Raw genomic sequence first — 57,671 nt, 5'->3', positions numbered from 1 at the left:
GCTCGGCCACTCGAAGGGCGTCGGCTCGCCGTGGTAGTCGATGCCGCTCCAGACGAAGGCGCCGGCGAGGAATGGCCGGCTCGCGATCTGCTTCCACGATTCGCGGTGCGTCGCGCCCCACGACGAGGGCTCCTCGTCGTAGCCCGCCAGCACCTGGGCGGGCTGGTCGCTGGCCCAGGCGCCGCGCGTCATGAAGGCCGAGGTGTCCTCGCTGCTCAGCAGCGGCCGGCCGGGGTGCTCGCGGTGGTAGCGGTCGTAGGCCCAGGTCTGGTAGTTGATGCCGACCACGTCCAGCGCCTGGGCGGCGTTGCGCTCGGCGAAGAGGCCGTCGTGCATGCCGGCGGTCACGGGGCGCGTCGGGTCCAGGCGCTTGATCGTCGCGACCATGCGCCGCGCCATCTCCAGGCCCTGCTCGGTGCTCTGCAGCGGCTCCTCGTTGAAGATCGACCACAGGATGACGCTCGGGCGGTTGCGGTCGCGCCGCACCAGCCATTCCAGCTGGGCCGTGACCTCCGCGCTGGCGCTGAAGTTGCGGTTCTCGTTCATCACCAGCAGGCCCAGGCGGTCGGTGAGGTCCATCACCTCGGGCGCCACCGCGTTGTGCGCGAAGCGGACCGCGTTGACGCCCATCTGCTTCAGCCGCCGCAGCCGGAACTCCCAGATCGCCGCGGGCACGGCCACGCCGACGCCGGCGTGGTCCTGGTGGATGCAGACGCCGTGCAGCTTCAGCGGCTGGCCGTTGAGGAAGAAGCCGCGCTCGGCGTCGAAGCGGATCGTGCGGAAACCGGTGTGCAGCTCGGCGCGGTCCAGCTCGCGGGGGCCGGCCGCGGCGCCGCGCAGTGCCGCCTCGACCTTGTACAGGCGCGGATCGTTCACCGACCACATCTGCGGCCGCGGCACCGCCAGGTCCAGCGTCGCCGTCTGCGTGGCCAGCGCGGCCACGCGCACGCGTCGGCTGCCGCGGGCCACGGGGGTGCCGTCAGGGTCGATCAGGCGCACCTTCAGCACCGCGTCGCGCGGGCCGCGGTCGGCACTGCGCACGTCCACCGCCACCGGCACGGTCCAGCGGCCGTTCTTCTGCACCGGGTTGGCGTGCACGCCGTCGGTGGCGATGTGCAGGGAGTCCCGCTTGACCAGCCAGGCGTGGCGGTAGATGCCGGCGCCTTCGTACCACCAGCCTTCCTGCGCCTGCGCGTCGACGCGCACGGCGATGCTGTTGACGTCCTCGCCATAACGCACGAAAGGCGTGACATCGATGCTGCGGCCGTTGTAGCCGGAGAAGTTGCGGTCGACGACGATGCCGTTGACCCACACCGTGCTGTGCGTGGCGATGCCGTCGAACTGCAGCTCGATGTGGCGGCCGCGGTCCGCTTCGGGCAGCTGGAAGTAGCGCCGGTACCAGCCGAAGCCGCGCGCACGGTAGCCCTGCGAGGCGTTCTCGTTGCGGTCGAGCGGGTTCTCGATGGCCCAGTCGTGCGGCAGGTCCAGCCTGCGCCAGCCGGAGTCGTCGAAGTCGGGCGCGCCGGCGCCCACGGCGCCGCCGGCCTTCGCCTGGTGGTAACTGGCGCCGTGGCCCTTGACCGGCTGCGCGGGCACGTCGCCGCGGTGGAACAGCCAGCCGGCGTCGAGCGACAGGCGCTCCCGCCCGGCGGCCCCGGCCGCCCCGGCGGGCCCGGCCGCCGCCAGCAGCAGCACGGCAATGCCGAGCAGCGCCCCGAAGGTCGACAGGACTTGCAGCGCACGCCACGGCATGGGCGCGCGCGCGCAGGGAGCCGGCCGCCGCATCGTCAGACGTCCAGGCGCGCGGTGTCGCCGCCGGCCTGCACGGGACCCCGGCGGCCGTCGACCTCGAGGCGCCAGTCGTGCAGCCGGCCCTCGCTGATCACCGCGGTGTACTGCGTGCCCTCGCGCCGCACCTCGCCGCGCGCGGCGATGCAGCCATCCACCGTCGGCACGGTGAAGCCGGCGCGCGCGCCGTCGGCCAGCTCGAAGACGCGCAGCACCACGCCGCGGGCGTAGTCGTAGTCGGGCCGCTGGTCGTCGGCGCCCCAGGGCAGCACGGTGTTGGGCGCGACGTACAGCGGCAGGCTCAGGAAGCCGTGCGTCTCGCGCAGCCAGCGGCCGCCGGCGCGCTTCTCGCCGCTGAGCAGGTCGGTCCAGGTGCCGGTGCCCGGCAGGTAGAAGTCGACCTCGCCGCTGTCGGTGAACACCGGCGCCACCAGCAGCGATTCACCGAGCTGGTACTGGCGGTCCAGCGGCGCGCAGGCGGGGTCGTCGGGATGTTCGACCACCATCGCGCGCATCACCGGCACGCCGGTCTCTGTGGCCTCGATCGCCTTCGCGTAGAGGTAGGGCATCAGGCGGTGCTTCAGCTGCGTGAAGGCACGCAGCACGTCGCAGCTTTCTTCGTCCACCAGCCACGGCACGCGGTAGAAGCTGCTGCCGTGCAGCCGGCTGTGCGAGGACAGCAGGCCGAACTGGATCCAGCGCTTGTACACCGCCGGCGGCGGCTTGCCTTCGAAGCCGCCGATGTCGTGGCTCCAGAACGCGAAGCCGCAGCTGGTCAGCGACAGCCCGCCGCGCAGGCTCTCGGCCATCGATTCGAAGTTGCTCCAGCAGTCGCCGCCCCAGTGCACCGGGTAGCGCTGGCCGCTGGCGTAGGTGGAGCGGGCGAAGAGGACGGCCTCTTCCGGGCCGCGTACTTCACGCAGCAGCTCGAACACCGCCTCGTTGTACTTCAGCGCGTAGAGGTTGTGCATCTCCACCGGGTCGGAGCCGTCGTGGTAGACCACGCCCTCGCTCGGGATGCGCTCGCCGAAATCGGTCTTGAAGCAGTCGACGCCCATCGCCAGCAGCCGGCGCAGGTGGCCCTGGTACCAGGCCACCGCGGCCGGGTTCGTGAAGTCGACGATCGCCATGCCGGGCTGCCACAGGTCGGTCTGCCAGGTCAGGCCCTTGCTGGCCGGGTCCTGCCGCTTCAGGAAGTAGCCCTCGCGCTGGCCCTCGGCGAACAGCGGCGACTTCTGCGCGATGTACGGGTTGATCCAGAGGCTGATCTTCAGGCCCTTGGCATGCAGGCGCGCGAGCATGCCTTCGGGATCGGGGAAGCCGCGCGGGTCCCACTGGAAATCGCACCACTGGAATTCGCGCATCCAGAAGCAGTCGAAGTGGAACACCGACAGCGGCAGCTCGCGGCGCGCCATCTCGTCGATGAAGTGCGTCGCGGTGGCCTCGTCGTACTGCGTCGTGAACGAGGTCGTCAGCCACAGGCCGAAGGTCCACGCCGGCGGCAGCGGCGCGCGGCCGGTGAGGGCCGTGAGTCGCTGCAGCACGTGCTTCGGCGTCGGGCCGGCGATCACGCAGTAGTCCAGGCTCTCGCCGGCGCGGCTGAACTGCACGCGCGTGGTCTTCTCCGAAGCCACCTCGAACGACACCGGCCCGGCTTCGTTGACCAGCACGCCGTAGCCGCGGCTGCTGAGGTAGAACGGCACGCTCTTGTAGGCCTGCTCGCAGGCGGTGCCGCCGTCCTTGTTGGTGTTCTCGACCACCTGGCCGTTCTTGACCCACGGCGTGAAGCGCTCGCCGAGGCCGTAGACGTTCTCGCCCACCTGCAGCGTCAGCTGCTCGTGCACGAAGTTGCCGCGGTCGCCCCACTGCAGGTAGCCCAGGCTGCGCCAGTCGCTGCGCGTCAGCACGCGATCGCCTTCGCGGAAGGTCAGCCGCCAGCCCTCGCCCTTGTTGACCTCGACGCTGATGGCGCCGCTGGTGAGCGTCGCGGTCTGGTCGTCCTGTTCGATGCGCACGGCAGGCCGGCCGGCGCCCGGCATTGGCACGTGCAGCCGCGGCGGCTCGGAATCGCTGTAGTGCGCGACGCTGACGCGCAACACGCCTTCAGCCGGCGAGCTGAGCGTGACCGTCAGCACCGGGCCGGCGAGGGTGTCGCCGCGGTGCTTGATCGGGCGCGTGGTCGCCAGCACGACGAGGCGGTCGTCGAAGGCCTGGATGTCGTACGCCTCGACCGCGTAGTGCGCGGTGAGCCCGGGCTGCAGCAGCCATTGTCCGTCGGTGAATTTCACGAGGAATTTATCAATAAATCAGTGATGCGAAATCGTACACCGGCGCGCTGCGCTGGGGTGCACGTCGGGGGTTGCCGGTGCGTGGCATTCAGCGTGGCGCGGCAGGGCGGCCGGCCAGCACGCCGCGACCGTGCGGGGCGATGTAGAGCACGCCGTGCTCGCGGGCATCGCCGGCCATCGACAGCAGCCGGCCGTAGCGGTGGCGATCGTCGTTGATGCGTACAAAGCGCTCGCCGCCGTCGTCGGAACGGAACAGGCCTTCGACGGCGCCGCCGTCCTGGTGCACGCGGCCCCACAGGTAGAGGCTGTGGGGATACGCGGCGCCGGCCGCGCCACGGCCCAGCGCCAGCATCCAGGCCTGCTCGACGGCGGCGATCGTGCGCGGCGCCTGCCCTGGACCGGGCCGGTGCAGCAGCCGGTCGTCCAGCGCGAGCCACAGCGCGCCCTCGATGCCGGGCGTGCTCATCAACTGCCCGTCGTCGTCGCGCCGCAACCGCGGCAGGTCGGTCAGCAGCGGTTCGAAGCGCCGGCCGCCGTCGTGGCTGATCAGCACGCGGCCGCCGTCGCGGTCGTGCACGTAGAAGACGCCATCGGCCGCGCGGTCGGCAACGGGCGGCAGGACGTCGTGCCCGCCGTCGGGCCAGCCGCGGCAGGCCATCCACGTCGCGCCGCGGTCGTGCGTGCACACCGCCGCGCCGCGCTGCGCGAAGACGAAGGCCGTTCCGCGCGCCGACACCGCGATGCGCCCGGTGTGGCCGCGGCCGGCGATCGGCGGCGTTGCGAACGGCTGCCAGCGCTGGCCGCCGTCGTCGGACCAGTGGCCGCGCGCGGGGCCGTCGCCGGTGCGGGCGATGATCGCCGGCGCGAGCTCGGCAAAGTCGATCGCGCGGTTGGTTTCCTTGGTCGGCGTGAAGAAGCCCTGGCCGAGCGGGCGCGCCGGATCGGCCCACGCGCCGCCGGCCACGTCGCCCACCGCGGCGAGCAGCCGTGCACCGGCGGCCGGACTGCGGATCTCGAGCGTCGCGGTCTCCTCGAGGTTGGCCACGGTGAAGACCCAGGGCACCGGGCCGCCATGCGCCGCGGCGCCGAGCCGGCGTGTCAGCCAGACGCCGTAGCCGGTGCCGTACAGGGCTCGCTCGCGGTCGAACGGGTCGATGCGCACCGCCGAGGTCCAGTGGCCCAGGTTGCGCTCGGTGCGCATGTAGTCCTGCAGCCACGGGTAGCCCGCCGCGTCGTGCCGCGAATGCGGCCCGAGGGCGGTCCAGTGCGCGCCGCCATCGTCGGACAGGAAGATCTCGTCGCCGGCGCCATGGCGTTCGATGGTGGAGACCACGAGCCGGCCCTGCGGGCCCACATCCAGGCCCGCGTAGCCGAAGCCCTGCCGGCCGGTGCCCGGGCGCTCGGGCGTGATGTCGCTCCAGCGCCCGTGCGCGTCGCGCTTCCAGACGCTGCCGGTGCGGGCGTGGCTCGGATTGCAGGCGACGGCCGACTCGCCGAGCGCGAAGCTGACCACCAGCGTGCCGTCCGGCCCGAAGGCGGCCTGCTGCGGCGCCTGCCGCGGCGTGGCGGCCACGCGCTCGAAGCTCTGGCCGAAGTCGTGCGAGACGTACAACCCGGGCTGGTCGTGGCTGCCCACGTAGAGCGTGCCGCAGGCGTTGCCCGGCGCGCCGCTGGCCGGATCGAGCAGCACGCAGGACACGTGGCGGGGTGCGAATCCGGCCGGGCGGAAGCTGGCGCCGCGGTCGGTGCTCTTGAACAGCCCGTCGCGCGAACTGCCGAGCCACAGCACGCGGCCGTCGTGCGGGTCCACCTGCAGCCGCTCGCCGGAGCCGCGGCCGGGTGAATTGCCGCCGAGGTGGAAGCCGAGCTCGTGCACCTGCCAGCTCGCACCGCGGTTGCTCGAGCTCAGCAACGCGCCGCGGCGCACGCGTTCGTCCAGGTACAGGCCGCAGGCGGCGTAGAGGCGGTCCGGCTCGTTGACGTCGATCGCCAGGCTCAGCACGCCCATCAGGTCGGCGTCGGCCTTCGACAAGTGATCGAGCAGCGGCACCCAGGCCTGCGCGGCGTCGTCGAACCGATAGGCGCCGCCGATGTCGGTGCGCAGGTACAGCAGGCCGCGCTGGCGCGGGTGGAAGAGGAAGCCGGTCACGAAGCCGCCGGCGCCGAAGGGCACGCTCTGCCACTGGTAGGGTGCGGCGGACGGCGCCGGCGCGGCGCCCGCACCGGCCATCGCCCCGGAGGCGGCGCAGGCCGCGCCCAACAGCAGCCGCCGCCGAGGCAGCAGCGGAGCGATGGCGGCGGCGGCGGTGTCTGGCCGGGTCAAGGTGGGGTCCTCGTTGGGGCTCGTGCGGAGGGGTGCCGCGCAAGGCAGCCAACGATTATTAGTTCGAGCGGGGAACGAAAGATAAGCGCGTAAACCCTGGTCGACAACTAGGTGTTTGCCATGTATTCATTCCTTCGACGATCGAACTATGCTGGCGCCTCGGAAGCTGTCGCACAAGGGAAGGTGGTCCTGCCGGACCGCCTCTCGAAGTCACCGCTTTGCGGCCCCGGCCAGGGGCGTTTCGAAGGGGCCGTGCCGGCCCGCTGCCCGGCTGTCAACGCCGGGGCCCGTCGCGTCGGCATCGGCCCGTCTTTTTTCGTGATTGATTTATGGACAAATCAGCGACCGCGCAGCGGCGCGTGCGGATGGCGTGACGGCGCAGAGCCGCCCGGCTCGCCGCGTTGCGGAAATAAGGAGAACGAGCGTGAGACAAGAGCTTCGGCGGGGGCGCATGACCCTGGTATCCATGGCCTGCGGCGTGATGCTGGCGGCGTGCGGCGGTGGGGGCGGCAGCAGCGCAGGCGAAGGCCGGCTCCAGCTCATCACCTTCGACTATCCCGGCGGCGGCACGCTGCTGTCGCCGCCCCAGAAGCTCAAGGCGACGACCACCTCCGGTCTGCCGGTCAAGTTCGAGTCGACGACACCGGCCATCTGCACCGTCTCCGGTGACCAGATGACGCTGGTGGCCACGGGCGAGTGCCGCGTCGTCGCCAGCCAGGAGGGCGGCACCTCGGCCGACGGCGTCAAGTGGGCGAAGGCGGAAGACGTCAGCCAGCTGTTCAACGTGCTCAAGCGCAGCCAGACGATCACGATCGAGGCGCCGGACTACGTGCTGAGCAGCCAGACCCGCGAGGTCACGCTGAAGGCCAAGGCCAGCTCCGGACTGCCGGTCGTGATCACCGGCGGCACGCCTGGCGTCTGCACGCTCGAAGGCGACAAGCTGCGGCTGCTCGGCAAGGGCTCGTGCGCGGTGACCGCCCGCCAGGCCGGCGATGCCAACCACAACGAAACCACGGCCGCCGGCTTCATCGCGGTCGATCCGCTGATCGTCGCCGACGGCATCATCGGCGCCGGCCAGGGATCCACCAACGACGCCGTCACCCGGCAGGGCGGCGCGGTGTCGGTCAACGCCTGGTCGAGCATCATCGGCGGCGGCTGGGAGTGGTGCGGCAACACCGACAACACCTGCTTCCGTGCGGAGTCGGCGGACGGGCGGGCATTCACCTCGGCGCTGCATATCCCGAAGTCGAAGTGGACCCCCGGAGGCTGGCATGCGAGCTCCAACACCATCGACATCTTCGCGCCCGGGCTGAAGGCCTTCGACACGGCGGGCGACACCGCCGGCGGCCTGAAGGTGACGACCGAGACCGCGTTCGCGATCAACCTCGGCGTCAACGAGGGCCTGCTGAAGGCGAAGAAGCCGGTGGTGGTGCAGCTCGACCTGGGCAAGCGCAACAACGGCTGCAACGTGACCGTGAGCAGCCTGCTCTGGCCGGCTGCGATGGTGGGCGGCTACGGCATCGCGCTCGGCGACTTCGCGGTGACCGAGGCCTGCGGGCTCGCGGGCGTCAACACCGCCTCGCTCGATGACGACGTGCGCAAGCTGCCGAGCCCCTGGGGCAGCAGCCCGGCGGACTTCGCGGCCGCCATGGCGGCGTACCAGGCGGCGCTCGACAAGTTCAAGCCGGCCCGCGAATCGGCGCTGCAGCTGATCAGGTCGTCCACCGTCGTGCGCGTTCGGCTGCGGCTGATGGACGTCAACAGCGACACGTCGGCGCCTTCGGACGGCGACTTCTACGCCTCCGACCTGTCGGTCATCGGTGCCATCACGATCCAGTAACGCCCGAAAACATCGTCATTGCGCCTGCCCCAAAGAAAGTAGAGACGAGACATGAGACAACCCAAGCGGACCGCGATCTCCCTGGCCGTGGCCCACATCGCCCTGTTCGGCGGCGCCGGCATGGCGTGCGCGCAGTCGGCGGCGCCGAAGCCCGACGCCAATCCGACGACGGTGGTGGTGACCGGCCAGCGCCAGGCGCTGCAGACCGCGCAGAAGATCAAGCAGGAGGCCGAGGAGATCGTCGACTCGGTCGTCGCCGAAGAGGCGGGCAAGCTGCCCGACCGCTCGATCACCGAGGTGCTGCAGCGCGTCGTGGGGGTCACGGTGCAGCGCCAGCGCACGATCGACATCGATGCCAAGCACTACTCGGAAGAAGGCTCGGGCATCAAGGTGCGCGGCCTGTCCTGGGGCGCGTCGAATCTCAATGGCCGCGAGATCTTCTCGGCCGGGTGGCCGGGCCGTGACCTGAGCTGGGGCGCGGTGCCCACCGAGCTGATGGCTGGCGTGGATGTGTACAAGAACCCTTCGGCCGAGCAGATCGAGGGTGGTGTCAGCGGCCTGGTGAACCTGCGCACCGCGCTGCCCTTCGACTACAAGGGCACCAAGCGCTATGTGTCCTTCGGCAGCACCTACGAGCAGACGACGAAGAAGTCGTCGCCGTCGCTGTCGGGCCTGTACTCGACGCAATGGGAGGCCGAGTCCGGGCGCTGGGGCGTGCTCGTCGACCTGAGCATGAACAACTCGACCTATGCGTCCGAGTCGGTCGACCTGGGTGCCTACTTCCCGCGCACCAACGTCGTCCCCGGGCAGACGGTCTGGGTGCCGGATGGCGCGAGCTGGTCCAACAACGTCGGCAAGTCCGACCGTGTCGGCTTCTATGGCGCACTGCAGTGGAAGAAGAACGACATGCAGTCGTCGCTGACCTATTTCCTGACGAAGGGTCGCGAGCGCGACTCCGGCGCGGGCATGTACCGCGGCGGAACCTACGAGACGCCCTACGGCTCGGTGATCGACAACCCGGTGGTCGACGACCGCGGCGTGCTGGTGGCGGGACACTACCGCTATCCCGTAGGCGGCCTGGGTGCGAACCGCTATGCCGACGGCGGCATCGGCCTGGGCACCACGCGTTCCTACAACGAGCACAAGACCAACACCGGCGAGCTGGCCTGGAACTTCAAGTGGGCCATCAACGACCGCTGGTCGCTGCAGAACGACCTGCAGTACGTGCGCTCGAAATTCGACACCATCGGCCGTGAGGTGCAGCTCGGCACCTTCGTGCCCAGCATGGACCTGTCGATCCCGGGCAACGGCCCGCTGCGCATCGACTTCGACCAGAAGTCGCGCGACTTCCTGGCCGATCCGGGCAACTACTACTGGAACGTCGTCCAGCCGAAGCAGTACCGCGGCGACGCGGAAATGGTCGCCTGGAAGATCGACGCGAAGTTCAAGTTCGAGGACCCGGTGCTGCGCGACCTGCGCTTCGGCTACCGCGCTGCGCACAAGGCCTCGGAACGCGAGGCCGCCGTCTTCGCAGGCGACTTGGGCAGCACCGGCTGGCGGTCGATTGCCGAGCCCTGGGCCGTCACGCCCACCAAGGTGCCGGGCCAGCTTCCCGGCCAGTCCGAGTACGGCTGGCAGCGCGGCGGCAGCCTCGCCTACCTGAACGATCCCCGCTACCAGTTGCCCACGGAGGTCTACGCCTTCAACAACTTCCATGCCGGCCAGTTCGGAGTGCTGCCGAACGTGGTGTTCCCCACCGTGGCGTTCACCGGGGACTACCCGGCCACCTACGCGAAGCTGCTCGGTGAACTGAAGTACCAGCAGTGCCTGGACGGCGTGCGCGACAAGGGATCGGGCAGCTGCGATCCGAAGGACTTCAACTTCGACCCCACGTTGCGGTACGGCCTCAATCCGAACATGACCAGCCGGCACACCGAGACCACGCAGGCGGTGTACGGCAACCTGCGCTTCGGCTTCGACGAGTGGAAGGTGCCGGTCGAGGGCAACGTCGGCGTGCGCGTGGTCTACAGCAAGGCGGTGGCCCACGGCTACACGGTGTTCACGCCCAACTACTCGAATACGACGCCGCCCGACTTGCCGCGCTTCGGGCCGATCAACGAGAAGATCGACGTCTCGGACAGCCACATCGACGTGCTGCCCTCGATGAACCTGAAGTTCAACCTGAGCGGCGACAACAAGCTGATCAGCCGCATCGCCCTGGCACGCAGCATGTACCGCCCGGGCTTCAACCAGCTGCAGGAGTCGATCAAGCTCTCGCAGAACCACAACAGCTCGACCAACCAGGTCACCTACACCGGCGAGAACACCGGCAACGTCAAGCTCAAACCGCTGACGTCCGACAACGTCGACGTCTCGCTCGAGTGGTACCCGCGCAATGGCCAGGCGGTCACCGCCGTGGCGTTCTACAAGGACGTCAAGGACATCATCTACGACAGCGCCTACACGCGCACCTACAACAGCCTGGCCGGCAACCCGCAGACCTTCGTGATCACCGGTCCGCAGAACGCGGCGCGCGGCAAGGTCGCGGGCATCGAGCTGGCGGCCGAGACCTACCTCGACCACTTCGACGCGTTGAAGGACACGCTGCCCGACTGGGCCAAGGGCATTGGCTTCTCGGCCAACTACACCTACATCGACAGCAAGAAGGAGCTCTACAAGACCTCCGGGATGAAGTACTGCCCGGCCGACAGCGCGATCGGCACCGACCCGGTGAAACTCTCCGGCTGCGACACCAACGGCGTGCCGTTCGGCGACATGCCGCTGGAAGGCCTGGCCAAGCACGCCGCCAACTTCGCGTTCCGCTACGACCGCAACGGCTTCTCGGCACGCCTGGCCTACAACTGGAACAGCCGCTCGCTGAAGAGCATCGGCGGCTTCGGCCACAGCGGCAACAACGGCACCAGCGCCGACCCGGCGCGCCCAGGTGCGCAGGACACCTGGTGGGGTCTGCCGCTGTGGCAGGAAGCCTACGGCCAGTGGGACGGCGGCATGTCGTACGCCTTCACCGACAAGTTCTCGCTGTCGCTCAACATCTCCAACCTGAACAACGTGCAGGTCCGCGAGACGCGGCAGCAGGGCCCCGGCGACATGGGCAAGGTCTGGAAGTACCCGGGCCGCAGCTACTACCTCAGCGGCCGCTACGAGTTCTGATCGAGGCCGACAGGCCGCCGTGCCGCGCCGAGGAGGACCATGGTTCCGAAGTTCGATCGCATCGTCGTCGTCGGCGGCGGCAGCGCCGGCTGGATGACCGCCACCGCCATCGCCACCGGACTGCGCGGGCGCAGCACGGTGGCGGTGGTGGAGTCCGAGGAGATCGGCATCATCGGCGTCGGCGAGGCCACGTTCCCGTCGATCCGCGAGTACAACCGGCTCGTCGGCATCGACGAGCGCGAGTTCCTGCGCGCGACCAACGGCACCTACAAGCTCGGCATCCGGTTCTGCGACTGGCTCGAGCGCGGCCGCGACTACTTCCACACCTTCGGCCACTTCGGCAACCTCTTCGGCTCGCAGACGCTGTGGGCGCAGCACCGGCGGGTGGGCCTCGACGAGCCGCTGGGCCTGCAGTGCGTGCCGACGGTGATGGCGATGAAGGGCCGCTTCGTGCTGCCCGACGAGGACAACGCGCAGTTCAAGTACGCCTACCACTTCGATGCGGTGCAGTACGCGGCCTTCCTGCGCAGGCTGGCGATCGAGCGCGGCGCGCGCCACACCACCGGCCGCATCGTCGACGTGGTGCGGCGCGACGACGGCGGCGTCGCCGCGCTGGTGCTGGCCGACGGCCGGCGCATCGAGGGCGACCTGTTCATCGACTGCTCGGGCTTCGGCTCGCTGCTGCTGGGCCGCACGCTCGACGAGCCCTTCGTCGACTACAGCCACTGGCTGCCGGTCGACAGCGCCTGGGCCTGCCCCTGCGAACGCGCGGGCGACGAGCTGACCCCCTACACCCGCGCCACCGCGCTCGAAGGCGGCTGGGCCTGGCGCATCCCGCTGCAAAGCCGCACCGGCCACGGCCACGTCTTCAGCAGCCGCTTCATCGACGCCGACCGTGCACGCGAGCAGCTGATGGCGCAGCTGGACGGCCCGCCGGTGGCCGAGCCGCGGCTGCTGCGCTTTGCCACCGGCCACCGGCGTCGCTTCTGGGTGCACAACGTGGTCGCGGTCGGCCTGTCCTCGGGTTTCCTGGAGCCGCTGGAGTCGACCAGCATCTACCTGGTCCAGGACGGCATCGGCCGGTTGATGACGCTGCTGACCAGCGGGCGGCCGCTGGTCGCCTCGGACCGCGAGGACTACAACGAAGGGGCGGTGCGGCGCTTCGCGCGCATCCGCGACTTCATCATCCTGCACTACTGCCTCACGCGCCGGCGCGACAGCGCGCTGTGGCGCCACGTCGCGAGCATGGAACTGCCCGAGACGCTGGCCTTCAAGCTCGACGCCTGGCGCCGCCACGGCCTGCTTCACCAGGCCGACGAGGAAGGCTTCGACGCCACCAGCTGGCTCGCCGTGCTGGCCGGCATGGACCACTGGCCCGAGCGGGACGACCCGGTGCACGCCGAAGTGCCCTTCGACCGGGCGGTGCGTGCGCTGGCGTCGCGGCGCGACGGCATCGCCGCGACGGTGGAGCGGCTGCCTGCGCACCACCGCACGCTGCAGCAGGTGCTGCGCTGACGGGGACCGGCCGCAGCCATCCCGGCAAGGGCCGACCTGCAATACAACGGAGACTCCCGTGAAGATCAGGAAGAGCGTGCTGCTTTTGTTGGCAGCCCTGAGCGCGCCTGCCTGGGCGCAGACGTGCCAGCCCAGCGCCGTCACCCCGTACCTCAACCTCAACGGCACCAATGCCTGGGCCGTGAAGTCCTCGGCCACGCTGAACGCCGGGTCCACCGTCGTGCTCGGGCCGCAGCCGATCAGCGGCAGCTGGTCGTGGAGCGGCTGCGGGGCCTCGGGCTCGTCGCGCGAACAGACGCTCAAGCTCACCGCGAGCTGCACCGCCACGGCCACCTATACCAACAGCTGCGGCGCCCGCACGGTGCAGGCGTACAACTTCACCGTCTGGCCGGCGATGGCCGCCAACGCCGGCAAGTACATCCTGGTCGACCAGTTCGGCTACCTGCCGACGATGAAGAAGGTGGCGGTGCTGCGCTGGCCGCGCGTCGGCTACGACAGCAGCGAGTTCTACTGGCCCGGCCGGCTGCAGGTGGTGAACGCGGCCACCGGCGCGGTGGCCTACGAGTGGTGGCCCCAGGAGTGGAAGGACCGGCAGATCGACGAGTCGTCGGGCGACCAGGCGTGGAGCTTCGACTTCAGCCAGGTCACCGCGCCCGGCACCTACGAGATCGTCGACGTCGACCGCAACCAGCGCTCCGCGCGCTTCGAGATCGGCGACAACCTCTACCGCAACGTGCTGGTGCAGGCGGTGCGGACCTTCTTCTACCAGCGCGCGGGCCAGGCCAAGAACGCGGCACAGGCCGGCGCGGGCTGGGCCGATGGCGCCAGCCACCTGAAGGCCGGGCAGGACACGCAGGCGCGCCGCTACCTCGACAGGAACAACGCCGCCACCGCGCGCGACCTGCGCGGCGGCTGGTACGACGCGGGCGACTTCAACAAGTACACCAGCTGGACGGCCGGCTACGTGCAGGACCTGCTGGAGGCCTACAGCCAGAACCCCGGCGTCTGGACCGACGACTTCAACCTGCCCGAGTCGTACAACGGCCTGCCCGACCTGCTCGACGAAGTGAAGTGGGGCCTGGACTGGCTGGTGCGCATGCAGAACAGCGACGGCTCGGTGCTGTCCATCCAGGGCGTGTCGCATGCCAGCCCGCCGTCGGCCGCCACCGGTCCGAGTTATTACGGCGATGCCAGCACTTCCGCCACGCTGGCCGCGGCCGCGGCCTATGCGCACGGCGCCAAGGTCTTCGGCAGCCTCAACAACGCGGCGATGAACACCTACGCTGCCGACCTGCTGGCGCGGGCGCGGCGCGCCTGGGCCTGGGCGGCGGCCAACCCCAACGTCGTCTTCCGCAACAACGACGAGGCCAGCGGCACCGCCGGCCTGGGCGCCGGCCAGCAGGAGACCGACGACGCCGGCCGTGCCGAGCTGCGCCTGTACGCGGCCATCAAGCTGTTCGCGGCCACCGGTGAAGCGAGCTACCGCGACGTCGTCGATGCCAGCTACACCATCACGCCGATGTTCGCGCAGTGGTACCTGTCGGCCTTCAACGCGGGCCATGCGCACCAGCTGCTGTACTACGCGGCGCTGCCCGGTGCCACCGCCGGCGTGGCGAGCAACATCCGCACGCGCTTCCTCGACCTGTGGGGGCGCAGCGACTACGGCGGCTGGGGCGCGGTCGACTCGCAGCGCGACCCGTACCGCGCCTACATCACCGACTACACCTGGGGCAGCAATGCGGTGAAGGCGCTGGGCGGCACGTTGTTCGCGGCCGAGACCTTCTACGGCATCAGCCGCCACACCGCGGACCAGGTGTCCGCCGCCGCCGCCGGCTACCTGCATTACCTGCACGGCGTGAACCCGCTCGGCAAGGCCTACCTCACGAACATGGTGAGCTTCGGCGCCGAGAACTCGGTCAACCAGATCTTCCACTCCTGGTTCAGCGACGGCAGCGCGTTGTGGGACAGCGCCAAGACCTCGACCTACGGCCCCGCACCGGGCATCGTCACCGGCGGCCCGAACTACAACCAGTGGGACTGGGACTCGCGCTGCCCCGGTGTCTCGACGGCCTGCGGTTCGAGCCGTCCGACGCCGCCCTACGGTCAGCCGGCGCAGAAGTCCTACCTCGATTTCAACGACGGCTGGCCGCTGAACTCCTGGCCGATCAGCGAGAACTCCAACGGCTACCAGTCGGCCTATATCCGGCTGCTGGCGCGTTTCGTGAGGTGAGCCGATGCTGACGAAGGTCCGATCGATGAGGCACATCCGGACGGCGGCCGCCACGCTGGCGAGCGTGCTGGCGCTGGTGCTGGCCCACGCGGCGCTCTCCGCCACGAGCCCGGTCGCGCCGCGGGCCGGCGGCCAGGCCGCGCAAGGGCCCGGCCTGGGCAACCTCGCGTACACCGAGGCCGAGCTGTTCGGGCCGCTCTCGATGATCAAGACCGAGAGCGCGCCCGGAGCGGGCGATGGCGAGATGCCGTTCCGCCACCCGGGGCGCAAGGACTTCGGCACCAACGTCGGCCTGATGGTCAACGGCTGGTTCGTGGTGATGTTCGCCCCCGACAGCGGCTACCCGCCCGGCGGTTTCCTCGTCTACGACGTCTCCAACCCGCGAAGCCCGCGGCTGGTGAAGCGGATCTACGAGCCCACCGGCCGCACCGCGGAGTTCCGCGAGCCGCACGCCATCGGGCAGGCGACCATCGACGGGCGCACGCTCATCGTCGTGCCCAGCACCCGCGGCATCGAGTTCTGGGACTTCACCGACATCGATGACATCCGCCAGGTCAGCAAGCTCGCGCTGCCGACGGTGCACGGCGGCGACTACTCCAACGTCACCTGGCAGCTGTGGTGGCAGGCGCCCTACGTCTACGTCGCGTCCGCCGAAGACGGCCTGTACATCGTCGACGCGCGCGACCCCACCAAGCCGGTGCTCGCCGAGCGCGGCGAGGGCCGGCCGAACCCGGTGCCCACCGGCGAGCTCGGCGGCTTCCGGATCGGGCCCGTCTTCACGCTGGGCAACCACCTGGTGCTGAGCTCGATGGAAGCGGCCTCGGGCCTGGCCAGCCTGGACATCTCCGATCCGTTGGACCCGCGGCTGCTCGACACCGTCGGTGCGCTGCCGTTCTACTACGCCACCTGCTTCGACGGCCGCACGCTCTACGGGGCGGTGCGTGGCCGCGGGGCGCGCATGTTCAGCTACGACCTGAGCGATCCGGCGCGCTTCGTCGCGCAGGACAAGCGGCTGCAGGCGGACGAGCAGCTGTACTGCGCCACGCAGGATGCGTTCGTATTCCAGGGTGCGCAGGAAAAGGTCCACAAGGTGGACGTGAGCGATCCGCTGCACCACGTCCAGGTCGGCGTGGGCGGCCTGTTCCCCGAAGGCTCCGATCAGGCGCGCCACTCCGACCACGGGCAGGTGACGCCGATGGGCAACCTGCTGTTCATCGGCAACGACCACGGCAACGGCAGCGGCTTCATCGTGCACGACCGCCGGCCGGACACCACGCCGCCGCAGGTGCGACAGGTCTCGCCGCGCGACGGCGCGCGCCACCAGGCGACGAGCTCGCGCATCGGCATCGCGCTGTCCGACAACATCCTGCCGGAGAGCATCGGCGCGTCCAGCTTCATCGTGCGTCCGCGCGGCGGCGCGCCGCTGGCCGGCACCTACAGCGTGCAGCTGGGGCTGGTCAACTTCGCGCCGGCCGTGCCGCTGTCGCCGGACACCACGTACGAGGTGCTCGTGCCGGCCGGCGGCCTGCGCGACTACGCCGGCAATGCCATCACCAAGGCGTTCAGCGCGCAGTTCACGACAGCTCCGCAGGTCGAGGCCGCCGCACGCGCGCCACGGCCCGGCGGCCAGCAGGCGATGCGCATCGCCGACCCCGCCGACGCGCAGACGCTGCACGTGAACGCGCCGGCAGTCTTCGATCCGGTCGCGCTGGCACGCCCGGGCGCGCGGTACCGCTGGAGCTTCGGCGACGGTTCGCCGCCCACCGCCTTCTCCGCCACGCTGCGGGCCACGCACCGCTTCAAGGCGCCCGGCCACCACACCGTGGTGCTGACGGTGCGCACCGCCGACGGCGCGCAGTCGACGCATGCGTTCCGCCGCACGGTCATCCATCCGCCCACCGCGCTGGCGCCCACGCACAGCAGCAACATCACGGGCGATGCGACGCGGGTCTACAGCGTCAACCCGGACAGCGGCACGGTCACCGCGATCGACGCGACCACGCTCGCCAAGACCTGGGAGACGCGCGTCGGCACCGAACCGCGCACGCTGGCCGTGGCACCGGACGGCCGTGTCTGGGTGGCCGTGCAGGGCGAGGACAAGCTGGTCGCGCTGCGCGCGGCGGATGGCCAGCTGTCCACCAGCGTTCCGCTGCCCTATGGCAGCGCGCCGCACGGCATCGTGTTCACGCCGGACGGGCGCACGGGCCTCGTCACGCTCGAGGGCCGTTCGAGCCTGATGAGCTTCGACCCCGCCAGCGGGGCGATGCGCGCACTGCTGGCGCTGACCGACGATGTGCGCGGCATCGCCGTCACCGCCGATTCGGCGCAGGCCCTGGTGACCCGCTTCCGCTCGCGCATGGACGGCGGCCAGGTGCATCGCGTGTCGCTGGGTGCCCAGGGCCGGACGCTGGCGCTGCGGCAGACCCTCCGGCTGCGGGTCGACAGGACGACCGTCGACGCCGAGAACCGCGCCCGCGGGGTGCCGAACTACCTGCACCAGGTGCTCATCTCGCCGGACGGCCGGCGGGCGGCGCTGCCCTCGAAGAAGGACAACATCGCCGGTGGCCTGTTCCGCGACGGCCGCCCGCTCGAGCACGACACCACCGTGCGCTCGATCGTCTCGCAGATCGCGTTGCAGCCGGCGGCGGTGGAGCTGTTCGACGCGCAGCTCGACTTCAACGACCGGGCGCCGGCGCGTGCGGCGGCCTGGTCGCCGAACGGCGACTACCTGTTCGTCGCGCAGATGGAGGGCAACCGCGTCGCGATCGTCGATGCCTTCGACCGCTCGGTGCGCGGCGAGATCACGACCGACCGGGCACCGCACGGCCTGCACGTCGACGCCGGGCGCCAGCGCCTGTTCGTCAACAACTTCCTCGGCCGCTCGGTGGCGGCGTACGACATCGCGGTGGTGCTGTCGGGCCAGTCCTTCGCTGCGAGGCCGCTGGCCACGGTGGCCGCGGTGGCGACCGAGCCGCTGGCCGAGGCCGTGCTGCGCGGCAAGCGGCTGTTCTACAACGCGGCGGACCGGCGCATGAGCCGCGACAACTACATGTCCTGCGCCAGCTGCCATGCCGATGGCGGCGACGACGGCATGGTGTGGGACTTCACGCAGCGCGGCGAGGGGCTGCGCCGCACCCCCAGCCTGCTCGGCCGCCAGGGCCTGGGCCATGGCCGCGTGCACTGGAGCGCGAACTTCGACGAGCTGCAGGACTTCGAGCACGACATCCGCCAGGCCTTCGGCGGCGCGGGCTTCATGAGCAACGCCGATTTCGAGGCCACGTCGGACCCGCTGGGTGCGCCGAAGGCGGGGCTCAGCCGCGACCTCGACGACCTCGCGGCCTACCTTGGCTCGCTGTCGCGCCACGGCCGCAGCCCGGCGCGGCTGGCGGACGGCCGCCTGAGCGTGCACGCGCTGCGCGGACAGCAGCTCTTCGACTCGCTGCGCTGCGCGAGCTGCCACGCCGGCGCGACGATGCGCGACGGCCTGCGGCATGACGTCGGCACGATCCAGCCCTCGTCCGGCCGCGGCATCGGGCAGGCGCTGGCCGGCATCGGCTTCGACACGCCCACGCTGTACGGGCTGTGGAACGCACGCGCCTTCTTCCACAACGGGCAGGCCGCGACATTGCGCGACGTGATCGCGGGCGGGCATGGCGCCACGCGCGCGCTGTCCGCAGCGGACCGCGACGCGCTGGTCGAGTACCTGCGCTCGCTGGACGACAGCGAGGCCGCGCCCGCCGTGCCCGCAGCGGCGCGGGCGGCCGCGCGGTGACGCGGTTCGTCCCCCTTGACCCCTCGCGGCGCGCGGCTCACGCTGCGCGTCGGCGCTTCCCTTGTCCCTCTGCAGGAGATCTGCCATGAAGACCCCCACCAAGCACTTGCTGGCCGCGACGCTCGCCGGCCTGGCCTTCGGCGCCCAGGCCCAGACGGTCGGCGTGAGCTGGTCCAACTTCCAGGAAGAGCGCTGGAAGACCGACGAGAAGGCCATCAAGGACGAGCTGGTCAAGGCCGGCGCCAGCTACGTCAGCGCGGATGCCGGCGGCTCGCCGGAAAAGCAGCTGGGTGACATCGACAGCCTGATCGCCAAGGGCGCCAAGGTGCTGATCGTGCTGGCGATGGACAAGGACGCGATCCAGCCGGCCATCGCCAAGGCGAAGGCACGCAACATCCCGGTCATCGCCTACGACCGCCTGATCGAGGCGCCCGGCGTCTTCTACATCACCTTCGACAACAAGGAGGTGGGGCGCATGCAGGCGCGCGGCGTCTTCGCGGCGAAGCCGAAGGGCCAGTACGTGATGATCAAGGGCTCGCCGACCGACCCCAACGCCGACTTCCTGCGCGCCGGCCAGCAGGAGGTGCTGGAGGCGGCGATCAGGAAGGGCGACGTGAAGATCGTCGGCGAGGAGTACACCGAAGGTTGGAAGCCCGAGGTGGCGCAGCGCAACATGGAGCAGATCCTCACGCGCGCCGGCGGCAAGGTGGATGCCGTGGTCGCCAGCAACGACGGCACCGCCGGCGGCGTGATCGCGGCGCTGTCCGCGCGCGGCCTCAAGGGCGTGCCGGTCTCGGGCCAGGACGGCGACCATGCGGCGCTGAACCGCGTGGCGCTGGGCACGCAGACGGTGTCAGTGTGGAAGGACGCGCGCGACCTCGGCCGCGAGGCCGCCAAGGCCGCGCTGCAGATGGCCGCCGGCAAGCCGGTGGCCGGCGCCACCAAGTGGTCCGGCGGCGAGAAGAAGCTGACGATGGACGCAATGTTCCTGAAGGCGGTGCCGATCACGCGCGCCAACCTCGACGTCGTCATCAAGGCCGGGCACATCGGCAAGGCCGAGCTGTGCAAGGGCGTCAACGCGGCCGATGCGCCGGCCGCCTGCAAGTGATGCTGAGCCGATTGCAGCTCAGTGCGCTCGACCTGCGGCTGCTCATCATGGCCGCGGTGCTGGGCGCGCTGGGCCTGGCCTTTCACGCGCTGACGGGGCAGTTCCTCACGCCGGAGAACCTCTACAACATCGCGCAGCAGACGGCGGTGGTGGGCATCATGGCCGCGGCGATGGCGCTGGTGATCGTCGCGCGGCACATCGACCTGTCGGTGGGCTCGGCGCTGGGGCTGGTCGGCGTGCTGATCGCCTTCCTGATGTACACCAAGGGCTGGCATCCGGTGCCCGCCTGCCTGGCCGGGCTGGCGGTGGCGCTGCTGGTCGGCGTGTACCAGGGCTGGCTGGTGGCGGGGCTGGGCGTGGCCTCGTTCGTGGTGACGCTCGGCGGCCTGATGTCGCTGCGCGGCGCGGCCTTCCTCGTCGCCTCGGGCAAGACGCAGCCGATCACCGACCCGTGGTTCCTGATGCTCGGCGGCGGGCTCGACGGCGCGATCGGACCGCTGCCCAGCGGGGTGCTCGCGGGGCTGCTGTCGCTGTGGCTGGTCGCGCGCACGGCGCAGCGGCGGCGCCAGCAGCGGGCGCACGGCGTGACGCCGCGGCCGCTCTGGTTCGACGTCATCGCCACCGGTCTCTTCTGCATCGCGGCGCTCGGCTTCGCCGCCGCCATGGGCGCCTACCGCATCGGCGACAAGCCGCAGGGGCAGGGCATTCCGGTGCCGGTGCTGATCTGGGCCGCGGTCGTCGGCGCGGTCTCGTTCCTCGTCAACCGCACGCGCTTCGGACGTTATGTCTATGCGATCGGCGGCAACCCGGAAGCGGCGCGGCTGGTGGGCATCCCGGTGCGCCGGGTGATGCTGCAGCTCTTCATGCTGCTGGCGGTGCTGGTCACCGTCGCGGCGATCGTCGCGGTGGCGCGGCTCAACGCCGGCACCAACTCGCTCGGCACCAACCAGGAGCTCTACGTGATCGCCGCGGCAGTGATCGGCGGCGTCGCGCTGTCGGGCGGCAGCGGCACGGTGCTGGGCACGGTGCTGGGCGCGCTGATCATCCAGTTCCTCGAGGGCGGTCTGCTGCTGCTCGACGTGGACATCGGCTGGCGCATGGTGATCGTCGGCCAGGTGCTGATCGTCGCCGTCGTCTTCGACGTGCTGTTCCGGCGCGCGACCGGGGAGCGGGTGGCATGAGCGCGCCGCTGGTCAGCATGACGGGCATCGACAAGGCCTTCGGCGGCGTGCAGGCGGTGCAGGGCGCGAGCCTGGCCGTGCACCCCGGCGAGGTGCTGGCGCTGCTGGGCCACAACGGCGCCGGCAAGTCCACGCTGATGAAGATCCTGGCCGGCGCCTGCGGCCACGACGCCGGCGAGATCCGCGTCGACGGCCGGCCGGTGCACATCCGCACGCCGGTGCAGGCGCAGGCGCTGGGCATCGAGACCATCTACCAGACGCTGGCGCTGGCCGACAACCTCGATGCGGTGGCCAACCTCTTCCTCGGCCGCGAGATCCGCACGCGCTGGGGCACGCTGGACGACTACGCGATGGAAGCCGCCGCGCGCGCGGTGTTCCGCAAGCTGAACCCGAACTTCCGGAACATCCGCGTGCCGGTGCGGGCCCTCTCCGGCGGGCAGCGGCAGGTGGTGGCGATCTCACGCGCGCTGTACTTCAACGCCCGCGTGCTGATCATGGACGAACCCTGCGCCGCGCTCGGCCCGGAGGAGACGCGCATGGTGCACGACCTTGTGCGCACGCTGCAGGCCCAGGGCGTCGGGATCATCCTGATCTCGCACGACATGCCCGACGTCTTCGCGCTCAGCGACCGGCTGTGCGTGATGAAGAACGGCCGCACCATCGGCACCTACCGCACGAAGGACGTGGACGAGGAGGCGGTGCTCGGCATGATCATCGCCGGCCGGTTGCCCGACGCCGTGGCGCCGTGCACCCGGCTCGAGGCCTAGGAAGACCCCGGCAAAGCGGGCGGCCCGTGCGGCCCGGCGGGCCGCCGCGCCGGGGCGGCCTCAGCGCGTCCCGGGGGCCGCGGTGTTTTCCTGCCGCCGCAAGGCCCACGCGATGCCGCCGGCCAGGTGCTGCTGGAAGGCCGGCAGTTCCCACACCGATTCGTTGTGGCCCAGCGCCGTGTAGAAGACGCGGCCGCGCCCGAAGGGCTTGCACCACGACAGGCCGTGGTAGCCGGGCTCGCCGCTGTGCGGGTGCCGCTCCAGCGCCAGCAGCGGCTGCACCGCGTCGCGGTGGTGGTTCTGCAGCAGGTAGATCTCCTCGAGCAGGCCGCCCAGGTTCCAGCGAGCGCCGAAGTGGCGCGTGGCCGGGTGCGAGGGCGCGAGGTTGACGGCTTCGACGCGCACCTGCTCGCGGTGGTGGTGGAACTCGCCGCCCAGCATGTCGATGTAGGGCCGGAAGCCGTGCAGCGTGTCGCTGGCGCTGTGCACGCCGACGAAGGCGCCGCCGGCACGCACCCACGCGATCAAGGCCTCGGGGTCGGGCAGCGGCAGCTCGCCGGTGGTATTGACGAACGCCACCGCGTCATAACGCGATAGCGACGCGGCAGCGAGCTTGTCCGCCAGTACGGCGCGCACGCGGTCGGCGTAGGCCGCGCGCTCGCTGGCGTACTGCGCCACCTGCGCCGCCGTGACGCCGGCGCCGGGTTCGGGCGGCGGCGTCACCGCGGCCAGCTCGACAGTGAACGAGCCGCCCGCGGCGCCAAGCTGCGCGATCACCCGTTCGGCGGTCTCGATCGAGCTGTGGCGCCAGCCCAGCGTGGTGGTCACCAGCAACAGCCGCCTCGCCGGGGCCGTCGCGGGACCGTCCGGCGCGTCCGCCGCGATGGCCGAGGGCGGCGTCCCGCCGAGCGGCGCTGCCGCGAGCAGCGCCGCCGCGTGCAGCCATCGTCGCCATCGCATCACGGCATCTCCTCGGCGGGGCCGCAGCGACCGGTCACCGGGCGGGTTCCAGCGTCACCAGCACCACGTCGTTGCTGCGCATGCGCAGCTTCTGCTGCAGCTCGCCCCGGGCGCCCACCTTCACCACCTTGTCGAGTTCGGGCTTGTCCGTCGTCAGGCCTTGAAGCGTGCCCAGCTGCTGCGCGCTCAGCTGCCTGGGCGAGCCCATCTCGAGGTAGGCGGTGTGGGCGTCGTTCGCCTTGTAGCCGGTGCGGCGCACCTGGAGCCGGTAGCTGCCGGGGGCCAGGTGCTTCAGGCTCAGCTGCACCGGCGGTGCATCGATGGCCGGCAGCGGCTTGCCGAAGTAGACGCCGTTGCTGGTGGGCTGCTCGCGCTGCCGCGGGTCCCACACCAGCACGGCGGTCTTCGCGCCGTCGGCCGCGGCCATCACCGCCGGGTCGGCGCTGGGGATCTCGAGCCCGCGCAGCGCGTTCAGGTACTTGTAGGCGAACCACGCCGGCTTGCGCACGCCGTCGCGTGTCATCAGGCCGAAGCCGCCGTGGAAGGGCGCGTCGGGCGGACCGGGCTCCTCGAACAGGTCGCTGTAGGTCCAGTAGCTCATGGCCTGGGCATGGCCCTGGGTGCCGCGCAGCTTGGTGAGGATCCACGACGCGCTGACGTAGCTGTCGTGCACCTTGTCGCGCGGGTTGTAGCTGGTGCTCCACTCGGTGATGTACAGCGGCAGCCCGGGGAAGGCGGACTCGTTGATCTCGCGCCGGTTGCGCCTGACGTCGCCGATGATCGAGTCGGGGTTGGGCGAGAGCTTGCGGTCGGACTTGCCGTACTCGTCGAGGAAGCCCTCGTCCACGCCGTAGGTGTGCGTGGTGACGAAGTCCACCGGGACGCCGTTCGCCTTGCAGTACGCCAGCAGCTCGGGCACCCAGGCCGCGCCCGCGGTGGACGGACCGCCCACGCGCAGCGCGGGGTCGATCTTCTTGATCGCGCGCGCCGTGGCCGCGTACAGGTCGAAATAGGCCTTCTGGTCCGCCTTCTCCCAGAAGCCGTCCAGGTTGGGCTCGTTCCACACCTCGAACGGCCAGCGGCGCACCTCCTCGGCGCCGTAGCGCTGGATCAGGTGGCGCACGAAGGCGTCGATCAGCTCGACCCAGGGGCCGGGCTGCGGATGCGAGGTATTGCCCTTCCAGTAGAAGATCGTCTGCTTCGAGGTCGTCATCGCGCCCGGCGTGAAGCCGAGCTCGACGAAGGGCTTGATGCCGCGCGCGAGCAGCGCGTCGTAGAGCTGGTCGATGGCGCGGAAGTCGAACACCAGCTTGCCGTCGACCTGGCGCACCGTGCCCAGCTCGTCATGGAAGATGTCGTGGAAGCGCACGTAGCGGAAGCCCAGCTCGTCGACGGCGGATTTCAGCTGCGCCAGGTTCTCGGGGCGGCGCGTGGTGCCGGGGTAGTCGGCGCCGACCGACAGGTCGAAGAAGCGGTCGACCGGCGCGCCGGCGCGCGAGCGGTCCAGCGCCACTTCGCGTGCGGGTGGCTCCGCGGCCGTGGCAGCGCCGAGGCCGAGCATCAGCACCGCGGCGGCCAGCGGCCGCATCAGGGGGAGTCGCAGAGGAGGGTAGGGGGTCGTCATGGAATCGTTGTCGATGAGTCGGCGGGTGGGTCAGGCGGCCACCAGCACCACGATCGGGAACGCGTAGTCACGCCCGCGCAGGGCGCGTGCGAAGAGGTAGTCGTTGCGGGCCTGGGCGCTGAGCAGGTCGATCTCGACCTGGCCGTTCGGGTTGCATGGAAAGGACAGCAGGCGGCGGCCGGCGCCGCGCGGCCGGAACTGCAGCTGCGCGGCGGGTGCGCCACTCGTCGCCGGTTCGGCGCTGCCGGCGTCGGCAGGCTGCGGCGCGGCCGACGGACCCTGCGGAGAACTGCGTGGCATGGGAACGAAAGGAGACGAGAGGCGAGGGTGCGAAGGTTGCCGTCGCCGGACGGTCTTGTCGGTAGGTGTTTCCACCTGATTGGTTCGGGCATCGACCGAATTAGCATGCCGACCGTGCCGGCCGACTCCCCCTTGCCCCCCGATCGTGCGGCCGCGCCGGCCCTGTTGCGGCTGGCCGGCATTCGCAAGGCCTTCGGCGGCGTGATCGCGCTCGAGGGCGTGGACCTGGAGGTGCGCGCGGGCGAGGTGCACGCGGTGTGCGGCGAGAACGGCGCCGGCAAGTCCACGCTGATGAAGATCATGAGCGGGGTCTACCAGCCCGACGCCGGCAGCATGCACTGCCGCGGCGAGCCGGTGCGCTTCGCCTCCACCCAGGACGCCGCCGCGCGCGGGGTGGTGATGATCCACCAGGAGCTGAACCTGATCCCGCACCTCACGGTGGCGGAGAACATCTACCTGGCCCGCGAACCGCGGCGCGGCTGGTTCATCGACCGCCGGCGCCTGCGCGCCGACGCGCAGCGCTGCCTCGACCGGCTGGGCGCCTCCATAGCGCCCGAAGCGATCGTCCACACGCTGCCGGTGGCGCAGCAGCAGATGGTGGAGATCGCCAAGGCGCTGTCGATGGACGCCGACGTGCTGATCATGGACGAGCCGACGTCCTCGCTCACCGAGGCCGAGACGCGCCAGCTCTTCGAGGTGATGCGCGAGCTGCGTCGCGGTGGCGCGGGCATCGTCTACATCTCGCACCGGCTCGACGAGCTGGCGCAGATCGTCGACCGCGTGACGGTGCTGCGCGACGGGCGGCAGGTGGCCAGCGGCGTCTTCGCCGACACGACGGTGGATGCGATCGTCGCGCAGATGGTCGGCCGCGCGCTGGACGAGAAGTTCCCGCCGCGGCGCCGCGTGCCGGGCGGCGAGGTGCTGCTCGAGGTGCGCGAGTTGCAGCGCCGCCCCGCCTTCGGCCCGGTGAACTTCGAGCTGCGGCGCGGCGAGATCCTCGGCTTCGCCGGCCTGATCGGCGCCGGCCGAACCGAAGTCGCGCGCGCGATCTTCGGCGCCGATGCGAAGGACGGTGGCCGCATCCGCCTGCACGGGCAGGACCTGGCGATCCGCTCGCCGATCGAGGCCATCGGCCATGGCATCGCCTACGTCAGCGAGGACCGCAAGGCCCACGGCCTGGCGCTGGAGATGAGCGTGGGCGAGAACATCACGCTGGCCAACCTGGCGGCGGTGTGCGGCCCGGGCGGCTTCATCCGCTTCGGCGCCGAGCAGCAGGCCGCGCGCGACTACATCGGGACGCTCGGCATCCGCACCCCGGGGCCGCAGCAGCGGGCGCGGCTGCTGTCCGGCGGCAACCAGCAGAAGGTGGTGATCGCGAAGTGGCTGTTCCGCCAGGCGCGCGTGATCATCTTCGACGAGCCGACGCGCGGTATCGACGTCGGCGCCAAGGTCGCGATCTACGAGCTGATGGACCGGCTGGCCGCCGAGGGCATCGGCGTCATCCTGATCAGCTCCGAGCTGCCCGAGATCCTCGGCCTGACCGACCGCGTGGCCGTGTTCCACGCCGGTTGCATCGCCGCGGTGCTCGACACGCGCCGCACCTCCCAGGAAGAGATCCTGCTCCACGCCTCGGGCCTCGAGAGCGCCCGCGTGGCGCAGGGCTCGATCGCGGCGCTGCCCGCGCTCGAAACGGCCGCCCCATGAACGACCGCCGCCAGGACCTGATCCAGAAGTTCGGCGCGCTCGCCGGCCTGCTGCTGCTGGTGATCGCCTTCTCGCTGACGAGCGAGGCCTTCTTCAGCGTCGGCAACGCGATGACGGTGTCTCTGCAGGTCACCTCGATCGCGCTGCTCGGCGTCGGCGCGACCTACGTCATCATCGCCGGCGGCATCGACCTGTCGGTGGGCTCGGTGCTGGCGCTGGCGGGCGTGCTCGCCGCGCTGGCAGCCAAGGCCGGCGTGCCGGTGCCGCTGGCGATGGCGCTGGGCGTGCTGGCCGGTGCGGTGTGCGGCGCGGCCAACGGGCTGCTCGTCACCCGCGCGAAGCTGCCGCCCTTCATCGCGACGCTAGGCATGATGCTGGTGGCACGTGGCATCGCGCTGCAGATCACCGGCGCGCGCGCGGTGTCGGGCCTGGGCGAATCCTTCGGCGTGCTCGGCAACGGCTCGCTGTGGCGCGTCGAGCGCATCGACGCGCAGGGCTTCCCGGACGTCGTCTTCCCCGGCATCCCGTACCCGGTGCTGCTGATGGTGGTGATCGCCATCGTCGCATCGGTGGTGCTGACGCGCACGCGCCTGGGCCGGCACATCCACGCCGTGGGCTCCAACGCCGAGGCGGCGCGGCTGTCGGGCGTGCACACCGGCCGCATCGTGCAGTTCACCTACATCGTGTCCGGCGCGCTCGCGGGGCTGACCGGCTGCGTGCTGATGTCGCGCCTGGTGACGGCCCAGCCCAACGAGGGCGTGATGTACGAGCTCGACGCGATCGCCGCGTCGGTCATCGGCGGCACCTCGCTGATCGGCGGCGTCGGCACGATGTCGGGCACGGTGATCGGCTCTTTCGTCATCGGCATCCTGCGCAACGGCCTGAACATGAACGGCGTCTCGGCGTTCACTCAGCAGATCATCATCGGCCTGGTCATCCTGCTCACGGTGTGGATCGACCAGTGGCGTCATAGGCGATGAAAAACGCGGCCATCGCGCCGCCCGACAGGGCCGCGGTTTGAGCCGCGGTTTGAGCCGAACCACCCAGGAGACCGGAATGAAGAAGACCCTTGCCCCGCTGCGCAGCCTCGTCGGCCTCGCGATCGTCGGCCTCGCGTCCGCCGCGGCACAGGCCGGCGAGATCGCGGTGATCGTCAAGACCACCAATTCCACGTTCTGGCAGAACGTGAACAAGGGCGCCGACGCCGCGATCAAGTCGCTGAAGGGCCACACGATGACCTTCTCCGGCCCGGCGTCGGAGTCGGCGATCGCGGACCAGGTCGGCATGGTCGAGAACGCGGTCAACCGCAAGGTCGCCGGCATCGTGCTGGCGCCGTCGGACCCCGATGCGCTGGTGCCGGCGATCAAGAAGGCCTGGGAGGCGCGCATCCCGGTGGTGCTGATCGATTCGATGGTGTCGGACGCCGGCAAGCCCTACTACCAGTCGTTCCTCGCCACCGACAACCGCCTCGCCGGCGAGCTGTGCGCGAAGCAGCTGATCGCCAAGGTCGGCACCACCGGCAAGATCGCGGTGATGTCCTATGTCGCGGGCGCCGGCTCCGAGATCGGCCGCGTCGGCGGCTTCCGCGACTACATCGCCAGGCATTCCAAGCTGCAGATCGTCGGGCCGTTCTACTCGCAGTCGCAGATGGCGACCGCGCTGAACCAGACGACCGACGTGCTGGCTTCGAATCCCGACCTGAAGGGCCTGTTCGGCGCCAACGAGCCGACCGCCGTCGGCATGGGCCGCGCGCTGGTGCAGTCCGGCAAGACCGGCAAGGTCGTTGCCGTGGGCTTCGACGGCAACGAGGACCTGCAGAAGTTCGTCAAGGACGGCACGCTCGAGGCCATCGCGGTGCAGGGCTCGTACCAGATGGGCGAGCTCGGCGTGAAGACACTGGCCGACGTGATGGCCGGCAGGAAGGTCGCGAAGTTCGTCGACACCGGCGTCGTGATGGTCGGCAAGGGCAACATCGACAAGCCCGAGGCGAAGAACGTCCTGTACTGAAGAAGCTGTGAACGTCAGCGACCTGCGTGCAGTGGCCGACGGCCGCCTGCAGCTGACCCGCTTCGGCCTCGGCTGCGCTCCGCTGGCGGGCTTGTACGAGCCCGCGTCGGACGCGCAGGCCCAGGCCGTGCTGCAAGCCGCCTGGGACGCCGGCCTGCGCTGCTTCGACACCGCGCCGTACTATGGCTACACCGCGAGCGAGCACCGTGTCGGCCGCTTCCTGCGCGACAGGCCGCGCGAGTCCTTCGTGCTCAGCACCAAGGTGGGCCGGCTGATGCGGGCCGATGCCGGCGTGCCGGCGATGGACAACGGCTGGGCACGGCCGCTGCCGTTCCGGCCGCACTTCGACTACGGCTACGACGCGGTGATGCGCTCGTTCGAGGACAGCCTGCAGCGCCTGGGCCTGGCACGCATCGACATCCTGCTGGTGCACGACATCGGCCGCCTGACCCACGGCGACGCGCATGCCGCGCACTGGCAGGCCTTGACGCGCGGCGGCGGCTTCCGCGCCCTGGAGACCCTGCGGCGCGAGGGCCGCATCGCCGCCTTCGGCCTGGGCGTGAACGAGGCCGCCGTGGTGCACGACAGCCTGCAGGAGGCGCAGCTCGACTGCGTGCTGCTCGCGGGCCGCTACACGCTGCTGGAGCAGGGCGCGCTGCGGCTGCTGGATGAGTGCGCGCGGCGCGGCACGGCGATCATCGTCGGCGGGCCGTTCAACTCCGGCCTGCTCGCCGGCAACGGCAAGTTCGACTACGCCGATGCGCCGCCGGCGCTGCTGGCGCGCGCCGACGCGCTGCGCCGCACCTGCGGCGAGTTCGACGTGCCGCTGCCGGCGGCGGCGCTGCAGTTCCCGCTGGCGCATGCGGCGGTCGCGTCCTGCGTCGCCGGCATGCGCGATGCTCGGCAGGTGGCGCAGAACCTCGCCTGGTTCGAGCAGCCGATACCCGCCGCACTGTGGACGGCACTGCGATCGCGAGGGCTCGTGGCCGAGGCCGCGCCGTGCCCCGGGGACGAGCGATGAGCCCTGTTCCGCGCACCCCGCGCATCGACGCGCACCAGCACTTCTGGCTGCTGGCCGAGCGCGCAAGCGACTCGGGAGGCTGCGCGTGGCCGCCGCCCGAGCTCGCGGCGATCCACCGCGACTTCACGCCCGCGGACTTCGAGCCGCTGCGCCGCGCCGCCGGCATCGACGGCACCGTGGTCGTGCAGTCGCTGCCCAGCGAGCAGGAGACGCGGCAGCTGCTCGGCCTGGCCGAGCGCCACGACTTCATCCTCGGCGTCGTCGGCTGGGCGGACATGAAGGCGCCGGACGCGCCACAGCGCATCGCCGCGCTCGCCGCGCATCCGAAGCTCAAGGGCCTGCGCCCGATGCTGCAGGACCTGGACGACGATGCCTGGATCGCCGACGCGGCCGTCGATCCCGCGGTGCGCGCGATGCGCGCGCACGGGCTGGTCTTCGACGCGCTGGTCCTCACGCGCCATCTCGGCGCGCTCGAGACCTTCGCCGCGCGCCACCCCGGGCTCACCATCGTCATCGACCATGGCGCCAAGCCGCCGATCGCCCGCGGGCAGATCGAGCCGTGGCGCGCTGCGCTCGCGCCGCTCGCCGCGCGGCCGAACGTGCACTGCAAGGTCTCCGGCCTGCTGACCGAGGCCGGCCCGCACGCCAGCGCGCAGGCGCTGCAGCCTTATGTGCAGGCGCTGTGGACCTTGTTCGGCCCCACGCGGCTGCTGTGGGGCAGCGACTGGCCGGTGCTGCGCCTGGCGGCCGACTACGGCGCCTGGCTCGACATGTGCCAGGCGCTGCTGTCCACCCTCGCGCCGGCACCCACCGACGAGCAGCGCGCGGCGCTGTTCGGCGGCCATGCTCAGCGCGTCTACCGGCTCACCGGCCACCCGGGCTCCGGCCGCCGCCCGCACGCCGCTGCGCCGGCCGGGCCGGCCCCGGGCCCTGAGCCCTGAGCCCCACCCTTGATTCCCCTGCCACTCATGCTCACCGTCATCTGCGAGTCCCCACGCACCTTGCTCGCCCAGCAACGCGAACGCCCGTCGCGCGCGCCCGGTGAAGTGCTGCTGCGTGTGCGGCGCGTCGGCGTCTGCGGCACCGACCTGCACATCTTCACCGGCCACCAGCCCTACCTGAGCTATCCGCGGGTGATGGGGCATGAACTGTCCGGCGTCGTCGAGCAGGCCGATGCGGGCAGCGGGCTCGCGCCCGGCGACACGGTGTACGTGATGCCCTACCTGTCCTGCGGCCAGTGCATCGCCTGCCGCCAGGGCAGGACGAACTGCTGCGTGCGCATCCAGGTGCTGGGCGTGCACCGCGACGGCGCCTTCACCGAGTTCCTGAGCCTGCCGCGCCAGGCGGTGCACAAGGCCGAGGGCCTGACGCTGGACCAGGCGGCGATGCTCGAGTTCCTGGCCATCGGTGCGCACGCCGTCCGGCGCGCGGACGTGCGCGCGGGCGAGCGCGTGCTGGTGGTCGGCGCCGGTCCGATCGGCCTGTCGGCGATGATCTTCGCGCGGCTGCGCGGCGCCGAGGTCATGGCGCTCGACGGCCGGCGCGACCGCCTGGACTTCGCGCAGCGCGAGGTCGGTGTGGCCGCCACCGTGGCCTTGGGCGAGGGCGACGAAGCCGAGCTCGCGCGGCTGACCGGCGGCGAGTTCTTCGACGCGGTGTTCGATGCCACCGGCAACGCGCAGGCGATGGAGCGTGGCTTCCGCTTCGTCGCTCATGCCGGGCGTTATGTGCTGGTCTCGATCGTGCAGGGCGAGATCCGCTTCTCCGACCCCGAGTTCCACAAGCGCGAGGCGACGCTGCTGTCCAGCCGCAACGCGACGCTGGACGACTTCGAGACCGTGGCCGCGGCGATGCGCGCCGGCCACGTGCCCGATCGCGCGCTGGCCACGCACCGGCTGGCGCTGAATAATCTGCCCACGGACTTCGCGCGTCTGCTCGACCCGGCCGAGGGCGTGATCAAGGCGCTGGTGGAGTGCTGACACCGGAGGTGGCCATGACGCCCGAGCCCCCGATCCTGCAGTTCGGCACCGGCCGCTTCCTGCAGGCCCATGTCGACCTGTTCGTCTCGCAGGCGGCCGAACGCGGCGACGCGCTCGGCGGCATCACCGTCGTGCAGTCCAGCGGCCAGCCGGCCGCGATCGCGCGCATGCAGGCGCTGGCGCGCGCCGAGGGGTACCCGGTGATCGTGCGCGGGCTCGAGGGCGGCGTGCCGGTCGAGCGGCACGAGACCGGCCGCGCGGTGCGCGAGGCGCTGGATGCGCGCGTGCACTGGCCGCTGCTGCGCGCGCGCCTGCGCGGCCCGGTGCAGGTGATCGTCTCGAACACGGCCGACCAGGGCTGGCAGCTCGATGCGAGCGACGGCGCGCACCAACTGGCCGACGAGGCGGCGGCGCCGGCGTCGTTTCCGGCGAAGCTGCTGGTGCTGCTGCACGAGCGCTGGCGCGCCCGGCCCGGCGCCGAGCTGACGCTGCTGCCCTGCGAGCTGGTGTCGCGCAATGGCGAGACCCTGCGCGAGATCGTCGCCACGCTCGCGCGCGCGTGGGCGTGCCCTGCGGCCTTCGTCGACTGGCTGCAGCGGCAGCCGGTGTGGGCCAACTCGCTCGTCGACCGCATCGTGTCGCAGGCGCTGGAGCCGGTGGGCGCGATGACCGAGCCCTATGCGCTGTGGGCCATCGAACAGCAGCCGCGGCTGCAGCCGCCCTGCCGCCATCCGGCGATCGTGCTCACCGATGACCTGGCGACCTTCGAGCGCCGCAAGCTCTTCCTGCTGAACCTGGGCCACACGCTGCTGGCCGAGGCATGGATGACGCAAGGCCATCCGGTCGACATGACGGTGCTGCAGGCGATGCAGACCCCCGTGCTGCGCGACCTGCTGGAGGCCGCGTGGGACGCGGAGGTGCTGCCGGTGTTCGATGCCCTGGGCGACGGTCCTGGCGCGCGCGCCTACGTGACCGAGCTGCGCGACCGCCTGCTCAACCCGTTCCTGGCCCACCGCCTGGCCGACATCGCGCAGAACCACGCGCAGAAGAAGGCGCGCCGCCTCCAGCCCTGCATCGAACTGGCGCAATCGCTCGTGCCCGCGCTCGCGCAGCCGCGCCTGGTCGCGGCGATGGGCGCCTGAACGAGATCAGAGCGCCTGCATGCAACGCATGGGCATGGTCATTGGCATCGCGCCGGAGCGCATCGCCGAGTACAAGCGGCTGCACGCCGCCGTCTGGCCGGCGGTGCTGGCGCGGCTGGCCGCGTCGCATGTGCGCAACTACAGCATCTTCCTGCGCGAGCCCGAGAACCTGCTGTTCGGCTACTGGGAGTACCACGGCAGCGACTTCGAGGGCGACATGGCCGCCCTCGCGGCCGATCCCGACACCCGGCGCTGGTGGACCTTCTGCAGCCCCTGCCAGCGCCCGCTGCCCAGCCGCCGCGCCGGCGAGCACTGGGCGATGATGGAACGCGTCTTCCATGTCGACTGAGCCCCCGCGGTGGGCCGCGCCATTCAGCCGCTAGCGGCCGTGCCGGCGGTAGAAGCCGAGCGCGTTCCTGTACATCACCTTGTCGCGCACCTTGGTGCCAAAGGGCGCAAGGTACTCCTCGGCGATCGCGATCTGCGCCTCGAAGCTGCCGTGCAGCGTGATCACCGGCCAGTTGCTGGCCCAGATCAGGCGGTCGGCGCCGAAGGCGCTCATCAGCACGTCGAAGTGCGCCTTGTAGGACGCCAGGTCGGTCGGCGAGGCGAAGATCACGTCGCCCGGTGCGTACATGTCGTAGAACGACGAGAACTTCATGGACAGCTTCGGGCACACGTCGGCGAGGCGGCGGATCTCCAGCTCCCAGGTCGGGTCGACCGGCGGCGGTCCCTTCGCGCCGCCGAGGTGGTCGATGATGATGCGCAGCTCGGGCACCGCCGTGCACAGCGCCTGCACCTGGTCCTTCGGGTTCTTGCTGCCGCGGCTGATGATGTCCAGCGTCATGCCGCGCCGGGCCAGGTCGCGCAGGCTGGTCAGCTGCGCGGGGCTCAGCGTGATGCCTTCGGCCGGGCCGGTCAGGTAGCCGCGGATGCCGACGAAGCGCGGATCGCGCGCGAAGCGGGCCAGGTCGGCGGCGAAGGTCGGTGCGCCGATCTCCAGGTTGCCGACGAAGAACGAATAGAAGCGGTCGTTGCGGACCAGGTCCAGGATCCACTGGTTGTCCTCGACGATGCCGCTCGCCTCGACGATGCCGGCCCTGACGACGCCGCTGGCGTGGGCGATCGCCGCGTACTCCGCCGGCAGCACGTCGCGGAAGATCGGCCCTTCCGCCGGCGTCGGCCAGGGCACGCCGCCGGGCCGCGTGACCTGCCAGAAGTGGATGTGGGTGTCGATGATGGGCCGCCGCCCAGGTGGCGCGCTCTGTTCGGCCTGTTCCACCGCCGCGCGCAGCGCGGCGTCGGGCGCGTCGTCGGCGGCGCGCGCGCCGCAGGTCCAGGCCAGTCCCAGCAGGGCCGCCGCAGCGGCCGCGCGGGCGAAGCCGCGTCGCATGATTGCGTTCATCTGTCTGTCTCCTTGTCGGCTCGATCGGGTCTTGCTCGAGAGAAACGCGTCTTCGGCGGCGCCTCGAGCACCAGACCGCCGCGACGGGTGAGGGCAGGCGCTCGTCAACATTCGACGAGGGCCTTGACGACGCCGGCTGCCGGGTCGAGCAGCGCGTCGAAGCGTTCAGGCAGCTCGGCCAGCGCGAGGCGATGGGTCGCGAGCCCGGCCGGCACCTGGCCCGCGCGCAGCGCCTGCACGACGGTCGCGAAGTCCTCGGCCGTTGCATTGCGGCTGCCCAGCAGCGTGGTCTCGCGCTTGTGGAACTCGGGGTCGTTGAACCGGATGTCGGCCGACACCACCGAGATCAGCACGTAGCTGCCGCCATGGGCGACGAAGCCGAAGCCGCGCTCCATCGCGGCGGGGCTGCCGGTGGCGTCGAAGACGACGTCGAAGAACTCGTGCGCGGTCAGCGCGGCGAGCTCGTCCACATCGCCGGCGCTGAGCATCACGCCGGCCTGCGCGCCGAGCTGCTGCCGGCACAGCGCGAGCCGGTCGGCGCGCGCGTCCATCGCCACCACGCTCGCGCCGCGCAGCCGCGCGAACAGCACCGCGCCCATGCCGATCGGGCCGGCCCCGACCACCAGCACGCGCTGGCCTTCGCGCACCTGCGCGCGCCGCACGGCATGCGCGCCGATGGCGAGGAACTCGATCATCGCGGCCTGGTCCAGCGACAGGCCCTCGGCGCGGTGCACGAAGGGCTCGGGCACGCACAGGTACTCGGCGAAGGCCCCGTCGCGATGCACGCCCAGCACCTGCAGCTGCACGCAGCAGTTGCTGCGCTGCTGGCGGCAGGCCACGCAGCGGCCGCAGGACAGGTAGGGCATCACGTAGACCGCGTCGCCTTCGGCCAGCGTGCTGCCGCGCGGCGCGCCGGCGACCGTCGCCGACAGCTCGTGCCCCATCACGCGCGGGTACTGCAGGTAGGGCTGGCGGCCGGCGTAGATGTGCAGGTCGGTGCCGCACACGCCGACGCGCCGCACGCGCAGCAGCACGTCGCCCGCCGCGGGCACCGGCAGCGGGCGTTCCTCGGCCCGCAGCCGGCCGGGCTGATCGCAGACGATCGCCAGCACCGCGCGGCCCTCAACCGTGGAAGCGGCGATGGATCGCCGCCAGCTGGCCGTTGGCGGTGTTGGCCTGGATCCAGTCGTTGACCCAGCGCTGCAGGCGCGCCTCGCCCTTGCGCAGCCCGATGCCGAGCGGGAAGCTCTTCATCACGAACTTGACCTCGATGTCCCGCTGCGGCGCGCTGTCGCGGATGGCCTTGATCAGCGCCGGCGAGGTGGCGGCGATCTCCACCTGGCCGCTGGCGACGGCGGTGATCAGCGTCGCGTCGTCGTCGAAGCGCACGATCTGCGCGCCTTTCGCGCCTTCGGTCGCCAGCTTGTCGTTCGTGGTGCCGCGGGTGGTGGCCATGCGCTTGCCGGCCAGGTCATCGAAGCCCTTGAGCGCGACCGTCTTCGGGCCGGCGACGACCGACTGGATCTGGGCGTACGGTACCGAGAAGTCGATGACCTTCTCGCGCTCGGGCGTGACCGAGAGCGACGAGATCACCAGGTCGGCCTTGCCCGTCTGCAGGAACGGGATGCGGTTGGCGCCGGTGGTCTGCACGATCTCGAGCTCGACGCCGAGGTCCCGCGCCAGCAGGCGCGCGGTCTCGACGTCGGAGCCGGTGGGGTTCATCTGCCCGTCGGTCATGCCGTAGGGCGGCACGCCGAGGTCGATGGCGATGCGGATCTTCTTCGCGGCCTTGACGTCGTCGAGCAGGTCGGCCTGCGCGCTGCCCATCGCGACGATGGTGGCGAGCACGAGCGAACCCTTGAGCACGGTGGATCGGCGGATCATCGAAGTCTCCTTGGCTGAGGTGGGGTCGGGCAGCCGTCGTCTACAGGCCGTTGCCGAGGAACTGCCGCAGCTCGTCGGTCCGCGGCGCATCGAGCACTTCGGCCGGGCCTTCTTCCCAGACCTTGCCGTGGTGCATGAAGATCACGTGGTCGGCGACGCGGCGCGCGAAGCCCATCTCGTGCGTGACGAGGATCATCGACATGCCGTCGCGGGCCAGCGCCTCGATCACCTTCAGCACTTCGCCGCGCAGCTCGGGGTCGAGCGCGGAGGTGATCTCGTCGAACAGCATCAGCCGCGGCGCCATCGCCAGCGAGCGCGCGATCGCCACGCGCTGCTGCTGCCCGCCCGACAGCTGCGCGGGATAGGCGCGCGCCTTCTCGGCCAGGCCCACCTGCGCCAGCACGCGCTGCGCCAGCGCGCGCAGCTCGGCCCGCGGCAGCCGCAGCACCAGCCGCGGGGCCAGCATGACGTTCTCTTCGGCCGTCAGGTGCGGGAACAGGTTGTAGCTCTGGAAGACGATGCCGACGTCGCGGTGCAGCCGGTGCACGTCGAGCGAGGGCGCGGTGAGGTCCTGGTCGCAGACGCGCAGGCGCCCTTCGTCGATGGTCTCGAGGCGGTTGATGCAGCGCAGCGCCGTGCTCTTGCCCGAGCCGCTGCGGCCGATGATGGCCACCACCGAGCCCGCGCGCACGCGGAACGACACGCCTTCGAGCACGCGCACCGCGCCGAATCGCTTGCACACCGCGTCGAGCTCAACGATGGGCGACATCGAAGCGCCTCTCGAGCCGCCGGCTCCAGGCCGACAGCGGATAACACAGCGTGAAGTACAGCGCGGCGATCAGCGTGAAGACGACGAAGGGGCGGAAGCTCGCGTTGTTGATCATCTGCCCCGCGCGCACCACCTCGACGAAGCCGATCGCCGACGCCAGCGAGGTGTTCTTGACGATCTGCACCATGAAGCCGACCGTCGGCGGCGTGGCGATCTTCATGGCCTGCGGCAGGATCACGTGCGCGAGCCGCTGGCGCCAGGTCAGCGCCAGGCACAGGGCCGCCTCTTCCTGCGTGCGCGGCACCGCTTCCAGGCTGCCGCGCCAGATCTCGCCCAGGTAGGCCGAGACATAGAGCGACAGGCCGAAGGCGGCCGCCACCAGCGGCTCGACGGCCAGCCCCAGCGCCGGCAGGCCGAAGTACGCGAGGAACAGCAGGATCAGCAGCGGTGTGCCCTGGATCAGCTTGATCCACAGCACGGCCAGCAGCCGCAGCGGCCGCGGCGCGTACACGCGGGCCAGCGCGAGCACGAAGCCCAGCAGCCCGCCGCCGGCGAAGGCCAGCAGCGACAGCGCCGCGGTCCAGCCGAAGCCGCGCAGCAGGAACAGCAGCTGATCGTTCGTCAGGCCCGTCACAGCGGTGTTCCCAGCCGGCGCCGGCGCGGGAAGGCGCACGCTCCCACCGCCCAGAACAGCAGCCGCATCAGCAGCGACAGCGCCAGGTACGCGCCGGCGACGATCAGGTAGGTCTCGACCGAGCGGAAGGTGTCCGACTGCACGCGGTTCGCCACCGCGGTGAGCTCCTCGGCCGAGATCTGCGAGGTGATCGACGAGGCCAGCATCAGCAGCACGTACTGGCTGGTCAGCGCGGGCCACATGCGCTCGATGGCCGGCGGCAGCACCACGTGCCGCAGCACCTGCCAGCGGCGCAGTGCCAGGCACTCGGCGGCTTCGAGCTGGCTGCGCGGGACCGACTCGATGCCGGCCCGCACGATCTCCGCGGTGTAGGCACCGACGTTGACGACGAGCGCCGCGATCGCCGCGGTGAAGGCGCCGAGCTTCAGGCCCAGCGTCGCGAGCCCGAAGTAGACGATGAAGATCTGCACCAGCAGCGGCGTGTTGCGGATCGCCTCGACGTAGCCACCGGCGAAACGCGCCGCGACGACGGACGGGCCGGTGCGCGCGAGCGCGCACAACACGCCCAGGCCGAAGCCGAGCACCGTGGAGACGACGGACAGGCCCAGGGTCGTGCCGGCCCCGGCCAGCAGGTCCGGCCAGTGCGCCCAGGGCGCGGCGAAGTCGAGCTCGTACCGCATCGGTGGTCCCTCTGCCGGTGGCGAGGTCGTGGACGCTGGCCAGACCTCTGATGAAGAAGACGGTAAAGCCACATGACCAACAAATCAATAGTGGTCATACCAATTAGGGGGTCGGCGGAGAGCGGCCCGGCGCGGCGGCGCACGCGTGCCGATAATGTGGCGTCGCTCACTTCGTGCTCGTGCCCATGGCCTTGCAGCTCAAGCCGGTCGAGTCGCGCCGGCTCTACCAGCAGATCGCGGACCAGATCCGCGAGCTGATCGACCGGGGCGGCTTCGAGGCCGGCATGCGGCTGCCGCCCGAGCGCGACCTCGCGCTGCAGCTGGGGGTGTCCCGGCCGTCGCTGCGCGAGGCGCTGATCGCGCTCGACGTCGAAGGCCGCGTCGAGGTGCGCGGCGGCTCGGGGGTCTACGTGTCGGCCGCGCGGCCGAGCCCCGCGCCGGGCCGGACGTCGTCGCTCGGCGAAAGCCCGAGCCAGCTGATGGAGGCGCGTTCCGTGATCGAAGGCGAGGTCGTCGTGCTCGCCTGCGCCCGCATCACCGACGAGCAGTCGGCACGCCTGCGCGACATCGTCAGGAGCATGGCCTCGGACATCGAGCGCCGCCGCGCGCGCGTCGACCTGGATCGCGAGTTCCACCTGACGCTGGCCGAGATGAGCGGCAACGCGGTGCTGGTGCGGCTGGTCGCCGAGCTGTTCGACGAACGGCACAGCCCGATCTCGGCCAAGCTCAGCTCGCGCTTCGAGAGCACGCGCACCTGGAAGGCGGCGCTGGCCGAACACGAGGCGGTGCTGCACGCCATCGAGGCGCGCGACCCGATCGCCGCGCAGGCGGCGATGCGCACGCACCTGCGGGCGTCCACGCTGCGCTGGGTGGGCGAGTAGGTGGGCGCGTAAGCGGGCGAGTAGGCCGTCAGGCGGCCGCCGCCTCCTCGCGCGCCATCGCGTCCAGCACGCGGGCGACGAAGTCGCCGTGCGCGGGCATCGCATTCACCGTGCCGTCGATGGCCGCGCGCACGCGCCGGAAGTGTTCGCGCAGCACGGGCTCCTCGAGCAGGTCCGCGGCCGGCTCGTGGGCCTGGGGCCGCAGGCCGTTGCCGAGGTAGATCGAGGCCCAGGACGCATCGAGGAAGCTGTCCGGGTCATGGATGGCCACGCGGCCGCTGCTGCGGAACAGCTCGATCTGGTGCTGCAGCGTCTCGGGGATGGCCATCGCCGCGCAATGGCGCCAGAAGTCGCTGTCGTCGCGCTGCGTCAGCTTGTAGTGCAGGATGATGAAGTCGCGGATCGACTCGTACTGGCGTGCCATGCGCCGGTTGAATTCCGCCGCCAGCGCGGGCGCGCAGTCCCGGTGCGGCAGCAGCTCGACGAGGCGGCCGACGCCGTCCATGATCAGCTGGATGCTGGTCGACTCCAGCGGCTCCAGGAAGCCCGAGGACAGGCCGATGGCCACGACGTTCTTGACCCACGCCTCGCGCCGCCGGCCGGTGGTGAAGCGCAGCTGGCGCGGCGTGTCCAGCGCGGGCCCGTCCAGGCCCTGCAGCAGCACGCGCGAGGCCTCTTCGTCCGAGGTGTAGGCGCTGCAATAGACGTGGCCGTTGCCGGTGCGGTGCTGCAGCGGGATGCGCCAGGTCCAGCCGGCCGGCTTCGCGGCCGAGACGGTGCAGGGGGTCAGCGGTTCGACGCGCGCGCAGGGCACCGCCTGGGCGCTGTCGACCGGCAGCCAGTGGCTCCAGTCCTCGAACGGACTCTTCATGACCCCGTCGATCAGCAGGCCGCGGAAGCCCGAGCAGTCGACGAACAGGTCGCCGTCGATGCGGCGGCCGTCGCGCAGGCGCACCGCTGCGACGAAGCCGTCCTCGGGCCGCCGCTCGGCGTCCACGATGGTGCCCTCGATGCGCTGGGCGCCGTGCGCGATCGCGTATTCGCGCAGGTAGGCGGCGTAGAGGCCGGCATCGAAGTGGAAGGCGAAGGAGTAGGCATTGGCCGCCGACGCCTGGTCGCCCCGCGGCAGCTGGAAGCGGTTGCGGCGGGCCATCACGGTGGCGGTGGACCACTCCTCGTACGAGGGCATGCCGCCTGAGCCCTGCAGGCGCAGCCAGTAGCTCCAGGCCGGGCGGTTGGCGATCGGCGGGCCGAAGTCGCCGAAGCCGTGGAAGAAGCGGTGGCCGATGCGGCCCCAGTCCTTGAACTCGATGCCGAGCTTGAACGTGGCCTTGGTGCGGCGGATGAAGTCCGCGCCGTCCAGGCCGAGGGTGTCGTTGTAGGCGCGGATCGGCGGCAGCGTGGCCTCGCCGACGCCGATGGTTCCGATCTCCGGCGACTCGACCACCACCACCTCGCAGCGGTGGCCGCCGCCGCCGTGGCGAAACAGCCGGGCCAGCGGCGCCGCGGCCATCCAGCCGGCGGTGCCGCCGCCGACGATCACGATCTTGCGAAGGGGTTGTGCTTGCATTGCGGACGACATCGATCAGATCCAGGGCAGAAACGGGGCGGGCGGGCGGATCGGGCGCGGGGCGTTCCGCCGCACGCGGCGGGCGCGTCGAAACCGGGTGGACCCCGTCGACCGCGCTGCCGTGGCCGCCACATTGAAGCACCCGGCCCGCACTGTCGGTAGGTGTTTCCCCGGTCTTTATTAGTTTGTCGAGCGAACTATGATTCGTTCATGACAAGAACCATGATGATCAGGAGCGTGTCTCTTGCTCGTTGATCTTTCGGAAGCCGCGGGCCACCAGCAGTTGCTCAAGGGCATCAACCGGATGGCGCTGGTGCGCCACCTGTGCGCGAACCCCGGTCGCTCGCGGGCCGACCTGGCGGTCGAGGTGCAGCTGACCAAGTCGACGGTCAGCATGCTGGTGCGCGAGCTGATCGACGAAGGCTGGCTGATTGAGCGCGAGGTGGTGGCCACCGGCGAGCTCGGCCGCCGGCCGACACCGCTGTATGTCGACCCCTCGCGGCTCGTGCTGGTCGGTGCGGAAGTCGGCATCGAGGGCGTGCGTGTCGTCGTCACCGCGCTGACGGGCGAGGTGCTGGCGCAGGCGCGCTCGGGATACGGGTCGGCGCGCGGCGCCAAGTCGTGCATCGCCGTGCTGGCGGGGGCCATGCTCCGGGCCTGCAAGCAGCTCGATGCGCAGACCCAGCGCGTCATCGGCATCGGCGTGGGCCTGCCCGGCGGTGTCGACGAGGCGACCGGCTTCCTGCACTTCGCGCCCAACCTGCAGTGGCGCGACGTGCCGGTGGGCGAGTTGCTGGGCGAGAAGCTCGCCGGCTCCGCGCTCGCCGGCGTGCCGCTGTTCCTGCAGAACGAGGCCGACGTCGCGGCCATCGGCGAGATGGAGTTCAACCCGGGCGAGGCGGTCGATCCGCTGCTGTTCGTCAGCGTCAGCCAGGGCGTCGGCGCCGGCGTGATCGTCGGCGACCGGCTGCTGGTGGGCCGCCGCGGCTTCGCCGGCGAGGTCGGCCACATCGTGCTGCAGGTCGGCGGGCCCGAGTGCTCGTGCGGCCGCCGCGGCTGCGCCGAGGCCTTGATCGGCGCGAGGGCGATGCTGCCCAACGCCACCGACGACGACCTGCTGGCCGAGGTGCAGCGGCGTCTGGCCGCCGGCGATGCCGAAACCGGGCGCGCGGTGAAGAAGGCCGGCAGCTACCTCGGCGTGCTGCTGCAGAACCTGGCCTCGGCCTACGACCCCGGATGCATCGTGCTCGGGGGCGCGGCGATCGAGCTGGGCGAGGCCTTCCTGCAGCCGGCGCTGCGCACGCTGAACGACTATGCCGAAGCCGCCAGCCTGTCGCCGCCGCCGGTGCGCACCTCGCGCTTCGGCGTCGACGCCGTGGCCGTCGGCGCCGCGGCGCTGGCGCGCTACCGGCTCACGCGGCCGCTGATCGCGCCGGCCTACGCGGCCGCGCGCGAGGCCGCGAAGCAGGAGGCGGCGTGACGGCCGACACGTTCCTCGGCATCGACCTCGGCACGTCCGAGGTCAAGCTGCTGCTGATGGACGAGCAGGGCGGCATCGTCGGCAGCGCCGGCGCGCCGCTGGCGCTGTCGCGGCCGCAGCCGCTGTGGTCGGAGCAGGACCCCGCGGCCTGGTGGCAGGCCACCGAGGCGGCCGTCGCCGCGTTGCGTGCCGCGCATGCAGCCGCCTTCGCCCGCGTGCGTGGCATCGGCCTGTCGGGCCAGATGCATGGCGCCGTGCTGCTGGGGGCCGACGACGAGGTGCTGCGTCCCGCGATCCTGTGGAACGACGGCCGCAGCCATGCCGAGTGCGCGGAGCTGACCCGCGCCGCGCCGTCGCTGCACCGGGTGGCCGGCAACCTGGCTATGCCCGGCTTTACCGCGCCGAAGCTGCTGTGGGTGCGGCGCCACGAGCCCGCCGTCTTCGCCGCGACGCGCAGCGTGCTGCTGCCCAAGGACTACCTGCGCCTGCGGCTGACCGGCGAGAAGGTCAGCGAGCCCTCCGATGCCGCCGGAACGCTGTGGCTGGACGTCGCCCGCCGCGACTGGTCCGACGCGCTGCTCGCCGCCTGCGGCCTGCAGCGCGCGCAGATGCCGCGCCTGGTCGAGGGCACCGAGCCGTCGGGCACGCTGCGGCCCGAGCTCGCGCGCGCCTGGGGCCTGGCGCCCGAAGTGATCGTCGCCGGCGGTGCCGGCGACAACGCCGCCAGCGCCGTCGGCGTCGGCGCGGTGGCGCCGGGCGACGGTTTCATCTCGCTCGGCACCTCGGGCGTGCTGTTCGTGGTCGACGACCGCTTCCGCCCGAATGCAGCGTCCGCGGTGCACGCCTTCTGCCACGCGGTGCCGGGCCTGTGGCACCAGATGAGCGTGATGCTGTCGGCGGCCAGCTGCCTGCGCTGGTTCACGCTGCTCGCCGGTGCGGCCGACGAGGCGCAGCTGCTGCACGAGGTGGCGGCGCTGACGCCGGCCGAGCGCGACGCGGCGCCGCTGTTCCTGCCCTACCTGGCCGGCGAGCGCACGCCGCACAACAACCCGTTCGCCACCGGCACGCTGCACGGCCTGCGTCATGACACCGGCCGCGCTGCCTGCGGTTATGCCGTGCTCGAAGGCGTCGCCTTCGGCCTGGCCGACGGCCTCGACGCGCTGCGCAGCACCGGCACGCGGGTCGAGCGGCTGTCGCTCGTCGGCGGCGGCGCCCGCAGCCCGCTGTGGGCGCAGTTGATCGCCGACGCGCTCGGCGTCGACATCATCGTCCATGCCGGCGCGGAAGCCGGCGCGGCGCTGGGGGCCGCTCGGCTGGCGCGCATCGCCTGCGGCAGCGGCGGCCTCGAATCCTGCACGCGGCCTGACGTCGCGGCCAGCCATCGTCCCGATCCGGTTCGCCATGTCGCGCTTCAGGAAAGGCTTCAATCGTTCCGCCGCATTTACCGGCAAATCAATCCCATCACATGACGAGCTATTTCCAAGCCATCGCCCCGGTGCGATTCCGCGGCCGCGACAGCGACGATCCGCTGTCCTACCGCCATTACGACAAGGACCGCATCGTCCTCGGCAAGCGCATGGAGGAGCACCTGCGCTTCGCGGTGTGCTACTGGCATTCCTTCTGCTGGACCGGCCTCGACCCCTTCGGCGGCCAGACCTTCGAGCGTCCATGGTTCCAGGGCGGCTCGCCGATGGAACTGGCAGCGGTGAAGGCCGAGGCGGCCTTCGAGCTCTTCAGCAAGCTCGGCGTGCCGTACTACACCTTCCACGACCGCGACGTCGCGCCCGAAGGCGCCACGCCGCGCGAGAGCCGCGAGAACTTCCTGCGCATGGTCGACCTGCTGGCCGCGCACCAGCAGCGCAGCGGCGTGAAGCTGCTGTGGGGCACGGCGAACCTGTTCAGCCACCGCCGGTTCATGGCCGGCGCGGCGACGAACCCGGACCCTGCGGTATTCGCGCAGGCGGCGATCCAGGTGCGCGACGCGCTGGAGGCGACCCATCGCCTGGGTGGCCAGAACTACGTGCTGTGGGGAGGCCGCGAGGGCTACGAGACCCTGCTGAACACGCGCATCGGGCAGGAGCTGGACCAGATGGGCCGCTTCCTGAGCATGGTGGTCGAGCACAAGCACAAGATCGGCTTCGACGGCGCGATCCTGATCGAGCCCAAGCCGCGCGAGCCGTCGAAGCACCAGTACGACTTCGACGTCGCCACGGTCTACGGCCTGCTCGTGCGCCACGGCCTCGAGAAGGAGATCAAGGTCAACATCGAGGCCAACCACGCGACGCTGTCGGGCCACAGCTTCGAGCACGAGATCGCGATGGCCTCGGCGCTGGGCATCCTCGGCAGCATCGACATGAACCGCGGCGATGCGCAGCTCGGCTGGGACACCGACCAGTTCCCCAACAACCTGCCCGAGACGGCGCTGGCGCTCTACCACATCCTGCAGGCCGGTGGACTGGGCTCCGGCGGCTTGAACTTCGACGCCAAGGTGCGCCGGCAGTCGCTCGATGCCGAGGACCTGTTCCACGGCCACGTCGGTGCGATCGACCTCTGCGCGCGTGCGCTGCTGGTGGCCGAGAAACTGATCCAGGACGGCCGCCTCGCGCAGGCCCTGGACGCTCGTTATGCGGGTTGGGCCTCGACGGAAGCCCAAGCCATTCTCGATGGTCGGGTGACGCTTGAACAGCTGGCCGACCGGGCACTGCAGGCGAACGCCGACCCGGCGCCCGTCTCCGGTCGCCAGGAACTGCTGGAAAACCTGTTCAACAGGTTGTGCGAGGGATGAGGCGGATGAAGGACTGACCGCCGCGCGGGCAGGAGCGCAACGAACGCTTCGCTCGCCGGCGGCAGTGTCGCCATCCATTGGGGGCCCCGGGGGTCGGGGCGAGGTACCACTCGTAGGAGACATGAACATGAACCAATTCAAGCGGACCGCGCTGTCGCTGGCCGTGGCCCAGGTGGCCCTGATCTGCGCAGGCGGGGCCCTGGCCCAGATGGCGGCGCGCAAGGACGACGAGAAGAAGCCGGACACCGTCGTCGTCACCGGCCAGCGCGCGGCGCTGCAGTCGGCGCAGAAGATCAAGAAGGACGCCGACGAGGTCGTCGACTCGATCGTCGCCGACGACATCGGCAAGCTGCCGGACCGCTCGGTGACCGAAGTGCTGCAGCGCGTGGTCGGCGTCACGATCGACCGCACGATGGCGAAGAACGACCCGGAGCACTTCTCCGTCGAGGGGTCGGGCGTCTCGATCCGCGGCCTGCCCTGGGTGCGCTCCGAGCTGAACGGCCGCGACTCGTTCTCCGCCAATGGCGGCCGTGCGCTGAACTTCGAGGACGTGCCGCCGGAGCTGATGGCGGGTGTCGACGTCTACAAGAACCCGTCCGCCGAGCAGATCGAGGGCGCGATCGGCGGCCTCGTCAACCTGCGCACCGCGCTGCCGCTGGACTACCCCGGCATGAAGGCCTCGCTGTCGCTGCAGGACACCTACACCCGGCTCAACAAGCAGCACTCGCCGTCGTATTCGGCCCTCTTCAGCAACCGCTGGGACACCGCGGCAGGCCGCTTCGGCGCGCTGCTGCACGTGGCCAGCTCCGAGAGCGCGACGCGCTCGGACTTCTTCCAGGTCGAGCCCTACTACCCGCGCAACGACGCCGTGGCGGGCCAGGATCCGGCCACCACGCTGTGGGTGCCGAAGGGTGCGCAGTGGCGCACGCTGGAATTCGACCGCAAGCGCGAAGGCCTCTATGGCGCGCTGCAATGGAAGACCAACGACATCGACACGTCGCTGACCTACTTCCAGTCGAAGTACCGCATGCAGTGGGACGAGCGGGCGATCTTCGCGCAGTCCGATCCGTACCGCATCCGCGTCACCGGCGGCCAGTTCGACGGGCAGGGCGCCCTGCTGTCCGGCGTGATCACGAACAGCGACGGCTCGCTGATCAACTTCAACGACGATACGCGCACGTCCTGGCGCAACTCCAAGACCGAGGAGCTCGCCTGGCGGCTGAAGTGGAAGGCCAGCGAGCGGCTGAGCTTGAGCTCGGACCTGCAGTACATCCGCGCCAACACCTCGAGCTTCGATTCCACCGTGGCCACCGGCGTGGGCATGCCCAAGCAGAGCCTGGACCTGACCGGCACGATCCCGAGCCTCAGCTTCGACGCCAGCGACCGCGCCTACCTCGCGAACCCCGCCAACTACTACTGGGGTTTCACGATGGAGCACATGGACCGCAGCAAGGCGGAGGAGAAGGCCTGGAAGGGCGACGCGCTGCTGAAGTTCGACGACCCCGTGCTGCATGACCTGCGCGTCGGCCTGCGGCTGACCGAGCGCGAGGCCAAGACCAGCCAGAACCCCAGCGGCTACCACTGGCAGGCGATCACCCAGCCGTGGACCGCCGGCGGTCCGGCCTACCTCAGCGCCTTCCCGGGCGGCACGCACCTGCACACCTTCCCGAACTTCTTCAACGGCAAGGTGCCGGCGCCGCCGGCGGTGGTGTTTCCCGACGTCGCGCTGGCGCAAGGCTTCCCCGGCAGCTACGCCCAATTGCACGAGTACGGCCGCCAGCACTGCCTGAACGAGCCGAGCGTGGCCGACAAGAGCGTGTGCAACGGCTGGCCGTTCACGTTCACGCCCGAGTCCATCAAGGACGACGTCGACAGCGCCGGCACCAACGTGCAGCAGGAGCGCACGCAGGCCGCCTACGCGCAGCTGCGCTTCGGTTTCGACGACTGGAAGTTCCCGGTGGACGGCAACCTCGGCCTGCGCATCGTGCACACCAAGGCCTCGGCGCGCGGCTACACCACCTTCTCGGGCTCGAACCCGAACCCGACCGATACCGGCGTGTCCGTGCCGGTGATCCCGCGCTTCGTGCAGCCGCAGGACTTCAAGAACAGCTACACCGACACGCTGCCGAGCCTGAACCTGCGCATGAAGGCGAGCGAGGAGCTGCAGTTCCGCTTCGCCGCAGCCAAGGCCATCTCGCGGCCGGACTTCAGCCAGCTGCAGGCCTACACCACGCTCACCCAGGACGTGAAGCGCTCGGGCACCGAGGTGACCTCGGTCTCGCACACCGGCGAGGCCAAGGGCAACCCCTTGCTCAAGCCGATCCGCTCGACGCAGGTCGATGCCACGGCCGAGTGGTACTTCAGCCGCACCGGATCGCTGACCTTCGCCGCCTTCAACAAGGACCTGAAGGACGTCATCATCAACCAGACGGCGCTGTTCTCGCTGCCGGACGTCAACGGCCGCCCGCAGGACTTCGTCGTCACCAGCCCGATCAACGGCGGCAAGGGCCATGCACGCGGATTCGAGCTGGCGTTCCAGACCTACTTCGACAAGCTGCCGGGCTGGCTGTCCGGCCTCGGCATGCAGGCCAACTTCACCTACGTGGACAGCAAGACCAAGCTGTACAAGCCGGTGCTGCAGGCCTGGTGCTCGGGCAACAGCACCGGTGCGGCGAACCTGAACCTGAACCTCAACGGCTGCGACACCGACGGCCGCACCTTCGGCGACCTGCCGCTGCAGGGCCTGTCGCGCAAGGCCTACACGCTGACCTTCATGTACGACCAGGGGCCGCTGTCGGCGCGCCTGGCCTACACCTGGCGCTCGAAGTACCTGCAGGGCGTGAACGTCAACGGCACCAACGGCACCGACGGCACCAACAACAATCCCGACAGCCCCGATGTCGGCCAGCGCGGCATCGCCTGGGCCCTGCCGACCTGGGCCGACGACTACGGCCAGCTCGACGCCGGCATCTTCTACAAGCTGCTGGAGGAGAAGCTGACGCTGGGCCTGGAAGCGCAGAACCTCAACGACGCCAAGCAGCGCCAGGTGATGCAGCAGCACATCGGCGACAAGACCCGCGGGCTGTTCTACTCGGGGCCGCGCTACACGCTGACCGCACGCTACACGTTCTGACGCGTGCCGCGCGTGGGGCGGCCTTGCCCGCCGCCACCACCGCCGCCGCCCGTTCCCGCCCGCGCCGCACGTACCCCCGTGGCGCGGGCCGGATCCGACCTTCCGATGCCATGCCGATGTTCAAGATTCCTCGCTGGAGCGCCGCCGCCTGTTCGCTCGTCTTCGCCGCCGCGTCGTGGGCGGCAGAGGCGCCCCGCCTCGTCGAGCGCAACGGCCGCCATGCGCTCTTCGTCGACGGCGCGCCCTTCCTGATGCTGGGCGCGCAGGTCCACAACTCCAGCAACTACCCGCAGGCGCTGGAGAAGGTGTGGCCCGCGGTGAAGGACATCCACGCCAACACCGTCGAGGTGCCGATCGCGTGGGAGCAGGTCGAGCCGGTCGAGGGCCGCTTCGACTTCAGCTTCGTCGATGCCCTGGTGCGCCAGGCGCGGCAGAACAAGGTGCGCGTGGTGCTGCTGTGGTTCGGCACCTGGAAGAACACGAGCCCGCAGTACACCCCGGCCTGGGTGAAGCTGGACAACCGGCGCTTCCCGCGCATGCTCGATCCGCAGGGCAGGAACAGCTACTGCCTGTCGCCCTTCGGCGAGCAGACGCTGGAAGCCGACAGAAAGGCCTTCGTCGCGCTGATGACGCACCTGAAGAAGATCGACGAGCAGCAGCGCACCGTGATCATGGTGCAGGTGCAGAACGAGGTCGGCACCTTCGGGCTCGCGCGCGACTTCGGCCCGAAGGCCCAGGCCGCCTTCGAGCGCGACGTGCCGGCGGCCGTGCTGGCGCGCAAGAAGCCGCCGGTGCCGGCAGCGGCCTCGGGCAACTGGAAGGCGGTCTATGGCGACTATGCCGACGAGTACTTCCATGCCTGGGCGATCGCCAGCTACATCGAGCAGATCGCCCGCGCGGGCCGGGCGGTGTACGACCTGCCGATGTACGTCAACAACGCGCTGCGCGATCCGCTGGAGCCGATCGCACCGTGGAAATCGAACTTCGCCAGCGGCGGGCCGACCTACGACGTGATCGACATCTACAAGGCCGCTGCGCCCAGCATCGACGTCGTCGGCCCCGACATCTACCACGTCGAGTCGGCCAAGGTCGGCGCGCACCTGGACCGGTTCCAGCGGCCGGACAACGCGCTGTTCGTGCCCGAGCTCGGCAATGCCGCGCCTTACGCGCGTTATGTCTACCAGATCCTCGGCCGCGGCGCGATCGGCGTCGCGCCCTTTGGCATCGACTACTTCGACTACGCCAACTTCCCGCTCGGCGCGAAGAACAGCGACAAGGCGATGGTCGAGCCCTTCGCGCGCATCTACGCCGCCTTCGCGCCGATGCAGCGCCTGTGGGCGCGCTGGGCCTTCGAGGGCCGAACCCACGGCGCCGCCAAGGGCGACGACCTGGCCGACCAGACCATCGCGATGAAGGGCTGGAAGGCCCACGTGACGTTCGACCAGTGGATGTTCGGCGAGCGCGAGTGGCCTGGCAACGCGAAGGAGCTGCCGCCGCATGCGAAGCAGCTCAACGGCGGCGTCGCCATCGCGCAGATCGCCGACGACGAGTTCGTGCTCGTCGGCCAGTTCGCGCGCGTGCGGCTCGACGATGCCGAGGGCAGCGGCCGGGCGCAGCTCGTCAGCGCCGAGCAGGGCCGCTTCGACGAGCGCGGCCGCTGGCAGATGGAGCGGCGCTGGAACGGCGACCAGGTCGACTGGGGCCTGAACTTCACCGGGAACCCGGTGGTCCTGAAGGTGACGATGGGACGCTACTGAGCCATGGCCACGATCCGCACGAACACGCTGCTGACCGCCGCCCTCGTCGCCTGGGCCGGCACCGCCGGCGCGCAGGCCGATGACCTCGTCCTGCTGCCCGCCCCGGCGAACGCCTGGCGCACCGTCGTCGGCCACTGGGAGCACCGTGTCGAGCTCGCCGGCAGCGCGGTCGGGCACTGGGAGACGCGCCCGGAGCTGGCCGGTGCCAGCGCCACGGTGCCCGCCGGCAGCAACGGCGCCTACGTGGGCGGCGCGGCACTCGGTCCGGCCGACCGGCGCACGGCGCTGTCGCTGGAGTGGAAGGACGTCTGGATGTCGACGCTGCGCGTGGAGAGCCGCACGCCGCTGGACCTGCGCCCCTACGCCGGCGGCATGCTGACGATGGACCTGCATGTCGACGACCTGGCCGCCGGCGGCCTGCGCGTGAAGGTGGCCTGTGGCGAGGGCTGCGAGCGCAGCGTCTCGCTGCTGGAGCCGGCGCGCGCGATCGCCGGCAAGGGCTGGCAGCGCGTGTCGCTGCCGCTGGCGTGCTTCCAGCGTGACGGGGGCGACTTCTCGCGCGTGAGCCTGCCCTTTGCGCTCGAAGGCGGTGGCACCGGCCGCGTCAGCGTCGCCAATGTCCGCCTGTCCCGCGCCGCCGCGACCGCGACGATGACCTGCGCGGACTACCGCACCGAATCCACCACGCCGGCGATGCTGGCCGAATCCTGGTCGCTCGACTGGTGGCTGCCGCGCCACGAGCAGAAGAAGCGCGAGGCGCGCGACGCGATCGCCGCCGGCCAGGCGCCGCAGCTCGTCTTCATCGGCGACTCGATCACGCAGGGCTGGGAGAACGAAGGCCGCGAGGTCTGGGCCCGCCACTTCGCGCGTCACAACGCGCTGAACCTCGGCTTCGGCGGCGACCGCACCGAGAACGTGCTGTGGCGCCTGCAGCACGGAGCGCTCGACGGCCTGGCGCCGCGGGCGGTGGTGCTGATGATCGGCACCAACAACACCGGCCACCGCGCCGAAAACCCCGAGACCACCGCCGCCGGCATCCGCCGACTGGTCGAGGAGATCCGGCGCCGCCTGCCCGCGGCCCAGGTGCTGCTGCTGGCGGTGTTCCCGCGCGAGGAACAGCCCACCGGCCCCCTGCGCCGCCTCAACGAGCGCATCAACGAGCACATCCGCGGCCTGGCCGACGGCCGCGACGTGCACTTCCTGGACATCGGCCAGGTGCTGACGCAACCCGACGGGACACTCTCCAAGGACGTGATGCCCGACCTGCTGCACCTGTCGCCGAAGGGATATGCCCTGTGGCAGGCCGCCATGGACCCGGTGCTGACCCCGCTGCTGAACCGACCCTGATGAATCCGCTGACCTACGCCTCGCCGTTTCCGTCCACCTTCGTCTTCGGCGCCGCCGCCGCGGCCGCGCAGATCGAGGGCGCCGCCTTCGAGGACGGCAAGGGCCCTTCGATCTGGGACACCTTCGCCCGCCAGCCGGGCAAGGTGGCCGGCGGCGACACGCTCGACGTCGCCTGCGACCACTACCACCGCTTCGACGAGGACTTCGCGCTGATGGCCTCGCTCGGCATCCGGCACTACCGGCTGTCGATCGCCTGGCCGCGCATCTTCCCCGATGGCGACGGCGCGGTGAACCAGGCCGGCCTCGACTTCTACCGCCGCGTCTTCGCCAGCATGGCGCGCCATGGCATCACGCCGTGGGTCACGCTGTTCCACTGGGACCTGCCGCAGGCGCTGGAAGACCGCGGCGGCTGGACCGCGCGGGCCACGGTCGAGGCTTTCGCGCGTTATGCGGACACCGTCGTCAAGGCTTTCTCCGGCGACGTGCGGCACTGGATCACGCTGAACGAGATCCGCTGCTTCACGTGGCTGGCCTACGGCGTGGGCAACAAGGCGCCGGGCCGGCGCGAGAGCGACGCGGTCGTCAACCAGACCATCCACCACGCGCTGCTCGCGCACGGCCATGCGGTGCGCGCGGTGCGCGAGTTCGGCGGGCCGCAGGCGCGCGTGGGCCTGACCGACAACTGCGACGTCAGCGTGCCGGTCACCGAGACCCCCGCCGACATCGCCGCCGCCGAGGCCTGGTTCGAGGACAAGAACGCGCACATCCTCGGCGCGATCCACCGCGGCGGCTACTCGATGGCCTACCTCGAGCGTGTCGGCGACGCCGCGCCGAGGGTGGCAACCGGCGACTTCGACCTGATCAGCCTGCCCACCGACTTCCTCGGCCTGAACGTCTACACCGCCACCTACGTGCGCGCCGGCCGCGACGGCGCGCGTTACGAGGCGCTGGCCCTGCCGGCGCACTACCCGCGTGCCGACAGCCCGTGGCTGAACCTCGTGCCGCAGGCGATGTACTGGGCGCCGCGCATGTGCCATGCGCTCTACGGCCACCGCTCGATCTACATCACCGAGAACGGCTGCGGCTACAACCACGAACCGGTGATCGACGGCGAAGTGATCGACCTGCACCGCCGCGACTACCTGCGCGGCCACCTGCGCGAGATGCACCGCGCGATCGCCGACGGCGTGCCGGTGGACGGCTACTTCCTGTGGTCCTTCATCGACAACTTCGAGTGGGAGGACGGCTACGAGCGCCGCTTCGGCATCGTGCACTGCGACTTCGAGACGCAGGTGCGCACGCCCAAGCTGTCCGCGCGCTACTACGCCGACGTGATCCACACGCGCCGCATCGTCTAGGCCGTGAAAGACGTGGCCACGGTCCTGAAGCCCCGCAAGTCCCACGCCGCCGCGCCGGCGCATCGGCGCATGAACACGCTCGGCGTGGCCGCCACGCTGGTCGGCAACGAACCGAACCCGTACTTCCTGGAAGTCTTCAACGGCATCGTCCGCGGCGCCGCGGCGGCCGGGCAGGCCACCACCGTGTTCCCGCTCGGCAGCTGGGACGACGCGCGCGAGCGCATTCCCGCCTTCTGCGACGGCCGCATCGACGGGCTGGTGATGCTGGCGCCGCTGCTGCCGCCCGACGCCGCCGACTGGCTGCCCGAGCGCACGCCGGTGGTCTCGGTGCATGCGAACCACGCGATTCCCGGCGTGGTCAACCTCGAGTCCGACGATGAGGCCGGCGCCTTCGAGATGGTCAGCCGCCTGATCCAGCGCGGCCATCGGCGCATCCTGCACGTGGCCGGCCCCGAGGGGGCGCTCGGGGCCGAGCGGCGTGTGCAAGGCTACCGGCGCGCGCACGCGGCCGCGGGCTTCCTGCCGCCGCCGGACCACGTGCTGCGCGCCGGCTTCGGCGCCGAGGACTGCCGCCGCGCGCTGGAGGCCTGGCTGCGGCGGCACTGCGGCGACGAGTGGCCCGAGGTGATCTTCGCCGTCAGCGATGCCGCCGCGCTGGGCTGCATCGATGCCTTGCTGGCCCGCGGCCTGCGGATGCCGGCCGATGTGTCGGTGATCGGTTTCGACGACAGCCTGCTCGCGCGCGCGGCCCGCCTGGCCACGGTGCGCCAGCCGCTGCGCGACCTGGGACGCCGCGCCGTCGAGGTGCTGGTCGAGTGCATCGATGCCCGGTCGCGCGCCGCGACGTCGCGCCGCCCGAAGAACATCGTCCTGCCCACCGAGCTCGTTCCCGGCGCCACGCTCGCCGCGCCGCGCGCCCATTCCCTGACGATTGCCTGAGACCGCCAAGATGCTGATGCCCGCCACCGCCCGCACCGACAAGGTCCCCGTGAGCCAGAAGGTCGGCTACGGCCTGGGCTCCTTCCTCGACATGTGGGGGCACTGGCTCTACTCGTCGTTCGCCTATTCGGTCTTCAACATCTTCCTCGGCGTGGCGCCCGGGCTGATCTCGACGGCGATGATGCTCAAGACGCTGATGGACGCCGCGTCCGACGCCATGTTCGGCTGGCTGTCCGACAACGCCCGCACGCGCTGGGGCCGGCGGCGCCCGTTCATGCTGGTGGGCGGCGTGCTGGCCGGCGTGGGGCTGCCGCTGCTGTTCGCGGTCGGCCGCGGCTGGACCGAGATGCAGTACTTCACCTTCATGCTGGTGTCGCTGCTGATCTACGCGCCGGTGATGAGCTGCTTCAACATGCCCTGGGTCAGCCTGGGCGCGGAAATGACGCCCGACTACCACGAGCGCACCGTGGTGTTCCAGGTCAAGAACGCGATCCAGAAGCTGCCGGAGCTGGGGCTGTTCGTGGCCGTGCAGTTCGCGACGCTGTCGATCTTCAACGGCCCCGACGGCAAGCCCGACGTGCTGCAGGGCGCGCAGGTCTACACGTCGATCCTCGGCGCGATCATGGTGGCGGTGTCGCTGGCGATGTTCCTGCTGGTGCGCGAGCGCTACTACGAGAAGGTCGTCATCACCCAGACCGCGAAAGTGCCGTTCCGCGACACGCTGTACCGCACGTTGCGCAACAGGCCCTTCCGCACCCTGCTGTCCGCGATGATGGCTTACGGCATGGCCACCGCTATGGTCGGCACGCTGGGCTTCTACCTCACCGTCTACTACGTCTGCAAGGGCGACCTGGCGCTGGGCGGACGCTGGAACTCGGCGATGGGCCTGTCGGGCATGGCGTTCGGCTTCGCCGGCATCTTCTTCTTCGGCGCCATCGCCAAGCGCCTGGGCAAGCGCGCCGGCATGATGGCGGTGCTGAGCGGCGCCATTGCCGCCTTCATCGGCGACTGGTGGTTCTACAACCCCGAGCTGCCGTTCCTGCAGCTCTTCGCCTCGGGCTTCGTGGCCTTCACCGGGGCCGGCTTCTGGACCATCTACGGTTCGATGCTCGCCGACGTGGTCGACCACGACGAGCTGCAGACGGAACAGCGCCGCGAGGGCTCGTTCTCCGCCTGCCAGTCGTGGATCTCGCGCGCCGGCATGGCGCTCGGCAGCGGCGCCTCGGGCTGGATCCTGCAGTTCACCGGCTTCGATTCGCAGATCCAGGGGCCGCAGGACGAGAACGTCATCCTGGTGATGCGGCTGCTGATGTCCGGCGTGCCGGTGATCGGCCTGTTGATCGCGCTGTTCCTCGTCTCGCGCTTCAAGCTCGACGAGGCGCGTGTGCACGAGATCCGCCTGCAGCTCGAAGCGCGGCGCGGCACGGTATGAGCGGCCCCACCGATCGACGGCGCGCCACGGCGATGCGCCGCGGCGCGACGCTGGCCGCGCTGGCCACGCTGATGGCGCTCGCGGGCTGCGGGGGCGGCGGGGGCGGGGGCACCACCGGCGCGCCGCCCGCGCCGCCCCCGGCGCCTTCGGCACCGACGCCACCGCCGCCGGCGCCCAACAACGCCGCCCCGGTGCTGAGCTCCGGCACGATGGCCTCGGCGTGGGTCGGCGCCACCGGCACCGTCTACACCGCCCGCGCCGCCGATGCCGACGGCCAGTCCGTCACCTACGCGATCTCGGGCCGCGACGCGGCGCTGTTCACGATCGATGCCACCAGCGGCGCGCTGCGCTTCAAGACCGCGCCCGCCGCCGCGAACGCCTATGAGCTCACCGTCACCGCCAGCGACGGCAGCCAGAGCGACAGCCGCGAGCTCAGCGTCGTCGTCGCCGCCGACACCGGCACGCGGCCGATGCGCTGGACCAACGCCCGCTGGGGCGGCGGCGGCTATGTCAGCGGCATCGAGTTCCACCCCGCGGTGCAGGGCCTGGCCTATGCCCGCACCGACGTCGGCGGCCTGTACCGCCGCGATCCCGGCTCGACGACCTGGGTGCCGCTGAACGATCACTTCGGCCGCGACGACGCCGACTCGCAGGGCATCGCCTCGGTCGCGCTGGACCCCAACGATGGCAACAAGGTGGTCATCGCCACCGGCATGTACCTGCCCGACTGGGGCCGCGCGGCGACCATCTTCCGCTCGTCGGACCGCGGCCGCACCTGGCAGCGCACGCCGCTGACCCTCAAGATGGGCGGCAACAGCGATGGCCGCGGCACCGGTGAACGCCTGGTGGTCGACCCCCACCTCGGCTCGGTGCTGTTGCTGGGCACCTTCCAGGACGGGCTCTACCGATCGAGCGACGGCGGCGCCAGCTGGGCGCCGGTGCCCGGCTTCGCGCCCCGGGCCACCACCTTCGTCGTCTTCGACCGTTCGAGCGGCCGCGCGGGCGCGCCGACGCCGGTGGGCTACGCCGGCGTCGCGACGACCAGCGGTCCGAGCCTGTACCGCTCCACCGATGCCGGCACCACCTGGAGCGCGGTGCCCGGCGGGCCCGGCGGCCTGATGCCGCTGCAGGGCACGCTCGCCGGCGACGGCCAGCTCTACCTCAGCTACGGCAACGGGCTGGGGCCCAACGGCGTCACCGACGGCGCGGTCTGGAAGCTCGATACGCGCACGCTCACCTGGCGCAATATCACGCCGTCCGTTCCCAACCCCGCGGGCATCGCGTTCGGCTACGGCGGCATCGCGGTGAGCGCGAGCCATCCGCAGCTCGTCGTCGTCGCCACGCTCGATCGCTGGGCCATCGGCGACGACGTCTACCGCTCCACCGATGGCGGCCTGACCTGGACCGCGCTGGCGGCGCGCAGCACGCGCACGGCGCCGCGCCACGCCTGGATCACCGCCAGCGAAGGCGGCACGCTGGCGAACGGCCGGCTCGGCCACTGGATGACCGATGTCGCGATCGATCCCTTCGACGACGGCCACGCGATGTTCAACACCGGCGGCGGCATCTGGGAGACCACGAACCTGAAGGCCACCGCGCTCGACTGGCTGCCCGGCGTCGACGGACTGGAGGAAACCTGCATCACCAGCCTGGTGTCGCCGCGCAAGGGCGCGCAGGTGCTGGCGACGATGGGCGACGTCGGCGGCATCCGCTACGGCAGCAACGACTTCAGCGACAACAGCGGCCACTTCCCCTCGCACGTCAGCGGCCTGAGCGTCGACGTCGCCGAGCTCGAGCCGGACGTCGTCGTCTACGCCAGCTACCGCAGCTGGAACCAGGGCGGCGCCTACCTGTCGCGCGACAACGGCATCACCTGGGCGGCGATGGCCGCGCGGCCGGCGGGGACGGCCCAGGACGACAACGGCCTCATCGCGATCTCGGCGAAGGCGACCTCGATGGTGTGGGTGCCTGCCGGCGCGCGGGCGTTCCATTCGGCCGACGGCGGTCGCAGCTGGCACGCGTCCGGCGGCTACCCGCTGGCGGGCGCCGGCTTCAGTGCCGACTTCCCGCGCCCGGTGGCCGATCGCGCCGTCGACGGCGCCTTCTACACCTACGACGTCGCCGAAGGCCGGCTGCTCGAGAGCACCGATGGCGGCAAGACCTTCAGCGCGACCGCCAGCGGGCTCGACAAGCTGCCGCCGTGGGCCGCGCAGCACCGGCTGCTGTCGGTGCCCGGCGGGAAGCGGCGCGACCTCTGGCTGGCCACGCCCACCGGGCTCAGGCACTTCGACGGCCCCGGCGCGGCGCCGGTCAAGGTGGCCGGCGTCGACCTGGCCGTCGCCGTCGGCTACGGCGCGCCGGCGCCGGGCCAGGCCTACCCGGCGCTCTTCCTGGCCGGCAGCGTGAACGGCCTCTACGGCCTCTGGCGCTCCGACGACAAGGCGGCGAGCTGGGTCCGGATCTCCGACGCCACCCACCAGTTCGGCGCCGTCAACTGGATCACCGGCGATGCCCGCCAGTTCGGCCGCGTCTACCTCGGCACCGGCTGCCGCGGCGTGATGGTCGGCGATCGCTGAACGACGACATGACCACGATGAACCCCTTCGAGACGACCCGCCGCGGCTTCGTGGCCACGGCGGCGCTCGGCAGCACGCTGCTGTCGGCGCTGCCGGCCCTGGCGGCCAGCGGCGCCGCGCGCCTCGGCGACGACGCGCTGAGCCTCTGGTACGACCAGCCCGCCGGCCCCTGGATCGAGGCGCTGCCGGTGGGCAACGCGCGCCTCGGCGCGATGGTCTTCGGCCGCCCCGCGCAGGAGCGGCTGCAGCTCAACATCGACACGCTCTACGGCGGCGGCCCCTATGTGCAGGACAACCCCGCCTTCCGCGAGGCGCTGCCCC

General features: G+C 71.0%; 41 protein-coding genes (2 of these 41 running past the window's edge). 28 read left to right on the top strand and 13 right to left on the bottom strand.

Going from position 1 to position 57,671, the window contains the following annotated elements; translation table 11 throughout:
- From P1K89_RS03750 to P1K89_RS03740, 3 genes are all read right to left on the bottom strand, one after another.
- Nucleotides 1-1,752, bottom strand: the 5' portion of a protein-coding gene (locus P1K89_RS03750; RefSeq protein ID WP_284615021.1) for a glycoside hydrolase family 2 TIM barrel-domain containing protein. The gene continues 1,242 nt to the left of window position 1, outside the view; 1,752 of the gene's 2,994 nt are visible here — the first part of the coding sequence; it begins with the start codon at nt 1,750-1,752; its stop codon lies beyond the left edge, outside the window.
- A gap of 35 nt (nt 1,753-1,787) precedes the next feature.
- The gene (yicI, locus tag P1K89_RS03745) at nt 1,788-4,076 is read right to left on the bottom strand and encodes an alpha-xylosidase (RefSeq protein WP_284615020.1); all 2,289 of its coding nucleotides are present in this window, start codon (nt 4,074-4,076) and stop codon (nt 1,788-1,790) included.
- Between the two features lie 88 nt (nt 4,077-4,164).
- Nucleotides 4,165-6,399 carry a hypothetical protein gene (locus tag P1K89_RS03740; protein ID WP_284615019.1) on the bottom strand — a complete coding sequence of 745 codons (2,235 nt, stop codon included), beginning with the start codon at nt 6,397-6,399 and terminating at the stop codon, nt 4,165-4,167.
- A 370-nt stretch (nt 6,400-6,769) separates the two neighbouring features.
- Between P1K89_RS03740 and P1K89_RS03735 the strand changes: the two genes are divergently transcribed.
- From P1K89_RS03735 to P1K89_RS03700, 8 genes are all read left to right on the top strand, one after another.
- Nucleotides 6,770-8,239: a hypothetical protein gene (locus tag P1K89_RS03735; protein ID WP_284615018.1), complete on the top strand. Its 1,470-nt coding sequence runs from the start codon at nt 6,770-6,772 to the stop codon at nt 8,237-8,239.
- Nucleotides 8,240-8,290: 51 nt separating this feature from the next.
- On the top strand, nt 8,291-11,410 hold the full coding sequence (locus tag P1K89_RS03730) for a TonB-dependent receptor (RefSeq protein WP_284615017.1): 3,120 nt from the start codon (nt 8,291-8,293) through the stop codon (nt 11,408-11,410).
- A gap of 39 nt (nt 11,411-11,449) precedes the next feature.
- Nucleotides 11,450-12,925, top strand: a complete 1,476-nt coding sequence (locus P1K89_RS03725) for a tryptophan halogenase family protein (RefSeq protein WP_284615016.1) — start codon at nt 11,450-11,452, stop codon at nt 12,923-12,925.
- A 58-nt stretch (nt 12,926-12,983) separates the two neighbouring features.
- Nucleotides 12,984-15,155 carry a glycoside hydrolase family 9 protein gene (locus P1K89_RS03720; protein WP_284615015.1) on the top strand — a complete coding sequence of 724 codons (2,172 nt, stop codon included), beginning with the start codon at nt 12,984-12,986 and terminating at the stop codon, nt 15,153-15,155.
- Nucleotides 15,156-15,180: 25 nt separating this feature from the next.
- Nucleotides 15,181-18,927, top strand: coding sequence for an Ig-like domain-containing protein (locus P1K89_RS03715; protein WP_284615014.1), 3,747 nt, complete (start codon nt 15,181-15,183; stop codon nt 18,925-18,927).
- A gap of 85 nt (nt 18,928-19,012) precedes the next feature.
- Entirely contained in the window at nt 19,013-20,035 is a 1,023-nt protein-coding gene (gene xylF / locus P1K89_RS03710) for a D-xylose ABC transporter substrate-binding protein (RefSeq protein ID WP_284615013.1), read from the top strand.
- On the top strand, nt 20,035-21,216 hold the full coding sequence (locus tag P1K89_RS03705) for a sugar ABC transporter permease (protein ID WP_284615012.1): 1,182 nt from the start codon (nt 20,035-20,037) through the stop codon (nt 21,214-21,216). Before xylF ends, P1K89_RS03705 begins: the two co-directional genes overlap by 1 nt.
- Nucleotides 21,213-21,983: an ATP-binding cassette domain-containing protein gene (locus P1K89_RS03700; RefSeq protein WP_284615011.1), complete on the top strand. Its 771-nt coding sequence runs from the start codon at nt 21,213-21,215 to the stop codon at nt 21,981-21,983. Before P1K89_RS03705 ends, P1K89_RS03700 begins: the two co-directional genes overlap by 4 nt.
- Nucleotides 21,984-22,043: 60 nt before the next feature.
- On the opposite strand, the gene P1K89_RS03695 is transcribed toward P1K89_RS03700, so the two are convergent.
- The 3 genes from P1K89_RS03695 to P1K89_RS03685 are packed head-to-tail and all read right to left on the bottom strand — an operon-like array spanning nt 22,044 to nt 24,867.
- A complete protein-coding gene (locus P1K89_RS03695; RefSeq protein WP_284615010.1) occupies nt 22,044-22,943 on the bottom strand; it encodes a ThuA domain-containing protein in 900 nt (299 codons plus the stop codon).
- A 34-nt stretch (nt 22,944-22,977) separates the two neighbouring features.
- Nucleotides 22,978-24,567 (bottom strand): GH39 family glycosyl hydrolase, encoded by a 1,590-nt coding sequence (locus tag P1K89_RS03690; protein ID WP_284615009.1) that lies wholly within the window; start codon nt 24,565-24,567, stop codon nt 22,978-22,980.
- A gap of 30 nt (nt 24,568-24,597) precedes the next feature.
- Complete coding sequence (locus P1K89_RS03685) at nt 24,598-24,867, bottom strand: hypothetical protein (protein WP_284615008.1); 270 nt, start codon at nt 24,865-24,867, stop codon at nt 24,598-24,600.
- Between the two features lie 105 nt (nt 24,868-24,972).
- Here P1K89_RS03685 and P1K89_RS03680 point away from each other — a divergent pair, with 105 nt between their 5' ends.
- The 8 genes from P1K89_RS03680 to P1K89_RS03645 all read left to right on the top strand — a co-directional run bounded on the left by P1K89_RS03680 (nt 24,973) and on the right by P1K89_RS03645 (nt 33,069).
- On the top strand, nt 24,973-26,571 hold the full coding sequence (locus P1K89_RS03680) for a sugar ABC transporter ATP-binding protein (protein WP_284615007.1): 1,599 nt from the start codon (nt 24,973-24,975) through the stop codon (nt 26,569-26,571).
- Complete coding sequence (locus P1K89_RS03675; protein ID WP_284615006.1) at nt 26,568-27,551, top strand: ABC transporter permease; 984 nt, start codon at nt 26,568-26,570, stop codon at nt 27,549-27,551. The genes P1K89_RS03680 and P1K89_RS03675 overlap by 4 nt, the downstream gene beginning before the upstream one ends.
- A 76-nt stretch (nt 27,552-27,627) precedes the next feature.
- Nucleotides 27,628-28,578, top strand: coding sequence for an ABC transporter substrate-binding protein (locus P1K89_RS03670; RefSeq protein WP_284615005.1), 951 nt, complete (start codon nt 27,628-27,630; stop codon nt 28,576-28,578).
- A 7-nt stretch (nt 28,579-28,585) separates the two neighbouring features.
- Nucleotides 28,586-29,599 carry an aldo/keto reductase gene (locus P1K89_RS03665; RefSeq protein WP_284615004.1) on the top strand — a complete coding sequence of 338 codons (1,014 nt, stop codon included), beginning with the start codon at nt 28,586-28,588 and terminating at the stop codon, nt 29,597-29,599.
- Nucleotides 29,596-30,540 carry an amidohydrolase family protein gene (locus P1K89_RS03660; RefSeq protein WP_284615003.1) on the top strand — a complete coding sequence of 315 codons (945 nt, stop codon included), beginning with the start codon at nt 29,596-29,598 and terminating at the stop codon, nt 30,538-30,540. Before P1K89_RS03665 ends, P1K89_RS03660 begins: the two co-directional genes overlap by 4 nt.
- A 27-nt stretch (nt 30,541-30,567) precedes the next feature.
- A complete protein-coding gene (locus tag P1K89_RS03655) occupies nt 30,568-31,578 on the top strand; it encodes a zinc-binding alcohol dehydrogenase family protein (protein ID WP_284615002.1) in 1,011 nt (336 codons plus the stop codon).
- Between the two features lie 14 nt (nt 31,579-31,592).
- Nucleotides 31,593-32,720: a mannitol dehydrogenase family protein gene (locus tag P1K89_RS03650; protein ID WP_284615001.1), complete on the top strand. Its 1,128-nt coding sequence runs from the start codon at nt 31,593-31,595 to the stop codon at nt 32,718-32,720.
- 19 nt (nt 32,721-32,739) lie between these two features.
- Entirely contained in the window at nt 32,740-33,069 is a 330-nt protein-coding gene (locus tag P1K89_RS03645) for an L-rhamnose mutarotase (RefSeq protein WP_284615000.1), read from the top strand.
- Between the two features lie 30 nt (nt 33,070-33,099).
- On the opposite strand, the gene P1K89_RS03640 is transcribed toward P1K89_RS03645, so the two are convergent.
- The 6 genes from P1K89_RS03640 to P1K89_RS03615 all read right to left on the bottom strand — a co-directional run bounded on the left by P1K89_RS03640 (nt 33,100) and on the right by P1K89_RS03615 (nt 38,092).
- Nucleotides 33,100-34,125 (bottom strand): amidohydrolase family protein, encoded by a 1,026-nt coding sequence (locus P1K89_RS03640; RefSeq protein WP_284614999.1) that lies wholly within the window; start codon nt 34,123-34,125, stop codon nt 33,100-33,102.
- Between the two features lie 104 nt (nt 34,126-34,229).
- Entirely contained in the window at nt 34,230-35,237 is a 1,008-nt protein-coding gene (locus tag P1K89_RS03635) for a zinc-binding alcohol dehydrogenase family protein (RefSeq protein WP_284614998.1), read from the bottom strand.
- Nucleotides 35,238-35,247: 10 nt separating this feature from the next.
- A complete protein-coding gene (locus P1K89_RS03630; RefSeq protein WP_284614997.1) occupies nt 35,248-36,009 on the bottom strand; it encodes a transporter substrate-binding domain-containing protein in 762 nt (253 codons plus the stop codon).
- Nucleotides 36,010-36,049: 40 nt separating this feature from the next.
- The gene (locus tag P1K89_RS03625) at nt 36,050-36,778 is read right to left on the bottom strand and encodes an amino acid ABC transporter ATP-binding protein (protein WP_284614996.1); all 729 of its coding nucleotides are present in this window, start codon (nt 36,776-36,778) and stop codon (nt 36,050-36,052) included.
- Nucleotides 36,762-37,412, bottom strand: coding sequence for an amino acid ABC transporter permease (locus P1K89_RS03620; RefSeq protein WP_284614995.1), 651 nt, complete (start codon nt 37,410-37,412; stop codon nt 36,762-36,764). Before P1K89_RS03620 ends, P1K89_RS03625 begins: the two co-directional genes overlap by 17 nt.
- Complete coding sequence (locus P1K89_RS03615; protein WP_284614994.1) at nt 37,409-38,092, bottom strand: amino acid ABC transporter permease; 684 nt, start codon at nt 38,090-38,092, stop codon at nt 37,409-37,411. Before P1K89_RS03615 ends, P1K89_RS03620 begins: the two co-directional genes overlap by 4 nt.
- Nucleotides 38,093-38,277: 185 nt before the next feature.
- On the opposite strand from P1K89_RS03615, the gene P1K89_RS03610 reads away from it, so the two are divergent.
- On the top strand, nt 38,278-38,973 hold the full coding sequence (locus P1K89_RS03610) for a FadR/GntR family transcriptional regulator (RefSeq protein WP_284614993.1): 696 nt from the start codon (nt 38,278-38,280) through the stop codon (nt 38,971-38,973).
- Nucleotides 38,974-39,001: 28 nt separating this feature from the next.
- Here the strand turns inward: P1K89_RS03610 and P1K89_RS03605 are convergent, their stop codons facing one another.
- Nucleotides 39,002-40,543, bottom strand: a complete 1,542-nt coding sequence (locus tag P1K89_RS03605) for a tryptophan halogenase family protein (protein WP_284614992.1) — start codon at nt 40,541-40,543, stop codon at nt 39,002-39,004.
- Between the two features lie 244 nt (nt 40,544-40,787).
- Here P1K89_RS03605 and P1K89_RS03600 point away from each other — a divergent pair, with 244 nt between their 5' ends.
- The 11 genes from P1K89_RS03600 to P1K89_RS03550 all read left to right on the top strand — a co-directional run.
- Nucleotides 40,788-42,023, top strand: coding sequence for an ROK family transcriptional regulator (locus tag P1K89_RS03600; protein ID WP_284614991.1), 1,236 nt, complete (start codon nt 40,788-40,790; stop codon nt 42,021-42,023).
- 56 nt (nt 42,024-42,079) lie between these two features.
- Nucleotides 42,080-43,492, top strand: coding sequence for a xylulokinase (gene xylB, locus P1K89_RS03595; protein WP_439897967.1), 1,413 nt, complete (start codon nt 42,080-42,082; stop codon nt 43,490-43,492).
- Nucleotides 43,489-44,808: a xylose isomerase gene (gene xylA, locus P1K89_RS03590; RefSeq protein ID WP_284614988.1), complete on the top strand. Its 1,320-nt coding sequence runs from the start codon at nt 43,489-43,491 to the stop codon at nt 44,806-44,808. Before xylB ends, xylA begins: the two co-directional genes overlap by 4 nt.
- Nucleotides 44,809-44,935: 127 nt before the next feature.
- Nucleotides 44,936-47,941, top strand: a complete 3,006-nt coding sequence (locus tag P1K89_RS03585) for a TonB-dependent receptor (protein ID WP_284614987.1) — start codon at nt 44,936-44,938, stop codon at nt 47,939-47,941.
- Nucleotides 47,942-48,057: 116 nt separating this feature from the next.
- The gene (locus P1K89_RS03580; RefSeq protein ID WP_284614985.1) at nt 48,058-49,698 is read left to right on the top strand and encodes a DUF5597 domain-containing protein; all 1,641 of its coding nucleotides are present in this window, start codon (nt 48,058-48,060) and stop codon (nt 49,696-49,698) included.
- 3 nt (nt 49,699-49,701) lie between these two features.
- On the top strand, nt 49,702-51,045 hold the full coding sequence (locus P1K89_RS03575) for a GDSL-type esterase/lipase family protein (protein ID WP_284614984.1): 1,344 nt from the start codon (nt 49,702-49,704) through the stop codon (nt 51,043-51,045).
- Entirely contained in the window at nt 51,045-52,403 is a 1,359-nt protein-coding gene (locus tag P1K89_RS03570; RefSeq protein WP_284614983.1) for a GH1 family beta-glucosidase, read from the top strand. Before P1K89_RS03575 ends, P1K89_RS03570 begins: the two co-directional genes overlap by 1 nt.
- 12 nt (nt 52,404-52,415) lie before the next feature.
- Nucleotides 52,416-53,342: a LacI family DNA-binding transcriptional regulator gene (locus P1K89_RS03565; protein ID WP_284614982.1), complete on the top strand. Its 927-nt coding sequence runs from the start codon at nt 52,416-52,418 to the stop codon at nt 53,340-53,342.
- 16 nt (nt 53,343-53,358) lie between these two features.
- On the top strand, nt 53,359-54,774 hold the full coding sequence (locus P1K89_RS03560; RefSeq protein ID WP_284614981.1) for an MFS transporter: 1,416 nt from the start codon (nt 53,359-53,361) through the stop codon (nt 54,772-54,774).
- On the top strand, nt 54,771-57,350 hold the full coding sequence (locus P1K89_RS03555) for a hypothetical protein (RefSeq protein ID WP_284614980.1): 2,580 nt from the start codon (nt 54,771-54,773) through the stop codon (nt 57,348-57,350). The genes P1K89_RS03560 and P1K89_RS03555 overlap by 4 nt, the downstream gene beginning before the upstream one ends.
- A 17-nt stretch (nt 57,351-57,367) precedes the next feature.
- On the top strand, nt 57,368-57,671 hold the start of the coding sequence (locus P1K89_RS03550; RefSeq protein WP_284614979.1) for a glycoside hydrolase family 95 protein. 2,168 nt of this gene lie beyond the right edge of the window; the window shows 304 of its 2,472 coding nt (coding positions 1-304); its start codon is at nt 57,368-57,370; the stop codon falls past the right edge of the window.

This window comes from Aquabacterium humicola (assembly GCF_030167915.1).
Lineage (GTDB): Bacteria > Pseudomonadota > Gammaproteobacteria > Burkholderiales > Burkholderiaceae_C > Pseudaquabacterium > Pseudaquabacterium humicola.
This window is presented reverse-complemented; position numbering and strand designations above follow the sequence as displayed.

Excerpts from the sequence above, each read along its gene's own strand:
- P1K89_RS03615 (WP_284614994.1), bottom strand. The coding sequence starts at position 38,092 with ATGCGGTACGAGCTCGACTTCGCCGCGCCCTGGGCGCACTGGCCGGAC.
- P1K89_RS03670 (WP_284615005.1), top strand. The coding sequence starts at position 27,628 with ATGAAGAAGACCCTTGCCCCGCTGCGCAGCCTCGTCGGCCTCGCGATC.
- P1K89_RS03645 (WP_284615000.1), top strand. The coding sequence starts at position 32,740 with ATGCAACGCATGGGCATGGTCATTGGCATCGCGCCGGAGCGCATCGCC.
- xylB (WP_439897967.1), top strand. The coding sequence starts at position 42,080 with ATGGACGAGCAGGGCGGCATCGTCGGCAGCGCCGGCGCGCCGCTGGCG.
- P1K89_RS03560 (WP_284614981.1), top strand. The coding sequence starts at position 53,359 with ATGCCCGCCACCGCCCGCACCGACAAGGTCCCCGTGAGCCAGAAGGTC.
- P1K89_RS03580 (WP_284614985.1), top strand. The coding sequence starts at position 48,058 with ATGTTCAAGATTCCTCGCTGGAGCGCCGCCGCCTGTTCGCTCGTCTTC.
- P1K89_RS03725 (WP_284615016.1), top strand. The coding sequence starts at position 11,450 with ATGGTTCCGAAGTTCGATCGCATCGTCGTCGTCGGCGGCGGCAGCGCC.
- xylA (WP_284614988.1), top strand. The coding sequence starts at position 43,489 with ATGACGAGCTATTTCCAAGCCATCGCCCCGGTGCGATTCCGCGGCCGC.
- P1K89_RS03685 (WP_284615008.1), bottom strand. The coding sequence starts at position 24,867 with ATGCCACGCAGTTCTCCGCAGGGTCCGTCGGCCGCGCCGCAGCCTGCC.
- P1K89_RS03675 (WP_284615006.1), top strand. The coding sequence starts at position 26,568 with ATGAACGACCGCCGCCAGGACCTGATCCAGAAGTTCGGCGCGCTCGCC.
- P1K89_RS03660 (WP_284615003.1), top strand. The coding sequence starts at position 29,596 with ATGAGCCCTGTTCCGCGCACCCCGCGCATCGACGCGCACCAGCACTTC.
- P1K89_RS03730 (WP_284615017.1), top strand. The coding sequence starts at position 8,291 with ATGAGACAACCCAAGCGGACCGCGATCTCCCTGGCCGTGGCCCACATC.
- P1K89_RS03680 (WP_284615007.1), top strand. The coding sequence starts at position 24,973 with ATGCCGACCGTGCCGGCCGACTCCCCCTTGCCCCCCGATCGTGCGGCC.
- xylF (WP_284615013.1), top strand. The coding sequence starts at position 19,013 with ATGAAGACCCCCACCAAGCACTTGCTGGCCGCGACGCTCGCCGGCCTG.
- P1K89_RS03640 (WP_284614999.1), bottom strand. The coding sequence starts at position 34,125 with ATGAACGCAATCATGCGACGCGGCTTCGCCCGCGCGGCCGCTGCGGCG.
- P1K89_RS03630 (WP_284614997.1), bottom strand. The coding sequence starts at position 36,009 with ATGATCCGCCGATCCACCGTGCTCAAGGGTTCGCTCGTGCTCGCCACC.
- P1K89_RS03650 (WP_284615001.1), top strand. The coding sequence starts at position 31,593 with ATGACGCCCGAGCCCCCGATCCTGCAGTTCGGCACCGGCCGCTTCCTG.
- P1K89_RS03575 (WP_284614984.1), top strand. The coding sequence starts at position 49,702 with ATGGCCACGATCCGCACGAACACGCTGCTGACCGCCGCCCTCGTCGCC.
- P1K89_RS03605 (WP_284614992.1), bottom strand. The coding sequence starts at position 40,543 with ATGCAAGCACAACCCCTTCGCAAGATCGTGATCGTCGGCGGCGGCACC.
- P1K89_RS03555 (WP_284614980.1), top strand. The coding sequence starts at position 54,771 with ATGAGCGGCCCCACCGATCGACGGCGCGCCACGGCGATGCGCCGCGGC.
- P1K89_RS03705 (WP_284615012.1), top strand. The coding sequence starts at position 20,035 with ATGCTGAGCCGATTGCAGCTCAGTGCGCTCGACCTGCGGCTGCTCATC.
- P1K89_RS03610 (WP_284614993.1), top strand. The coding sequence starts at position 38,278 with ATGGCCTTGCAGCTCAAGCCGGTCGAGTCGCGCCGGCTCTACCAGCAG.
- P1K89_RS03625 (WP_284614996.1), bottom strand. The coding sequence starts at position 36,778 with ATGTCGCCCATCGTTGAGCTCGACGCGGTGTGCAAGCGATTCGGCGCG.
- P1K89_RS03655 (WP_284615002.1), top strand. The coding sequence starts at position 30,568 with ATGCTCACCGTCATCTGCGAGTCCCCACGCACCTTGCTCGCCCAGCAA.
- P1K89_RS03700 (WP_284615011.1), top strand. The coding sequence starts at position 21,213 with ATGAGCGCGCCGCTGGTCAGCATGACGGGCATCGACAAGGCCTTCGGC.
- P1K89_RS03695 (WP_284615010.1), bottom strand. The coding sequence starts at position 22,943 with ATGCGATGGCGACGATGGCTGCACGCGGCGGCGCTGCTCGCGGCAGCG.
- P1K89_RS03715 (WP_284615014.1), top strand. The coding sequence starts at position 15,181 with ATGAGGCACATCCGGACGGCGGCCGCCACGCTGGCGAGCGTGCTGGCG.
- P1K89_RS03690 (WP_284615009.1), bottom strand. The coding sequence starts at position 24,567 with ATGACGACCCCCTACCCTCCTCTGCGACTCCCCCTGATGCGGCCGCTG.
- P1K89_RS03570 (WP_284614983.1), top strand. The coding sequence starts at position 51,045 with ATGAATCCGCTGACCTACGCCTCGCCGTTTCCGTCCACCTTCGTCTTC.
- P1K89_RS03585 (WP_284614987.1), top strand. The coding sequence starts at position 44,936 with ATGAACCAATTCAAGCGGACCGCGCTGTCGCTGGCCGTGGCCCAGGTG.